Raw genomic sequence first — 40,836 nt, forward strand, 5'->3', positions numbered from 1 at the left:
CTTCTTCTCGTCGCTCAAGACCGAACGGACCGCCAACAAGATCTACCGAACCAGAGACGAGGCACGAGCCGATGTGTTCGACTATATCGAAAGATTTTACAACACGATCCGCAGGCACTCGACCATCGGGTATCTCAGCCCGGTTGAGTTCGAGCGCAAGGTGGGATTAGCTTAACCTGGTGTCCATCAAACCGGCAGCAGCTCACCTGGATGTTTCCTGTCTACGGATCGTTGATAGCGCTCTTAAGCGTGGTGGTCTACCACTTCGCGAAAAGGCGTGGCCGCGTCTACATCGGTGACTGAACGCCTTCTGCCTGCCGCTTGCGCCACCCAGCAGAGGCAAAGCTTCCTTATCAGACGCAAAGCATGTCGACTGGCGAGTATCTCTTGATGCTGGGCAAGAGCATGGGATTGGGACGAGCGCCTTCGCCAGCAGCGGGACACGTGAGCAGTCCTCATCGTCCAGGGCCGCTTATGGGCGACGGTCCATGAACTGGAGTCCATCGAATGAAAACGCCATCGTCACCGCACTTCGCGCCCGTCGACTTGCAGCGATATTTCAACGCCGGCCGCCTGGAACTCGATGAGGGGTTCGGCGGCCGCCCAGGCGACACCGGCTGGATCGATTCGCTTCGAGGGCCGCAGACGTATCGAGGCATCCCGTTTCTATTCGGCGCCAACGCCGAAGCGGATGTGCTGGCCTTGCGTCCCGGGGGGCTTCCTGTGGTGATCGCGCTGCCGCCCACATTGGCCAGCTACGTGCTCTTTGTGCAAGTGGTCGCGGACCGCCCACCCGTAAGCCCTCAAGGCTTCGGGGAGATCGGGCCGGCAACGCTGCCTGTGGAAGGCAATTCGCTCGGCGATCGGGTGTCGACATACGTGCTCCGATACGTCGACAGCACCGAGGCCGACGTGCCGGTGCTACGGCGGTTCGCGGTCCAGCAGAACCATATCTCCTGGAGCGCGAGCCCGTTCGCGGCGCTGCCGTTACGGGGGCCCATCGTGCACGCAAGCACCGGCGAAAACTGCGCACTCGGCAGAACGGCGGGCGCGAGCTTCTTCCAGGGCGAGACCCGCACCGAATCGGGGCGCATGGATCGACAAGGGGAGAACTTGTGGCTTTATGCGCTCCAAAATCCATATCCGGAGAAGGAGCTCACCGCGCTAAGCTTGCGAGCGGAGCAAGAAGTTTCTCTTGTCTTTGCGGTGACCACGACAAGGCTCACCGAGCATCCCCTGCGCCTCCAGGCTCGTCGCAAGCTGAAGATGCGGCTACCGCCCGGAGTGCATCTGAATAAGCTTGGCGAGCTCGATGTCGATCATCGGGGCGAACAGATCGGCATGGATCTCGGCACGGTGATCTCCGCCCGCGCGGTGCTTGACTACGCGAGATCGGACTGGCTCGGTGACAAGCACGACGTGCAGCCGGTGCGTTCCGAGGACGAGGTCATCGTCGAGTACTCCGCCCATCCCGACGCAAGGCTGTACCTACGCTCCGACGACGGCCGCTTGCACATTGCCGATCTTCGGTCGCTGGAAGCTGCCGGGAACGCAGGAGACACCTCGCTGGAGGCGGAGCCCATCGCGCCGGCAACAAGGCCCGTCAAAATCCGCATCATAGAGAAGGGCAACGGCGTGCGTGTCGCCGCGCGCCTGCATGTGCATGGCGCGGATGGGGAGTATCTGCCGCCCAAGGGGCACCACCGCAAGGTCAATACCGGAAGATTCGAAGACTTCGCCGGGGAGTTTACGAACGGGCTGAACCAGTACGCCTATGTGGATGGCAGCTGCGAGGCGGACTTGCCGATCGGGCCCGTGTTCGTGGAGATCAGCAGGGGCTTCGAGGTGCGGCCCCTACGCCGTATCGTCCAAGTCACCGCGACCACGGAGGAACTCACCTTCGAGCTGGACAGGGTGCTGCGCTGGCGCGAACAGGGCTGGGTCAGCTCCGATACTCACGTCCATTTCCTGAGCCCGCACACAGCCCTGCTAGAGGGCAAGGCGGAGGGGGTCAACGTCGTCAACCTGCTCGCGGCACAATGGGGCGAGTTATTCACCAACGTGGCCGATTTCGACGGGCGCACGACGCTCGGGGCAAAGCACTTCGGCGGGGACGGAGAGTTCCTTGTTCGCGTCGGCACAGAGAACCGTATGCAAGTCCTAGGACACATATCGCTTCTCGGCTACGAAGGCGAGATTATCAACCCCCTGTCTTGCGGCGGACCCAACGAGGCTGCGATCGGCGATCCTCTGGAAGCGACCATGGCCGATTGGGCGGAGCGCTGCCGCCAGCAAGGGGGCCTTGTCGTGATGCCGCATGCTCCCAACCCGCAAGCCGAGCGGGCGGCGGACATCGTGCTCGGCCTGGTCGATGCCATTGAAATGATGTCGTTCAACCCGCGGACTGCGCAGATCAGCGCATTTGGTCTGGCTGACTGGTACCGTTACCTCAACATCGGCTACCATCTGCCACTGGTCGCCGGCTCCGACAAGATGGACGCTGCCGCGCTCCTCGGAGGCTCGCGGACCTATGTGCAACTAGGTGGGCGCGATTTCACGTATCGCAACTGGATGGATGCCGTACGCAGCGGAGACACGTTCATCACAGTCGGGCCGCTCGTTGAGGTGAGAGTGGAAGGACGTCGCCCCGGGAGCGCGATCGCGCTTCCCCCTTCGGGTGGCACCATCACAATCGACTGGCGGATCGAATCGGTCAGCGTCGCGCCAACACGGGTGGAGGTGATCCGCAATGGCATCGTCATCGATGAAGTTCGATGTAGCGAGTTGTCGTGCAACGCCCAGCTCGCGTTGCGCATCACCGAGTCCTGTTGGATCGCGATACGCGTTCGAGGCAGTGTGGCGGGGCGCGAGGCCGACATCGCGGCCCACACCAGTGCGGTGTATGTCAAAGTCGGCGACAAACCGGTCTTTGCCACTGCGGACGCGGTGTCGATTCTCGCACAAATCGAGGGATCGATCGCCTATATGGATACGCTCGCTCCCAGGACTGACGAAGCGCGGCACTCCCGGCTGCGAGCTGCCTTGGAGCTTGCACATCATCGTCTGCATCATAAGCTGCACGAACTTGGCGCCATTCACCACCATGCGCCTGTCCACTCCGTTCACACCGAGCGCGAGCACTGAGAAGGGGAAAACGTCGTGTGAGTTGCTCTCCTTTCTCGCTCCAGCGCTTTGCGGGCAGCACGGCCGCGGCATGTTCAGCCACGTCCACTTGTGCCACCACCGGTGATATGTTCGCGCAGCGTGGCAGCCGCCCGAACTTGGGTAGCGCAGAAGAAATCGATTTCAGTGACAGCGCGTCGGCAGCGGCAGCTTCAGCCCGGGCTGCGCCTGCGACGCGGCGGGCGTTCGCTAGATCTCGGCGGCCCGGTCGATGACCGCATGACCAGTCGATAGGGCAACAGGACACTCCTGGGAAGTGGGCTTCCAGCGATCGCATTGATCAGATAATCGGCGGCTCCTCGGCCAATTTCAGCTGCCGGAACACTGACTGTTGTGAGCGGCGGGTCCGTCTGCGCCGCCAGCTCCACATCGTCAAATCCTGTGATGGAAAGGGTAGCCGGCACGGCGACCCCAATTTTGCGGGCCTCTGCCATTGCACCGATGGCAAGGGTGTCGGTGGTGCAGATCACCGCCGTCGTGTCGGGGTGGTCGGTGAGGAGCTGACGAAGAGCGCTGCGACCCTGGGCAAGCGAATAGTCGGCCTTAATGATCTGGGTGGGCCTGAGCGGGAGGCCGGCGTCCGAAAGCGCGCGCTGAATGCCCTCGAGCCTCGCGCGGGACCGGTCGTTGGACGCAGCAACAACATTGGCGATCGCGCCGAAACGGACGTGTCCAAGCCGCAACAGATACTCGGTCATCTCGCGCGTGGCGCTTTCGTTATCGATTCCGATCGCGGGAATGCCGCCAGCTGCCTTCGAAACATACGTCGTGATCACAGGCACACCGGCTTGTTCAATCAGAGCCCTCAGTTCACGTCCATGGGAGCCTCCGACCAGTACAATTCCATCGATGCCGCGCTCGATGAGGCTCTGCAGTTCCTGAAGTTCGCGGCGCTGATCATATTGGGAATTCGCGATGAAGAGCGTATAGCCGCTTTCGCTGAGGCGGTTCTGCAGCGCCTCAACTCCTTCGGCAAAGATGCCGAGCGCCAGCGTCGGAACGATGACTCCAATGGTGCGCATGCGTCCCGACTTCAAGGCTCTCGCCGCGCTGTCTCGCGTGTAGGACAGGTCGGTGATGTGCCGCATCACCTTGTCCCGGAGCTCCGGTCTCACGATTTCGGGATGATTGAGGACGCGCGACACGGTCGCAGGGGACACATTGGCCTTTCGCGCGACATCTTCGATCTTCACGCGCGGTTGCTGGCGTCCTTTGGGCTCGATTGTTGGTTTTTTATCCATCCGGTCTGGTCGCTCAGTCAATGGCATGAGTCCGATCCACGTTAGAACATTGGACAGCCAGCGTTCTCAAGCTCTGTATACGCCCGATCCGTCTTATCCAGTGGAACTCTGGTACATGGGCAGGCGCTGAGTTGGCAGGCCGCCCATTTTGCTTGACTCTGCACATCATGACGCTTATTTCTGAAATCGATTTCAGAGGCCGAGCCAAATAGAACACCTCTGATCCAAGAAAACTGAAAGCGAGACCATGGTCGATCTTTTGAAGGGCGTTCGCGTCCTGAGCTTCAATCACTTCCTGATGGGCCCCGTGGCTGCGCAGTTTCTCGCCGATCTCGGGGCGGACGTCATTGCCGTCGAGCCACCAGATGGCGCCTTTCAGAGGAAATGGGGCGGAGCAGACAAGCGGGTCGATGGGCAGTCCATGCTGTTGCTCACCGGGAACCGCAACAAGCGAAGTCTCACGCTCGACCTGAAGAAACCTGAAGCCATTGAGATTGCCAGGAAGTTGATCGCGACCTCGGATGTCATGACTGAAAACTTCCGCCCCGGCGTTCTCGACAAGCTTGGCCTCGGCTACGAGGACGCCAAGAAGATCAATCCGCAAATTATCTATGCTGCGGCCTCAGGCTACGGTCCCGATGGGCCCTACGTCTACCGTCCCGGTCAGGATCTACTGGTGCAGGCAATATCGGGGCTGGCCACGATTACTGGAAGCCGCGAGCAGGGTCCAAGGGCCGTAGGTGTTTCAGCGGTCGACCACCATGGTGCTGCGCTGTTTGCGGCTGGCATTCTGGCCGCGCTTGTGAGGAAAACGCGCACCGGACAGGGGTGCCGGGTTGATGTCAGCCTGTTGTCTGCTGCACTCGATCTGCAGATGGAATCCTTTACTTGTTACCTCAACGGCGAGCGGCCTGACGATGTCCGTCAGCCGGGACCGATCTCCGGTTGGTACTACGGGGCGCCTTACGGCATTTATCCGACGCGTGACGGTCATATGGCGATTTCTCTTGGATCTCTCAGCACAGTGTCGGAGGCGCTCGATGTTCCGGCCGATCAGCGCGTTCCAGACAAAGAGGCGTATCGCCGACGCGACGAGGCATCCGCTGCGATCGCCGCAAATGTCGCAAAGCGCACGACGGCCGAATGCATCGCATTGTTCGAGGCCCACGGAATTTGGCACGCCGCGGTCAATGACTATGCAGATGTCGTGACCGATCCGCAGGTCGTGCACAACAAGAACTTCCAGGTCGTCCGCGGGGCGACGGGCGCGCCGATCACGCTCGTCAGCCATCCCGTGCGCTATGATGGCAAGCTGCCCGAAGTCCGACTGCCGCCTCAGAAACTTGGGGCTCAGACCGAGGAAATCCTCAAAGAGCTCGGCTACGACGACCACCAACTTGAAGACCTTTCCAGCAAGGGGGCGGTCGGCGCCTTTACGTCCTCGCGCGCCGCTTGATGACGCTCCCAACGCGCATCACGGCAGGCATGCTAGAGCGCATGTACACACTGGTCATGCGCGTGACGATCGGGCTGAGGCGGATAGCCCTTGAGCGTTTGCTCGTGATCAGGAGCGATAGCTGGAGAACGCAGCTGCGTGCTCCTGACCCGCTTAAGCCATCGGCTCGGCCGAAGCGAAATCGGTCGGACATTGGACGGTTAGCACCGGGAACGGTGCCTTGGGATTTCGGCAAGTGGCAAAGGAGTATCGGATATGAGCAAGTCGCGCTGGGCACACGCAATAGACTTGATGCAAGCACGAGTCGATCAGACGCTTGCCGCGATGAAAATAGAGTTCCCGCATTGGGCAGACAGCTCGACCGGTAAATGGACGACCACGCCGGACGGCGATTGGACCGGTGGCGCATGGCCGGGTATGTTGTGGCTGCTCGCGCGGCGATCTGGCGAGGCGAAATACCTCGATGCAGCTCGGTTCTGGAGCAGCCGCTTGAAGCCGCGCGCGCAGCTGCAAACCGCGTTCAAGGGCTTTGGGTTCTACTATGGGGTCGCTCTTGGCGACGTACTGTGTCAAGACAAGGACGCGGCTCTCCTGGCACTGGATGCCGCCACCTCGCTCAAGACGCAATTCGATTGCCGGCTTGGCCTCATTCCGCTAGGCCGCGATGCGGAGGAATCAGAAGATGTTGGCAATTCGTTCAGCAGCATCGACTCTCTGCAGGCGGTCCCGCTTCTGTATTGGGCCGCCGCAAGGACAGGCGATTCCTCATACGCTGGCATTGCGGCGCGCCATACCACGCGCGTGCTCGACATTCATATGCGCTCCGATGGCTCAATCGTTCAGTCGAGTGAGCTAAATCCGTCCACCGGCAAGATAGTCCGCCATTTCACCCACAAGGGATTCAGCGACACGAGTGTCTGGGGCAGGGCGCAAGCTTGGGGGCTCGTCTATGCGGCGATCGCGCTTGCTCACCATCCTCATGAGACGCGCTGGATGGAGCAGTTGATGGCGGGAGCGGACTGGTGGCTTTCGCACGTGCCAGCGAGCATGGTCGCGTTCTGGGACTTTGATGATCCTGACATTCCCAAGACGGAGACGGACACGGCGGCAACTGCAATCACGTGCTCGGCGCTGCTAAAGCTGGCGCGGCTCGCGCCGACGGCGGCACTGCGCGTCAGATATCGTGAGGCAGGCGAACGGACGGCAAAGGCCCTGATCGAGACCTATCTGACGCCAACAAATCCGGACGATCCCCGCCCGCCCGGAATGTTGGTCGGCGGCTGTTTCAATAAACGTCGCGATGCACGCGCTCAGGACTCGGCCAACAAAGCAGAGACGATCTTCGGATCCTACTATCTGTTCGAATCATTGAACGTTCTTGATGGACTCATCGAGGCTGAGAAGACTTGATTAGACGCAGCCCCTATTGCGATCATGGTCCAGGACGCACCGCTCAGCGGCGTGACGCTGACGGTGCCGATTCTTGTTCGTCTTGCACGAGAGGTGCCGCTCGTCGGCTATTTCAAAATAGAGGTACCGTATGCTGCGCGGCGAAGCTGCGTGCGTTGATCGAGGAGGGTGGTGAGGCCCTCGCAGGCCCGCACGCCGGCAACACGAGGCGGTTGGGCCTGACAGGTCAAGGCACCGCGAGAGCGCAGACGTAGATGTGGCGCGACGATCAAGGACGCGATGACGGCGTGGGAGGCGTTGGACCGGGTATGCGGCAAGCGGCTCAACGTGATGATTCCGGTCTTGCTGCCGGCCCTTGAGCAACATGGGCGATTGAAGCCTGGCCTGGCAGATCGTGATCCTGTTTTCGCGATCACCCCTTCAACCATCGACCGCCTGCTCGTCGACGTAAGGGTCGCGGCGAGCGGCGGTAGGCGGCGGCGCCGTGCCGGATTCTATTCGACCATCCGACGGAAAGTTCCGATCCGGACGATCAATGACTGCCCACAGCCGAATTATGCGAAAGCGAAGGTGCGGCGAGAGCGGTTTAGCGATGGGGCTGGCCTCCATCACCAGCCCTCAGAGTGAATCACGATTTGCCGCAAGCGAATCACTTCCGATTCCGTCAGGTAGGAAAATGCTCTAAAGTAATCAAGCGCTATCATGCTCCGTTGACGCCCTATCAGCGCGCGCTGGCGCATGCCAAGGTGACCGCGGCTGTAAAGCGGCGCCTATGTGGATCAGTATCGCTCGCTCCATCCGGTCGGGGCTCATGGCCGAGTTTCGCACAAACCACGAGGAACTTGGCAGTTGCGTCGGTCGTCGTGCCGGACAGGTGCGCGGCCTGCAACCCGCTTGCACGAGCTCCGCGCCGGCAACCGCAGCGACGTTCGCCAAGAAACCCTCCGCAGCACGGTGACGGCCGGCGAGGCGCGTGCCACGCACCGAGGCTGCCGTCGGCCTTACAAGACCAGGGTTCGCATGGCCGTCCAAGCTCGACCCGCACATTACTAGGATTGAGGGCTGGCTCGTCAAGGAGCCGCAATTGACTGCGCTCGCAATAACTCACGTTCGACCGCCCGTTCCGGAGTTGACAGCGCGCGCGTTGCCCAGCTCCTTCTTCAAAGCTTTCTCCCGACAGGCGAGTGGGGTGATCTTTCCGAGCCATGGGGTTGGGAGCGCAAGGCCAGGGGCATTCCCAGCGCCGAGACAAGAACCGCGACGGCCCCCAGCCACTGTGTTGCGGTCAGAGTTTCCCGAAGGAAGATAGATGCGAAAATGGATGTAAGCACGGGAACGAGCGGTAGCAACAGAGCGGCGGCTGTCGCGCTCATTCGCTGCAGCGCGATCCCGTAGAGGAGGAAGGGGATCGAAAAGAGCAGCAATCCGGATCCGGCCACCGGGACAATATCGCCGATGACCACAGAGAGCGTCGGCAATGGGCGAACGCAAATCCACGCAAATACGACCACTGCAAATGCGGCGATCTGGCTCGTTGTCGTAAGGCGCAACGCGTCCACGCTTTGCGACATCACACGGACCGCTATGCTGTAGAGTGAGGCGAATAGCACGCCGGCGAGTACGAGAGCGACCCCCAGTCCCGGCGTTGCGGAAGGAGCAGATTCAGAGGTCCATTGCAAAAAGCCGACCCCCGCAAAAGCCAACAAACAGAGAAAGACGATAGCACGGTTAGGGATCTCGCCAAGGATCAACCACGCAAGAAGTATGACCATCGGCAGTTCAACTGCGAACAGCATCGCCTCTACCGACGCCGGCAGCATCGATAGTCCGAAGATCGACAGACCAGACGCAAGCGCCGGCTGCAGGATGCCGGCAAGGCCAGCACGCCAATCGCTCAAGCGAGGCGGCGCACCTGAGAAGATCGATAGTACGGTCAGGCTTGCGGCACTCACAGCCAACTGCGCTGTCAGAAGCGAGAGCGGTTCGATGCAGCAGAGCGCGGCCTTGGACAGAACGTTGCCGATGCTCCAGCTGACCGTTGCGAGTGTTCCGCAAAGAAGCGGTAGGAAAAGAGGTGGGCTCTCACTCAAGCTTATGACTCCCTTCGTCGTGGCGATCGGAGTGGGTTCACGGCAATGCACGTTTGAATTCTCGGTTCATGATCTGCCGCCGCCGGATCGCATATCGAATTCTGGGCTCTAATTGTCCTACCCAAGGGCGAAGCCACGAATATCGCATGCGTTGTTTCTCTTAGCCTCGAAGCTTCGTCGTTCCGCACCACTGGCGAATGGCATGGTCGGAGGTAACCGGCGACGCCCTTACAATGATCGTACATGCGTTGTCGATCGCATGAAAACAAGTGAAAGAGCGATAAATCCATACCACGATTTACGTCATCTCCACCCCGGGGCAGGCTGCTGCAACCTATGGGGTTGAAGACAGATTGGATCGAGCTGCCGTTCCGCCTTCGAAGGACCTGGATCCGGAGGTGCGTAAGGCGCTCCGGGAGTTTCTAGTCGCATCGCTCGACGGGTACGGCGATTCCCCTCACGTGGTTGATTTCGCAATCCGAGGACGCGCGCCAATGATGATTGGGGAGGACACTATGGCACAACGCAGGGGCCGGCGCTGAGGGCAGGCCTTGCCAAGGCCGTTCAAGGCCTCGGGGCCGCACGCTTCCGCATTTTTCGGAAGCTCGAAAACTGAATCGGTAATCGTAGTCCCTGCTTCTGTCCGAAACCACACGTGCCGAATGTAAGTAAATTGCCAGGGTGTCTGCACACGAGACATTCGGCCGAGAAATTGCGACCAGATTCCTCTGGTTTGCACTGGCCCAAATCATGCTGTGGCTACGGGCGAGAACGCAGAATGGGAGGCGCCTTAGTTGCAACCAGCTATCGAGATGACGTCGTGCCACTGAGAATGAGGGCTAGATATAAGTCGTGATCCGAAATCCGATCTCGATCGGGACGGGGGACCTGATGGTCTTGGAAGTCCCGTCTTAGGTCATGACCTGGCTGAAATGCGCATCCGCAGCCTAGATGCGCACGCTCACGCCAGGCGGGCATCTGGTACTCGGATCTGCGTGTGATACCGCTCGAACGCTGGGCGTCAAGCCGCTGATGCAGAGATGGTCCGGGAAGCGCTGACGAAGCGTTGATCGTTCGAGTGCGTCTGCTTGCTCGCTGCTTTCGGCAGCGAAGACGGTCTTCAAATTAATCGAATTGTCTGGGGCTAACATGGAGGCACTATGCGCATCTGCGGTATCAAGCTGACGCATGACGGATCAATTGCTCTTATCGAGGACGGACGACTTGCTTTTTGTGTTGAGCAGGAGAAGCGGGACAACAATCCGCGATATCAAAGCATTGACAATCTCGATGCAGTTGTCGTCGCCTTAGCGGAGCAGGGGCTGGATGCGTCGGATGTTGATCAGTTCGTCCTCGACGGCTGGTGGGGAGAGGGGGAGTCGGAATTCCAGGTCCTCAGTGGGGCTACGCCAATTACTCTCAAAGGTGCGCCGTATATTGAAAGTCATGCCGATGGCCTGCTAACGTCGCGCGACGGCACTGGCCTGATACTGGGCGGCAAATCCTTTCCGTACAGGAGCTATCCGCACGTTACGGGCCATGTGGCCGCCGCATACTGCACGAGTCCCTTTGCGAAAGCAGGACAACCCGCGTTCTGTCTGGTGTGGGACGGCGGCACCTTTCCACGTCTTTATTATGTAGAACTCCGCGGCGCCCAGTTCATCGAATGCCTGTTCCCAATGATTGGGCACGCCTATGCGGCCGCAGGTTATCACTTCGGACCGTATAAGCAGGCGACGCGCACCAATTGGGACCTCGGTGTTGCCGGCAAGTTGATGGCCTATATCGCACTAGGCTCTGTTGATGAAAACATCGTCAAGGTCTTTCAGGAGCTTTACGAGGAGCACTTTGGGACCAATGCAGAGCTCGCCCGTCCTGACAGTCCGGAGTCTGCGCTTGAAGCTGTGCATGATTACGTCGATGCCAGCGCGCAGCGGTTGAAGTCCAAGGCTCCCGAAGATGTGCTTGCATCGTTTCATCGTTTCCATGAGCGTCTGCTCGTTCGCGAAATGGCGCGTGCTTTGCAGCGCCACTCACGTTTTCCGTCGCGCAACTTGTGTATAACAGGCGGCTGCGCTCTCAACATAAAATGGAACAGTGCACTACGCGCCAGCGGCCTGTTCGATGCTGTCTGGGTGCCGCCCTTTCCGAATGACAGCGGATCGGCAATCGGTGCCGCTTGCTCGGCAGTGGCGGCCGACAAAGGCTTCGTGCCGCTACAATGGTCAGTCTATAGCGGTCCAGCCCTGCAGCCGAGCGATGTGCCGACCGAATGGGACGCCGCGCCGTGTAGCATGAGTGAACTCGCGACCATTCTCGCCAGCAACAAGCCGGTGATTTTCTTTGCCGACCGCGCCGAGCTTGGGCCTCGGGCACTGGGTAGTAGAAGCATTCTTGCAGCCGCGACGACGCCGCGAATGAAGGATCATCTCAACGATATCAAACTTCGCGAACACTTCCGGCCGGTCGCTCCGATATGCTTGGAGGATCGTGCCCCGGAGATTTTCAGCCCTGGAACGCCGGACCCTTACATGCTCTTTGATCATCAGACACGAGCAGAATGGCGGGACAAAGTCCCCGCCGTTGTACATCTGGACGGAACTGCGCGATTGCAAACCATTCCCAGATCGTCCCAGCACAAAGTCGCCAAGCTTCTCGTCGAATATGAGAAACTTACGGGTATTCCACTGCTTTGCAACACGAGTGCGAACAACCATGGACGCGGTTTCTTCCCGAATGTCGCAACGGCCTGCCAGTGGGGAGGCGTTGAGCATGTATGGTGCCATGGCATGCTGTGGACGAAAACACAGAAGTGAGCGATCCCCGGTCCAACGGCATCTTTCCCGCTAAGAATGAGCGAGATATGACAGCGGGTCGCTGTCTGCCGGATGTCGCCTACGTTGCGCCGGGAGGGTGCTTCGGGCTGCGAATGGTGCGGCAGGAGGACGATTTTATGTATGGTCCTCGGTACGGCTACCGCCTGATACAGGCATATCACGGTGCTCGGCGAGCCAGGGCCGGCATGCCGCAGAGCCTAACGATAGGCTTGCGGCGCTTAGTGTTCCTGACACGGCCGTTGCTATTGCGAGGCAGCAACACCGACTGAGGTTGTGCATTCAGACGTCAGACAGACGCTCTCTAACGCCGTGTGTCCATTTCCGAGAGAATAGGCGCGGGAGCAGCCGCGGTATCGTTGGGACTTGCCAGTGGGCTCATCAGGATCGCCGGTTGCGATCGGCCAGCCATGATAAGGGCGGTAAGAAGGGCCGAAGGTCCGGGAAAAGCATCTTTCCGCTCAAGAGCGGTCTGGGATCGCCAGAGCGGCAGCAGCGGCCTGGGAAAAGGGCTGATCCCTCAATTTCAAACTGAGACACGGCATTATCGCTCAACACCGTCCAGCGTCCCTGGTGATGGGCGCCGCGAAATGGCGCTGGCGCGACACGGGCTAGTCATCGCACAAGGATGCCGCGATTGGCGGCGACTACCGCATCAGCACCGGACATTTTGCCACAACGTAGCAGTCGGCGCTGAGGACAGGCATAAAGCGAGAATCGGGTCAATGCCCAGAGCCGCAGGCGCTGGGCAGCTTTCGGTAACCCGAAAACTGATCAGGTGAGCGCAGTTCGTGCTTCTGTCGGAAACCAGACGTGACAAATGTCAGTAGATCGCCAGCGTGTCTGCAAACGCGACGTTCGGCCGAAAAGTTGCGAGCGATTCCTCTAGCTCGCACTGGCGCATGGTGCGGCAAGAGGAGGATTTCATGTATGGTCCTCGGCACGGCTACCGCCTGATACAGGCAGATCACGGTGCTCGGCGAGCGAATGCCAGCATGCCGCAGAGCCTAATCATAGGCGCTTGCTGCGCTTAGCGTTCCTGGCACGGCCGTTGCTATTGAGGGGCAGCAACACCGAGTGAAGCTGTGCATTCAGACGTGTAGACAGATGTTCTCTAAAGCCGTGTGCCCATTTCCGAGAGAGCAGGCGCGGGAACAGCCGCGCTATCGTTGGCAGTCGGTTGATGGAGAGCGATATGAGGCCGGCTATCCGGCTTCCCAGCTCACCGCTTGCCGGACGCTGAAGCAGTTCGCCAGACCGGCCTGCTGGCCGCCGGCGTCTCGCGATGTTGTTTTCACCACAAGATGGAGAGTTAGATGAATGCCCCGCTAGGCGTATCTGTAAGGCGCCAAACGACTGACGTAGATGCGATGCTAGCCGAACTGCGATTATGCGAGCGCCCGCATGACGTGGAAGTAAGCGGTCTGCCCCTGCACGTCCTGCCTGGTGTTTTGTCACCACGCCTAAGTCACGGTCCCGACGCATTGATGTCGAAGTGGCACATCGAACCTGGCGCGACAGTACTCGATCTGGGATGCGGATCAGGCGTACTAGGGCTTGCAGCGCTCCGTGCCGGCGCAGGCTGTCTAGTGGCACTCGACATAAATCCGCAAGCCGTCCTCACGACGAAGATAAACATCGAGAGGTTAGGTTACTCGGACAAAGCCGAGGCGCGCTATAGCGACACCTATTCTGGGCTGCATTCCGGAGAAAAATTTGACATCATTCTCTTTGCCGCCCCCTATTGGAATCGTAAAGCGAAAGACGACCTGGAGCGCTCTTGCTTCGATGAAGATCACAATGTCATGGCCTCGGCTCTCAAAGGTGCGCGGCGCCGCCTAAATGACAAGGGCGTGATGTATGTGCTCTTCTCTGATCAGGGAGATGTCGGGCGCGTCCTGAATTTGATTAATAGGAGTAAGCTGCGTGTCAGGAATATGCATATTTTCCGCCCCTCGATTCCAGAGGGGCACGTCCGGATTATTTGGGAACTCACGGTGCGATGAAAGCTCTTGGCTCTCGAGCGGCGTTCTGGCCGAGCATGGGCCCCTAAAGAAGGCCGAGGCACTGCACCGCTCGCTTTTCAAAAATTATAATGCTCGCGCCAGTTTCCCGGCCGACGAGGCGCGCTCAACGTTTCTCTCGCCGTGACCCACCGCGATGATCACCGAACCTGTGAAAAGTCCGTTCTGGCGCACCTTCACGTAGGAGGCTATCGATCCACGGTTATCACCGGCGCAGCATCGCGGAGCTCGCACTCGCCCTCACCGACGTTTCGATAAAGACGCGCCAAGTAATCCGGGAAGGCTGGGCTCGTCCGTTGCCGCGTACTCAGCATTCAGGAGGACTGGGTCTCTGGTCCTTACGGATCGCAGCCTACGTAATGATACGGAGGTCAGCCGTCGCACTTCCTTGATCTTGGAAATGCATCCTCATCTACATGACACCATACAGACCGATCTACGATCCACAACTCTGGCGAGCTCGTGCGCAAGCAAACGCGAATCAAAGCGGATTCGTTCGGCCCCGGCCAACCCAGGGACAGGCTCCTGAAAGTCGCCGATGAATACGACAAGCTAGCCAACACTGGTGGCGCGCCCAGAACCGAACAAGAGCCAGGTTCGTGTCACGATTTCTGATCGTTATCCGTTTTCTTGACTAAATGCTCGAGCGGCTCGCTCCGAGCCACGACGAATGTCTCGGCCGGTTCTTGGCCAATTGGTTCGGATCGCGGTGGTTCTTCGCCCGCGGATGCCGCGGCCCTCAGCGGAATCAACCGCATCATGCGCGTTGCCCATTCCTTAGATACGTGCCAACCGGCGGCAATTCCACGGAACGCACACACTTTGGCCGATAACTAATTTCAAAAGGTGAGCCAACATCAGAAGAGGCAATCAATATTGATTCAAGCGGAGGAAAGGCGCGAACAGATTCACACAGTGGGATTGCGTCGACACTCCAACCCGCTGAAGTATTGTTGCCGAAGGCTATAAGAATCTCTCCTGCGTGAAACCTTTGCGATTCCGCAGCTTTCGAAATTCCCGTCCAGCAAATTACAACGTTTTAGCGAACTCACGCGAGCACAGCGCTATTTCTTCTTGTGGTGTGGACGAGCCGGGTTGCGACCTTTGCGCAATGTCTTATGGGACGTTGCTCCTTTGGCGGTTGGATAAAGAACTCAGATAAATGGACGCCAAGCGATTTAGCGATCCGATCGAGCGGATCGATTGTTGGATTCGCATCTTGCCTCTCAACAGCGCCCGTGTATGAGCGGTCAATGTCCGCATCGTAAGCCAATTGCTCCTGCGGAATACCGAGATCCACGCGAATCCGCCGCACATTCCAGGCCAAAAGCGCACGAGCTTTCATGCGCTAAAGCAGCCATTCGATGGGCCATCAAACCACCGACTATAACCGGTCTATTGTTTCAAGTTTCGCAAAAGATAGCGAACTCGCCGCGTGAGCTTACATGAAAGAGCCGGCGTTAGACCCAGATGCCGGGCACGCCGCGCGGAATGAGTTGGTGCTGACTTTCTATGACGACCAGCATCTGGACGTATTTGGCGACTCCTCGATGCGCAGGCCGATGGCACCAACTGAGAAGAAGTTGCCTAGGATGGTATTGCTTCTCGCCGGCCTTGCAGCCCCGGTTCACCTTCCGCGGCAGCAACATCGCGGCGATCCCGGAAACCGCCTGGAAGGAAGTGGGATTCTTGGCGACGATCCGCGTCCGGGGCAGCGAGGTCGTGTCGCGCGATTTTGACTTGACCTATGGGCCTAACAGCGCGGCGTCACGCTGGGTTTTCATGGGTGATCAGCGCACTGGGCTGTGGGCGTCACGCGCTCTCTGGCCTGCGCGGAGCATGTCGCCACCTCTGGGCGGGCAAAAACGTGGCCACGTCAGACACCGCGGTGCGCAGGACCGAATAAAGATACGGAACGCATTGCGAGCTACGAGGGTAGTGCTGCCAGTTCTCACGCAATACATCGCAAAAAGAAGCGCATTCAATCGCATTATTTGATGTTGCCGTCGGATCCATACTGCCCAGGCTTGCAACTATTCGCCAGCGTCAAAGTTCTGCTCCACACTGTCGACTCAAATGCACGTCTCCCATCAGAAGTTTGTGCATCGATCCTGCCCTTACGCTTCGAAGCAAGGTCTGACAAAACGAAGGTCACAGCATCAGCGGAGTTCGCGCAACTTGACCATGTGGCCAATGCATTCAAATGAATCGAACAAGAGCTCGTCTTAAGAAAAAGGATACCAAGTGGCGGCAGTAGATTGAAATACTCAACTATTGCGTTCAGATGCTCGTCACAGCTACACGTGTCCTATAACGAGCTACGCTTTCGTTGGCTGCGGCATCCAAGGACACTGTTTGATGCAATCTGCGATGCAATTGGGAAGCACGGCCTTGCGCACGCAATTCGTCATCGTCTCTCGCGCATGTGCGTCCCGCAGACTGTTGCTGCGAGCCCTTGAGTGGAAACCCGAACGGAGCGCGCCGCTGCGGAGCCAGATCAACACCACAATCAGGATCATTCTGGCTTCACCTGATGCCGTCCGCCGTGCCAAGCGGCCGAGTATTGGCCAGCGCAATGCCCAAGTCTTGCCTATGAGGTTGCTGTCTCGAAGCGTGGTCGCTCGCGGCCCTTTCGGGCGCACTCTGGCCAAGCCTCCGCCAGGGGGCGAGGTCAGTAGCCGAACAGCGTGACCAACATCAATTTGTCATTGAAGGCGTTGCCGGCAGCTTCGAGGTCGCCGCATTTGGGAGTGCCTATGTCTTCCGTCATCCGCACGCTTCATCTTGGCCTCAATCTTCACGGCGCGGGCGGTCACTCCGCAGCGTGGCGTTGGCCGGGCACCAACCCAAGCGCCTTCTTCGACATCGGGCATTACGTTCGTGCTGCGAAGATTGCCGAGCGTGGCCTGTTGGATGCGGTGTTTCTAGCGGATACCCCCGCGGTGCCATTCGACATCACTCGGCAGCCGCCACTCAATGGGCTTGAGCCTACGCTTGTGCTTTCCGTAATCGCGCGCGAGACAACGCGCATCGGGCTGATCGCAACGGCGTCGACGACCTACAATGAACCATACAATCTGGCGCGCCGCTTCCAGTCGCTCGATGTCATTAGTGGCGGCCGAGCGGCCTGGAATGCGGTTACGACATCCAGCCCAGCGACGGTAGCAAACTTTGGTGGTCGCCAGATCGGACGCGAAGAGCGCTACAAGCGCGCCGAGGAGTTCGTTGAAACCGTCCGTGCTCTTTGGCTGAGCTGGGGGGATGGGACCATTGTCGCTGATCAGGCATCTGGAGTTTACGCCAATACCGATCATTTCCGGCTGCTCGATCCCAGCAACAATGCGTTCGCAATCCGAGGCCCGCTCACCCATCCCGGCTCGCGCCAGGGCTATCCCATCATCGTCCAGGCTGGAGGCTCGGATCCTGGCGTGCGCCTTGCGGCGCGCAGCGCCGATGTCGTTTTTACCGCAGCCGGGGACTTGAAAACGGCAATCGGGGAGTCCGAGCGCCTGCGCGCGCTCTCGCGTCAATTTGGCCGCCGTGCAACTCCACTCATCCTCCCCGGCCTCGTCACCTTCATCGGCGGCACGGAAGAGGAGGCACAACGCCGAAAGAAGGAAATCGACGCGCTGCTTGATCTGACGCGCGCGATGGACGCCCTCGCACGGAGCATGGACGTGCCGGTCGAAAAACTCAGCCTCGACCGGCCCATTCCCGAGGAGCTCTTGCCCGATCCTCACAATGTTGCGTTCTCGGTCGGTCATCACCGCACGTTCGAAGCATTGGCGAGGGAAGGCCGCACGGTTCGCGAGATCATCGGCAGCGTTCAAGCGTTCGGTCATCGCTTGCTCGTCGGTGCACCCGAGCAGATCGCCGATTCGATCGAATCATGGTTTCGCACAGGCGCGGTCGACGGCTTCAACATCATTCCAGACGTGCTGGAAGACGGCGCGACGGCGTTTGTCGATCATGTCGTGCCGATCCTACAGAGCCGCGGTCTGTTTCGCACGGAATACCAGGGGGAGACACTGCGCGAGCACCTGGGAATCCCTCACCACGACGTTGCTGCCGAGACGTTGGCAAGGCCGTCGTCTCTGTGACGCAATGTTTGTCCACATTCACCGGAGTTTGGAGATGTCTGTTATCGAACGCACGAGCCTTTGGCGTCTCGGCATCCAGCCGAACACTCGAAGAAAGCAAAAGGCGACGGCTGTCCTGTTGGCGGTCTCAACGCTCCTGCAGATCTCGACCATGGCATGCTGCTCTGCCCAAGAGGCGTCAGCCGGCGGACCGAAACGAGGAGGCATCATTCGCTACGGGCATTTTCAAGAGCCGCCCTGCCTGTTCGGGGGATGGGTGCAGCAGTGGTATCTTCAGCGGCAGTATAGCGACAATCTGGTTGCTCGGAGGGAAGATGGAAAGATTGTGCCTTGGCTCGCAACGTCTTGGACAATCTCCGACGACAGGAAGGTATACATCTTTGAGATCAAGCCAAACGTCAAGTTTACCGACGGGACGCCTCTCGATGCACAAGCTGTTGCCGAGAACATCAACGGATGGCTCGGCAATGATCCGGATCGTCGCAATCCGACTGCCGCTCCTTACCTCGAAGACAGCTTCGAATCGGCGACAGCAATTGCCCCTCTCACGCTGCAGATAACGCTGAAGACGCCATTTCAGCCGTTGCTCAACGTTTTCGCGCAGTCCTCCCAAGGCATTTTGTCACCAACTGCGCTCAAGCGCGGACTTGCCGTGAACTGCAACAGCCCGGTCGGGTCAGGCCCGTTCATCGTGGAGAAATGGAATCACGGGCAGAACGTCGTGTTTCGCCGCAACCCGGATTACAATTCGGCACCAAGTCACGCCAAGCACCAGGGGCCGGCTTACGTTGATGGCATCAACTGGAGGTTCCTTGCGGATCAAACCGTCCGCTATGGCTCACTGCTGACGGGCGAATCTGATGCCGTCTATGATATTCCGGCAGTTGCCTGGAAGGACGCCAATTCCCGCTTCGCCGTCTTGCGGCATATAACAGGCGGCACCCCTTTACGCCTGGCGTTGTATACGGCACGGCCCCCCTTTGACGATGTGCGCGTCCGCCAGGCTTTTGCATACGCTGCTGACCGAAGAGCCGCCGTCGAATTGTCCTTCCTCGGCGCTTTGCCATTCGAGGCTAATGGAGCGCTCAGCCAGAGTTCGCCGGAATATATCAGCGGGCTCGGGCGGTCCTATGGGTATGACGTTGGAAAGGCCAATCAGCTCCTCGATCAAGCGGGTTGGACTGAACACAACAAGGACGGCATTCGCCTCAAGAATGGCAAGCCCCTCGTCTTGCGAATCTCCTATTCGAGTGCCTTTCTAAAGCCCGATGGCGAGCAAGCATTGCAGGTCATCCAGCAGCAGGCAAAGGCTGCCGGATTCGATGTGCGCCTTCAGCCGACGAACCAGGCGGATTTCTTTGCCGGCAAGAATCTCGGTCCGAACGACTACGAGGTCGTGCTCCTCTATTGGGTTGCACCCGGCGCAGAGATCTTCCGCATTTCATGGAAGCCTGATCGGAACGTTCAGCGGAACCGCTATAATCCGTCGCGCTACCAGGATGAGGCCCTGTGGAATGTCATTCAGACAGCGGAACAGGAGTTCAACGATGGCGGGCGGACTGCGCTTTATCAGGAGGCTGAACGCAATATCGTGGAGAAAGCGGCCGTCCTAGGCTTCACGGTGCTTGATGTCACATTGGCGACCAGCGCAAATCTGAAGGATGTCTCGCTGGACCGCGGGTCGGTCGGTGAACCCGTCTTTTATGACGCTCATTTCGTCGACGTGAAGTGATGCGTGTGAATAGCGCAGCTCATGTTCGGATAGGCTGGCTTGCGGACAGGTTCGTGTCCGCTGCGACTGTGGTGTGGCTTGCTGCGACTTTCACGTTCCTTGTTCAGTGCCTGATGCCCGGCGACCGCGCCCAGATCATCATCAACATGGCGAGTGGCAACGTTGGAGAGGCCTCTCCAGCAGAGCTCGCCGCGGTCAACGCAAAGTACGGCTTTGATCAGCCACTCGTTCTGCAATACGGCAAATACATATGGAGCATCCTGCATGGGGACCTTGGCTTGTCCTACCAGCAGCATCGGCCGGTCCTTGACATCATCGCAGAACAGATTGGGCCAACCATCATTCTGGCAGTTGCGGCGCTGATTGCGGCATGGGTCATCGCGGTTCTGACGACCGTCCTCGTCGCCGGCCAAGACAACATGTGGTCAACCTTGCTCAGCGGAATACAGGTGTTCCTGGCGACTGTGCCACCCTACTGGCTGGCTACGATCCTCCTCGTTGTGTTTGCGGTGCAGCTTCGCTTTGTCCCGGTCATCGGGGGGAATTCCCTGATCGGGCTCGTCCTTCCAACGATTGCGTTGGCTTTGGAATTGTCGGGATTTTTGGGGCAAGTCGTTCGCAGCGAATTCACGCGTGTCCTCGAGCAGCCATTTGTCATCTCGGCGCGGGCACGAGGTATGGGTGAGCTCGGCGTCAGGTTTCGCCATGTCCTGCGTCATGCAGCGTTGCCCGGCATCACTTTATCAGGCTGGGCGATCGGAAAGCTTCTTTCCGGTGCGATTCTGATTGAGGCGGTATTTGCGCGTCAAGGCCTTGGTGGAGTCCTTGTCGCTGCGACGTCCTCTCGAGACGTTCCAGTCGTCTCGGGGGCTATTCTGATCTCCGCCGGCCTGTTCGCCGTCACCAATATGCTCGTCGATCTCACCTACCGAATCGTCGATCCCAGGATCAAGATGACATGAGCACGGTAGGTGACTGGAGCGCGTGTTCGCAGCTGATAGAGGCGTCGGCGATCCTCCGTCGTATTCCTCTTCGGGTTCACGTAGCTCTGATCGTTATCGGTTTCTTTATTGTCGCGGCAATCGCGCCGAGTCTGCTGCAGACGCACGATCCGCGCGCGATCGATTTGACGGCACCATTGCAAGCTCCCTCATTCGCGCACTGGTTCGGAACGGACCAATCAGGCCGGGATATTTACTCCCGAATTGTCGAAGGAGCAGGCCAGTCACTCACCATCGGGCTTGGCGCAACTGCGCTGAGCATCGGCGTTGGGCTGGTTTTTGGCATCATTGCCGGCCTTTTGGGTGGCGCGCTCGACAATGTTCTCAGCCGGCTTTTGGACGTGCTGTTCGCACTTCCCACGCTGTTCCTCGCGCTTCTGTTCGTGAGCTTGTTCGGTCCATCGGTGCTGACCCTCGTTATAGCGGTCGGAGTTGGCACAGCTCCGGGCTATGCTCGGATGATCAGAGGACAGGTTCTGTCTGTAAAAGGGGCGCCTTATGTGGAGGCTGCCAAGGCCCTCGGCCATCCTTATCCACGTATCCTATGGCGGCATATCATTCCGAACGCAATGAGCCCGCTCACGGCGATGATGACGCTTGGCGTTGGGCAAGCGATCGTCTGGGCGGCGGGTGTTGCGTTTCTCGGTCTCGGCGTCGCTCCCCCGGCGCCTGAATGGGGCGCGCTGCTAAATGCTGGGCGAAACTATGTGATCTTCGCATGGTGGCTTGAGATCATGCCGGGCATTGCCGTGGTGTCGTTTGCTCTCGGCCTGACTGTCGTCGGACGCTATTTGCAGGATCGGCTGGAAGGAAAGATCTAAGTAATGCTCCACGTTCCTAATCGACAAGTGCCCCCGCAGGCGAACCTTCTGACAGTCGATTCACTCTGTGTCTCATTCGGGCGGGATCTTCCTGAGGGAACAGCCGTGCGCGGCGTCTCATTCTCTCTCCAGGCTGGGCGCTGCCTGGCCATTGTCGGAGGGTCCGGCTCCGGCAAGAGTGTGACTTCGCGCGCCATTGTCGGTCTTGCCGGCCGCCGGGCTCATGTCCATGCGCGTCAACTGACCTTCGCCGGCACCGATCTCACAGCTCTCGATGATCGCAGCTGGCGGCGCGTCCGCGGCAAGGAGATCGGCTTCGTTCTGCAGGATGCACTCGTCGCGCTCGACCCGCTACGTCCGGTGGGCAAGGAGATTGGCGAAGCACTGCGTCTCCACCGTGCGGTTGCATCAAGCGAGGAGCTCGAACGGCGCGTCGTCGCACTCCTTGAGCTCGTCGGGGTGCCTGAAGCAGCGGTCAAAGCCCGGCAGCTGCCGCATCAACTATCCGGTGGCCAGCGCCAACGCGCGCTCATCGCTGCCGCTCTGGCCCTCGATCCACGCATCCTGATCGCGGACGAGCCGACCACGGCTCTCGACGTCACCGTGCAGGCGCAGGTGCTGGGATTGCTGGAAGAGGCCAAGTTGCGGGGCAAGGCGCTTCTCCTGATCAGCCATGATCTGGCGGTTGTCTCCCGGATAGCTGACGAGGTCTTGGTCATGCATGAAGGCGAGGTCGTCGAGCGCGGACCGGCAGACCAGGTCTTCCAAGACCCTCAGCACACCTATACCCGCCAGCTTCTGGATGCGGTGCCCTCTGCGCGCCTGCGCGGCTCTCGCCCCTCGCGATTGCCCGCTGCTCGGGCGTGGAAGCCGCCGTTACGGTCTCAGGAGCAATCACCATCGACATTCCCTTCGGTCGTGCTCAGCGCGGCACATCTTGTGAAGCGATTCAAAGGACCAGATGGCGTGCTGCGCACGGCCGTCGATGGTATCTCCTTTGAGCTGCGATCCGGCGAGACTCTGGGCGTCGTCGGGGAGTCCGGATCTGGCAAGTCAACGATGGCACGATTGGCGCTGGCGCTTGACCCACCCGATGAAGGCGCCGTTCTGTTTCAAGGTCGGGCCTGGACCACGCTCACCGAACGCGACCGCAGGGCGCGGCGCCGGGCCATCTCGGTCATTTACCAGGATCCTCTCAGCTCCTTTGATCCGCGCTGGTCTGTGGGACACATCATTTCCGATAGCCTCGCAAGTGACGTGGAGAGCAGAGACGAGCGCTATGAGCGCGTTGTCGAGCTTCTTGATCTGGTCGGACTATCCCCAGCCCTGCTGGATCGCCGGCCGCTCGGACTCTCGGGCGGTCAGCGCCAGCGCGTTGCGATCGCCCGTGCGATCGCTCCAAGGCCCGCTGTGATCGTCTGTGATGAACCGGTCTCGGCTCTCGATGTCTTGATTCAGGCGCAAGTGCTGGACCTGCTGACCGATCTCAAGGCGCATCTCAACATGAGCTACATCTTCATTTCGCATGATCTCGGTGTAATCCGCCAGCTCAGCGACCGCGTCATGGTCATGCGCCAAGGGCGCGTCGTCGAGACCGGCACCAGGGACGAGATATTCCTCAATCCGCGCACCGACTATACGCAACGCTTGCTCGCAGCAGTCCCAAGCCTTGCGCGCGGCGGGGTGGCCAATCGTTCATTCAGCCGCGTCTAAGAAGACGCCGGCATAGATGGGCTCGTTTCAATGCTCTGTGATGAACGCCATTTCGACGATCGGGCCAAGGCCTTTGGCGATTGAAGGCTCGAAGGCGCGTCCTTTAGGCGGCACAGGCGATGCGGGCAAGCTTGTTGGCGAGTGCGATCGCCAGCGCCCCCAAAGGTCACGAGCGCCGGGCGCGGAAGTACCTCATCCCCTTCTTCGGCAAGAAGGGCCTCTCAGAAATTACTGGCGTGAACGAGTACCGCATGCATCGGATTGCAGATGCCAAAGAGGGGTGGGGAAAAGCGCGACCTTCCTAGCTCGTCCTCAATGTCTTCCCATATGCTGTTGTAGTCAGTCTATTCGTGCGTTGGTGAGCGGGAGGTTGTCACATCCGCATCCGCCTGTTGGGATTCCTGCGGTGCAAGTTGCCGAGCATCTAAGCGCTTTGGGCTCGTCCATGATGCGACTGTGGGATTTGCGACTATGCTGTCGGGCCCAGGACACGTGCGCTTGAGCAAATAGCCTTTACAAGTCAAGCTCTCGTAGTTGGCACGAGCCTTGAAAAGGAGCTGTCATTCAGCGTCGCATGCTCGAGGAATTGCAGTGATGGCTCACAAGATGAAGGCCTCTCAGTTCACCTATGCCGCGCACGGTTCCGTCACCGTGATCGACCAAACCAATATCGCGGTTCGCGCCGACACCGATCGCCCGATGCCGATGACCGACCGTTCGGCGTGCCAGCCACCTGCTGCGTCTTCTTTGCGCTTAACACGCGCCAAAAAGTCGATGCGATTGCGGAGGCACTGATCAAGTTGCTCATCAGCGGGCGAGCAGCCGTCAGACCCTAAGCCCAACGGCAGGTCTAAGCCGACGCGCGCCTCCACTGTGAGGCGCAGCTGCCCAGGCGGGCCGCCTGTTTCGGCATCGGTAGGCCATCACGAATTCAGGGCGGGAAAGAGCATCCCACTCGGCGGAACAACTCGTTTGCGGACGGGGCAGATCGAGCAGCAATCCATGAACAAAATAGTCGAAAGAAAACCAGGATCAGCTTTGCGATACGCAATGACGAGACGAGCGGCTGGCCAACACCTCACTGTCGAGCTCAGCGAAATTGTGAAGCTCGCGTGGCCGATGGTGTTGACCCAGCTTGCGCAGGTCGCGATGATGACGACAGATCTTGCCTTTATCGGGCACATCGGGCCTGAGGCACTCGCCGCGGCCGCCCTGGCCGTCACGCTCTATCTCGTCAGCTTCACCTTTGGCGCGGGCCTGCTCGCGCCGATCGCACCTTTGGCGGCGCAGGCCTATGGCGCCGAGAATCATGCTATGGTACAGCGCGCACTGCGCACGGGGCTGTGGGCGGCGCTGATGCTATCGTTTCCGATCATCGCGTTTGCGTTTGGCGGGGAGCAAATATTGCTCGCTTTCGGTCAGGCGCCAGACGCGGCGCGGCTCGCCCAGCAATATCTGTTCGGACTGGCCTTGGGCGTGGTGCCGGCGCTATGGCTTCAGGTCATCCGTAATTTCATGAGTGCGGTCAATCGGCCGGAGCCGATCTTGTGGATCACACTGGCGGCTATCCCCCTCAACGCCCTGCTAGTGTATCTGCTGGTCTATGGGAAGCTCGGGCTGCCGCGGCTTGAGCTGTTCGGGGCCGCGCTTGCGAGCACGTTGGTGAACTGTGCGATGTTCCTGGCCGGTTTCTGGTTTGCCACGATGCGTCGTCCTTTCCGTGACTACCACGTGCTTGCAGATCTCTGGCAACTCGATTGGCCCTTCTTGCGGCAGCTGATCGTGATCGGAACTCCGATTTCAATCGCCTCCTTGATGCAGTACGGAGTTTTGTCGGCTGCCGCGCTCCTGGCCGGCCTAATCAGCACCAGTGCACTCGCTGCTCATCAGATCGCGCTTCAGATCACCGTGATTACATCCATGATCGCTTTCGGCATCAGCATGGCGGTGGCCGTGCGCGTTGGCCATGCGGTCGGCCGCAGCGACGGTTCCGGCATCCAGCGGGCCGGCCTGGCCGCGATACTGCTCGGTACCCTCATCGCTGCCCTGCTGACGGTTGCGGTGATCGTCGCGCGTTTTGAGATCGCCGAGCTGTTTCTGGACAAATCGGCCGGAGATGCCGACGCAACGATCGGACTGACTGCAGAGCTCCTTATCGTCGCAGCGAGCCTTTTTGTCACTGATGCAGCGCAGAGCATTGCGGCGGGCGGTCTGCGCGGACTGAAGGACACCCGGGTGCCGCTTCTGTTCGTCGGCATTGCCTATTGGCTGATCGGCTTCTCACTTGGCTACGTGCTTGGTTTGAAGATCGGGCTTGGTGCAATCGGTATCTGGATTGGCTTGTCAATCGGGACAACCATCTACGCGGGGCTCCTCGTCCTGCGGTTCCATCTGCTGGCGAGCAGGCGTGCTCTCAGAGCCGTTACTTGATGACGTGAATCACGGTTATTGGCGTGATAATCTTAGGAATGCGAGGCTACTTACTCAGTGTGCGCTCCGCCTTCATACCGAGGCAAGCCGTTTGGTTCGGAAGAAGATGCTGAACCGCGTAGTCACCAGGAGTTGCGGGCCTTTCTAAGGCACATCGAAACGAATGTGCCGGCCAACTTGGCCCCATCTGGGCAGCACTCCACTGAAGCATCCAAGGTCAGGACCTGGCTCGCCCGATGTCCGCGCTGGCACGTTCACTTCACACCACCCATGCCTCCTGCCTCGATCAGGTCGAACGCTTCTTCACGCTCATCAACTAACGCGCCCATCCGGCACGGCCGACGTCGTAAAAACAAGCGGCAGCTTTCTCCGCGCTTGCGATTTCACGCCCCTTCATGTGGACCGCTAGTCCCAACTCCACCCTTCAGTACCTCGCGCGACTTTGTCGGCGAACTTCCGGGACGGAACTGCGTCGCCGGGATGAAAACTGAGGAACGGAAGGCGGGCGGCGATTTGTGGCTCAATGGTCCGACATCTGGAGAATGCGCGTACGTGCATCGAAGGCAACTATTACTCGATCGTCATAGAGAGCGACATTGGCTTTGCGGTCGAAGGCATAGAGAACAAGCGGGACTTGCCGTCTCGAGCGTTGCGAACCATTGTCCGGTTTGTGACAGAGACGCGAGTGCTGTCAGTTACGAAATTCTGGCGGCGTCCGCCGCGCCGTTTCTGGACACGCATTCAACGTCAATTCAGGATAGGTGAGGGCTGGCACAGACATTGCTATTGAAGTGCGTCGTAAAGGCCGACTGCTAGAATAACGACTGCATGAAATTGTGGAGGTACCCAAAGTTGCGGCTTCTTCGGTCTGCTGTCGCCACACTGATAAGTATCCGAATGGGGAAGTCGTGGGGAGATCAACTCCGTCTGCCACAACTTGCTTAGGCTTATGTGCGTGTCGGCTCGTGATGGCCCAATTCCAAAGGGCCGGCCAGGAAATTTACACCCTGATGAGTGATGATGCCTGTGTCGCAGAAAGAAATCCAACGAGCGTATGGGGCGCATATCGAGGCTACCTGAAACACGCAGGCGATGCAAAATAACGCCCGCACAGGAGGCTGAGAAAGTGCGCTCGTCATCGAGAATGGAAGACGTCGACAGTGACGCAAGCCACCGATACCAATAGCCAATTCAACGTGCATGAGGAGCTGGGAATCCGTCCAACGACGATAAACCAATCCTCGGCAGATGGTGACTTTGTCCGCTACTGGAGCCGAAACAGTGATCGCGCGTCCGCGTTGGCTGCGGTGGGAAAGCGAACCGAGGAAGCGATCAAGAAGACCGGCATCGGCCTGCAGCTATCCTGCGAGAACTTTAACGGTCACGATCTATCCGGATTTCCATTGCGGCGATGCATTCTCAATCGTGCGCAACTTCACGGAGCGAAGCTGGATGGAGCCGATCTGTCCGAGGCCAACCTTATCTGCCCAGGATTAGAGCGAGCAAGTTTCCGCGGAGCCAAGCTCGATTTTGCGTATATGCATGCAATTGCCGCTCAGGTCTGCAGTTTCGACGATGCAAGTTTGCGCAATCTCATCGATGCAACAGGTAGCCTGTTCCACGGATGCAGCATGAGGAGAACGCGTTTCGACAATGCAGTCCTAAGTGGTGTCCTCTTTTATCAGTGTGACGCAAGCCAGGCTGTCTTTGATGGCGCCGAACTGCAAGGATCGACCATCAATGAATGCTACCTGCCTCGGTCGTCCTTCCATTTTGCCAATTTGAGCCAGGTTACAATGACCAAGGCGCATCTCACCGGCAGCTCCCTTCTGCAGTCAAGGGGAGAGTGTCTATCGATCCTGCGCCCCACTTCGGTCGATGGTCTTGTTCTAGAGAACGCTCATCTTCCCTATTTCAGGCTTTCAAAGGCGAGCGGTCGCATCCTGGCCAAAGCGCTGGCCGCCCCCTTTTCGGATTTCAGCCTCTCAAATCTTGCAAAGGCAGAGCTTGAGGAGGCAGACCTATCTGAGGCGCGACTTCTGTCTGTGAATCTAGCCAGCGCCAACCTCGTCGGCGCGGTGCTTAACGGAGTGTCTGTACGCTCTTGCCAGCTCGATGGGGCTGATCTATCTCGCGCATCAGGAGAAACCATTTCGATCACCGAGAGCACGATGCGCTACGCCCGATTGGGCGGCTTTCGTGCGCGCTGTGCGTTTATACGCGACTGCGATCTCGATGATGCAGATTTTTCACAGGCGTATCTCTATCGATCAATGATTACAGGTGATCCTCCGCAATCTATGGCCTTGAATCGCGCCAATTTCGAAGGAGCAAACCTTGTTCAGTCATATATTGCAGCAGGAATGACCGGCAGCAACCTGGAGGCCGCCCGTACCGCATATGTTCGAATGAACCAATCGTCCCTCCGCAAGGCCAACTTGAGTGGAGTTACGCCGTTCCAAGCAAGCTTTGTAAAGACTGCTTTTTCGGATGCAGAGATAACGACTTTTGAACCGCCGTTCTTTGCCGACAGGTGTCCTGGGCTCCAGGCCGCTTTGGAGGGGGTGGAAGATCAGAAATACAAACCTTCAGAGTATCTGGCTGACTTCTCATCGCTAATGAGACGCGGTCGAGAGGGATCGAGCTGATTTAAGCCGAAATGCGCATGGCGATCTAGACCAGCTGTCATCCCAGAAGGAAGATGGAAGAGCACGATGCGCCCCGCTGTGGCGGCGCTCCCAGGCGCTCTTGCGCGGCCAGTGTGAGGGGTCGCTCTCAGCACGCTTCCTGTCTGATCGAGCAGCCCAGCTGCTGTGAATCAACAAGAGCGGAGCAGGAAATATGCATTTAGCGTCTCTTTCAGCTGGCAAGGCCTTCATTGCGGACATGGCAAGACGAGGTCGAACGATCGGCACAGTACATACTCTGGGTGCATTGCATCAGGGGCACGCGGAATTGATCAGAAGGGCCGCAGTCGAGAACGATGTGGCCATTGTCACGGTCTATCCGAACAAGATCCAGCTCAGCCCGGGTCCTGAATACGAGTTCAATTTGGATGATGACATTGCGCTTGCGCTAGGAGCGGGCGCTTCTGCTGTGATTTCGACGACGAACGCGGAGATGTTCCCGCCAGGATATCGAACGTTTGTGTCTCAAGGGGATTATCCGCTGCGTGCGAACGGGCCTCATGGGCTCCTCATGGAAGGTATCACCGGATGCATCCGATGGATCTGTTTCGCTCGACCATCTCGCAGTTATTTCGGCTTGAAGGATATTGGACAGGCTCTTCTCGTAAAGCGAGCGGTGGCAGATCTGCTTCTTGATTGCGAGATACGATTTGTGCCGACAGTACGATACAAGAATGGAGTGCCTATTTCGTCACGTTTGCGACACTTCAATCGTTCCGAGCTGGACGAGCTTTCGTCCCTCTTCCTGGCGCTGGACCACTTGAGAAAAGAGGCCGCGCGGGGAGTATCTTGCGCCCAAGACCTGATAGACTCGGCAAGACCGCTGATCACATTCCGACGGTTTGAATTGGAATCTCTTCGCATTGTTGGCGCGGACAGCTTTGAAGATCAGAAGCAGATCGAGCTTCCCTTCATAATCAGTGGAGTCGCCCTTGGTCGCGGCCTCAGAGTGCCTGACAATATCTTTGTACCGGATCAAGATTCACTTTTGCATGGTCCTGCTGATATATGGATCGACTTGCCCGAAAGGTGGGAATCTGGCGATCATGTACAGGCGCGGGCTTGAAGAGATCAGCGGCGGTTCGCGCATTGGTCGCCCAATCGGCTAGGCGGCTTCGAAATGTCATTCCAACCTGCTGCCTGTCTCTGGCGAGTTGCTCTCGCTCCAGCCGAAGCTCTTCGGCTTTGCGCGACACCTGGAAATCCTTAATTGCCCATTGCTCCTCGAAAGGCTGACGGGTCTCCGGGAGGAGAGAACCGCAAGGGACTCTGTGAGGCGAACGATGTTCCTGCCGTGCATTGATTCGGTTGACCGCAGACCTGGTTGGCGGATCACGTGACGTTGATCGCGCTATTCGCGCACTTCCTCTTTCGCGGCGACTTTCATGACCGAGCAGGTTGCTGACCTATACAGATCGGGGAATTGCAGCATGGGCAGAGTGTCCCCGTTGGAATGTCCCTCCAGTGAAATAGAGCTGGTCCCGGTTGTTTCCGCATCGATAGATGGGACCGCTGCTGGGGCGTTAGGCTGCCATACGGAATGGCAGCGGGTAAAGTAGGCTTGATCCGGCGTGCTGCCGCCATAATTGGAATGGGGACGCCTACTGTTATGGAAGTTGAGATATAGGCAGATCGGGCTGCGCGCCCGGCTGACGCTGTCATAGCGGGCACATCTCCTCGTGTTTGACGTTGCTCCAGAGCCGTTCCAAACACGTTGTCTCACCATGCGCCGTTCCGTCCATGCTGATCGCAATACCGTTGTCGGCGATCACGCCGGTAAAAGCCTGTCCAGTGAACTGAGAGCCTGAGCCGTGTTGAAGATGTCCGGCTTGCCGGGACGAGCCAAGGAATACGCCAGCGTTCGACGCAGAAGTTCATGGTGATCGACAGTCGCCACAACAGACCGCGACGTGCTGCGCAGTCCAACACCACAGCGAGATCGGCGAAGCCAATCGCCATCAGAATGTAGGTGATTTCCATCGCCGGACTTGGTTCGGTCGCGTAATCTCCATGACGCGCAGCAGATATGGATGGATCTTGTGGCCGGGCTCGGGTCTGGTGGCGCGCGGATGGCGATAGAGCGTCTATCCCAATCCGCCGCATCGCCGTCTTCACATGCTGGCGGCCGATCTTGCTCTCTGAGCCGTCGTTCATCCCTATGGTCGAATTGATCGAGGTACTCTCCAGCAGCATTGAGCTTCATTCCACCGAGTAGTCGCTTTCCTACCGGGTCGCCTCGAATCGGAAACATGCCGATGTCACTGTGAGGCGCACCCATCCGAACAACAATCGAGGAGCTTGAATCGGCCGTAGGGTCAGGTTGTACAACACGACGGCGGGATATCCGCGGAGCATAGGCAATGAAGCAGCTCTCTCTTGTATGATACTTTATGTTGTTTGCGGACTGCTTGGGTTGAATGAGATTGCGCTCGCGGACTCAACGCGGCGCTACGGTTGCATCATAGACGGCACCGATCGAGAGCCGACAGGCGATCGGAATGGGCGCACCATTGTCAGCCTTCAATACACCTGCCGCGTCGCCGATGGTCTGTTGAAGGACGCGGGAATTACGGGACTGTCGGTCAGCCAGTGGGACAGTGAGAAAGGAAGGTACTTGGCTTCTATCGACATTTACCGTGCGCTCCACGGAATTGCGGTTGGTCAGGTGTTGGAGGGGACCGGTTCCTCTGTCACGGAGGACAACAGGGCTGTTGGCATCGCAGCTTCCGGCAAGATGGTGTTTAAGTTCGCATCCGGATCGTTGGCGGCTCTCTCAGGAAGAACCGTAAAATTCACGACCAAACCCGTCAGTTCTCGTCAATTCGAGATGGAATTCACAGATTGGCCTGAAGCCGCTCACCCGAAATGACTCGCGTCGCGATAACGGTCATCTCGTTTCTAAAGGTCGAGTCGAGCTGTGAAGTCGCGATGTTTCCATTCCTGGCTCCGCGACCAAATAGGGTGGTGAAGTGGAGCTGGCACGTCGTGGCGCGCATTGGCGAACGTAAAAGGCATTTTGTGAGATACAATCAATTCCGAAATAGAACGTCAATGGAAGCCGAGACGAATTAGCACGCCTTGGTGTGCGTTGCGTGCACGGGTCCTCCGCCGAGGTGGTCCGCGGCTGGCGGTGCGGGCCGTCTCGGCTTTCCGAGAAGAGGCTTGTCACGGCGCTCAACGTATCGGACATTTGTGCGAGCGATGCACGTCAAGTCGCGACTTAATTCAATCCTCTAGATTGGCAGCGATGTTGATATCCAAGCTATTGACACAAGTCCCAGTTCACGTTGAAGCATCCTCCTGAAACGGAATCCCGCAAAAGGAGTGATATAGCCCGTTGTTAAACCGCAGCGGGAATTGATATCGCGGATAAGATTGATCTCTCGCTTCGGGACTGCGCGCCTGCTCCGTATGTGACAGGCGGATGAAACCGTCGCGCAAATTTACTAAATTCAATACGACGGAACAAACGTATTTCTAACTTGCAAATTGCATATGGAAATATGATTAACTTGTGGTAGAAAGGCGCTGCGTAGTCGCGCTGATTGATGAGACCGCGAGTATCCGCTTCGTCCTCATAAGCTCGAATGTACCTGTTGCGGACGTGTGAAGAGTTGCCTTCCCAAAAATATCTTTAAGCTTAGCTCCCGGACAGAGCGAACATTTCTCATCGGCGAAAAGAATGCTGGTTTCGTTTCATGGACTGGACATCTGTTGACCGTATGATTGCGATGTAAGAGCGAGGTATCGATCATGTTGCACGTCGATCCCGGCACCGCTGCCCGTCGACTCGTCCTCTGGTCAGAGGCGATGCAAGAGTCGGAGCTGTGCGCGACAGAGCGGGTCACACGATGGTCGTGGTCTGCAGCCCAAGATGCATTGCAGCCTTTTGTGGCGAGTGCTGCAACACATTGCGACCGAGTAGGGTGCATCACCAGGCCGACTTGGGTGGCTTCTGTTGTCGGTCCCTCGACCGAGTCGTCACGCAGCTTTGTTCGCGCATCACGATAGCGAGAGAATGAGCATGAGCAACATGACAGATAACATTATCCCGCGAGCGGATATCGTCAAATCCACGGCCCGGCTCGGTGCCGAGATCAAGAACGTCAGACTATCAGATGAATTATCAGACGAGATGGTCCGGGCTATTAGCCAGTTACTCCTTGAGCACAAGGTCATCTTCTTCCGTGATCAGGGACATCTCGATGATTTCGAACAGCATCGCTTTGCCCTCAGGCTTGGTTCGCTGGTAACGCCTATAGATATGAAGCCGGATCGTCGCAGCGGTCATGCGGGCCAGATGCACACGGACGTCAGTTTCGGTGACGAATGTCCGAAGATCTCGGTGCTGCGCGGCGTCGTGATCCCGCCTGATGACCGTGACACAGTTTGGTCAAGCACTGCGGCCGCGTATCTTGATCTTCCGGAGCCGCTGCGGATGCTGGCCGACAATCTCTGGGCAGCGCACTGCAGCACCTATGATTTCACCTTGACCAGACACTCCGCCGAGATGGATGCAAAGCAATTTGGTGATGTCTTCACCGGAACCATCTGCGAGGATGCGCGTCCGGTTGTTCGCGTCCATCCCGAGACGGGCGAGCGCTTGCTCGTGCTCGGAGAGTCCGTGAGGAACTTCGTCGGCCTGGAAAGATATGCGAGCCAGAAGCTGTTTGACCGCCTTCAATCTTACCTCGCCTCGCCCGAGAATAGCGTAAGATGGAGCTGGAAACCAGGCGACGTTGTAATCTGGGATAACCGCGCGACCCAGCGCTGCGCCATCGGAAAATCCAGTGACCGAGATGGAGTCGAGAGGCGTTCTATCGATGGCGATGTACACCTCAGTATCGCTGGTCCTCGCAGCGTGGCGCGCTCCAAGCCAAAGCTGCAGACGAAGGCTGCCTAGTGTGGCCGCTGATCTGGTCTATCGCCATAGAAGGAAGTGATCTGAATTGAGCGTCATCAACGCTCTCCTGCGCGCAATGAGGCTGAGTAGCTGATGCGTACGCCTTGGTCTGTTGTTTCCGACGTTCACGACGATGCCCCACTGAAGCTCGAATGGATTCGTATAAGGCACACGCATCCAAATTGTTGGTACTCCTCATGTTCGCCTCCGAAACGAGCCGCTCTCTTGCGTGCAGTGCTGAATGAAGTTGGCAGAGAACTCCCGGCTGATGAGACTGGCACCCGGACGCACGTAGCTTCGAGAATCCTCAAAGCTGCGTCACGAGGAGAGACGTCCATTGAGGTCCTCAAGCAAATCGGCCAGACGCTCTCCGACGATGTGGCCTCAGAAGGGCTCCCACTGTGTTAATCCGGCAGCAGTGATTGGGGTGGCGAGCTCACAGGAAACCAACATGGATTGACGACATGTGCGCGAAAAGGCGAGCCACCGCGCGACTGATCCGCAGCGACGATTGGCTCGAGATCAGGCAATTGGCTGCCTGCAAGCCAGTAGGTTACCGCATCAGGTGCTGAATTGAACCTCTTCTTCGCCGTTCGTTAAGAAGCTATTTTAGCCCTCGGCGAATGATTGGTGGCCGCTATGGCTGCGGTCAAGGCGACGCATCCAAAAACCCCCAGCCAGGCGAAGATGCTATGAAAAGTTCATGCGCGTCACTGCTTAGGGTTGACGGCGCAGGTTCGCACATCTGGTCTTGCCGAGCAGGCTCCATTTACAAATCATGTGATCTCCGCTGCGCGTGCTATGGTCTAGCCGTTCACGAGCAGTGCGCTGATGCCTTGTCACACCGCGCGTACCCGCATTGTATTTATCGCAAATCTCAAAGGCCGGCCCGACCGCAGACAAGTACGGAGCCGCGGCGAGCCATTCCTCGATGATGGGTTGTAGGGGTCGAGCATCGATGGCACTTAGCTGCCCGATGAATGCCCCGCTGCTTACCAACTTTCCAGCCATCGCCGAGCTCTCGGGCAAGGGCGCCACGACGCTTTGCGCACCGGCGCGATAGTCATCGCTGGCTTTCGAGCCCGCTGATCGACGCGCTTGCCCAGCTCATTTTGAGCGTCCCGCATCTGTGCCAGCAATGCCACCGGATCAAACGTGCGGTAAATCTCCTCGCTGGCGGTAGCCTTCGATCTGATCGGTACTTTAAGACTCAAAGGGCTCTCAGCCGATTTTTTCCAAATCGGCCAGGCACTTTTCCAGGTTGCCCTTGGCTTCGTTCAAGAGCCTTTGCGTTTCACCAAGTCGCTTGAAGTCAGGTTTCACTGGGCCGGCAGCCACGGCGCTGAAGTGTTGGCAAACAGTCGTGAGATCGTTCGATATGTCCTCGAGAACGAACGCTATATTTTCGAGGGGCACGAGCTCCGAGAAGAAGCTCTTCGAAACAGGGTCGTCCTGGCCGGTGGGGCCCTCGAACTTCACCTCGACGAATGGAACGAGGACATGGCGATTATCACGCGCAGCTCTGCCTACACTCATGACCAGCGAACTGAAGGTTGATGATATGTAGGTGAGCCGGTCGACGAGGGCGCTTCCGTATAGCATGACGGCATCGGGGTCGCTTTGCGGCTCATCTGGGCTCAAAGCACCAAGATCATCTTCAGTCGACATGTTCGCTCTCCTCGCCGTATGGATGCAGTATCCCCACGGGGAATGAGGCAGGTTTCGGATTGCTCACCGCCTCTATCGTGTAGAAGCCATGAGCCTCGGCCTTTTTTGCCTGCACAACCCTGACTGAAAACCCTCGATATGAATTTTTTGTTGGAGCCTTCAAATATCCGGGAGCTGAAGGTGTTGGTCCGTGAAGATGGAGCAAATAATCTTCAATCGCGCGACGAATGCCTACAGCACTCGCGTTCCGTAGCCCCGCGGAATCATGAGTGTGCACCGAGCCGTGTATCGCCAATTTGAAGAAATCCCGAAGAACATCCGCGTCTGCTACAACGTGCTGAGGATGAGCGGCTCCGACTCGCGCGAATGTCTCTCTCACCTGCGCGGGTAACCGGTCGCGGTTCTTCGTTTCGCGCTTTTCGCGCCTTTCCAGCTCGAGCAGGCCGCCACGGGTCACGGCGAAAAGGGCAAATTTGCCTTGGGTTGTTCGTTCGACGAGCCGCGCATTAGTCATCAAACGAAGAATCCTGCTGAGATTGGCATCTCGCAGATGTAGTCTCTTGGCGATCGCCGCCTTCTCCATCTGTCGGGACGGCGTGTCGCGGAGCAATCGAAGTATTGGCACTACGTGCTGACGATGCAGGACCTTGCTTGGACGTGCGAGCTTGGACGTGTTTATCGACATATGTAGAAGGTCGTAGAATGCTCTGAAGCGCTCCGCATAGGCAGTATTCCGCGCGCCAAGCGTTGCGCTTATCCGTCGCAGAATATCGAACCATTCTCGTAGCTCTTGGTCACGCCGCCGGCTCTCCAGGGTGTTCCAAACCCACGCTCCCAGAGTGGCGTAGAGGCGCTCCAGGCTTTTTTCAGATCCCTCTTTGAGGAGCTCGGAAATGACGTGCCTGGCTTCGCTCGCCGTCGCTTCGCCCGCCTCTACCTTTTCCAGTGCCAGATCCGACATGGGCTAGCCCTACATCACAACGGTTAATATCGCTTTACAACGCTTTACTCTGATTGTTAGTCCCGGAATCTAGTTGTCAAGAGCCCCATTTGTAGGCGGCCCAAACGGTGTTCTGGCCGAGTTCCTTGGCCGAAACCGCGGCGGGCTCTTTGAGCAGGGGTAATATGGTGCCTATTCGGTGATCTATGAACGTCGTCTGGGTCGGATGCTGCACCACGAAGCTGCGGGTACCGAACCTCACCTCAACTTGCGCCGCGGTGGTCTGGTGGCCCTGCATTGTGCGGTCGTTACCCATTGACGGGACGAGCATGACGTCGACGTCGAGCTCACTAAAAGGCGTGTGGCACACGTCACAAAAATCCAGGCAAATGGCGACGCCGATCAATGCGCCTTCTGTAGCAAGGACACATACCCGGTCGCCAGCCGTGATATTTTCCATGCCCCAACCATCGTCGGCGTAAGGCGCGATCTTGTCGTAGCTCAAGCGCTCCTCTCCGTAGCCGTCGTAGATCCGGGCCCGGTTGACAATCCCGTGGTCGGTTTTCTCATGCCAAGTCCCTGGGATCAGAATTTCGGGCGCTTCGAGCTCGTCCGTAACATCCCGGTCTCGAATGAGCTCGACGATCTTCGCACGCAGTTCCGGCGAGACAGTTAGCTCGGGCCACACAACTGCGATGCAGTTCTCCTTCAGGGCCTGAGCAATCTGCTCAGAAATTGCGCCGTCTGCTGACGGCGCTTCAACGCTGGCGACCCTGAAACGCTTATCGCCTGCTATGGAGCAAAACTCTGGCTTGAGCTCTAGGGCCTTGAACAGGCAAGCACCCATCTTCCATTTGCGCGCGTCCGAAGCCGTCGTATGCAACGTGCGAGTATCCACGACCTGGACAGGGTAGCCCTGTATCACAGCAGGCAATATTCGATGGAAGAGTAAACCCCGCTTCGAGTAGGCCTGAAGCCTTCGAGCTGGGCGCAGTGCGCTCACGCCTTGCCGCGGAATGAACCAGCATCCAAGCTGCTCGAGGTGCCACTCACTCGGCGCAATCGGCCACTGCGAACGCCGCTCAGCAAGCACCCTGTCGATTTCCCGGATGAGGCCGCCCATCCTTGACGCCGCCAGCTCAGGCGTCTCATCGGACAACGACCACGAGAGATGGCCGTCTCCTATTGAGGAGGCGAAGCTCTCTCGTGCCTCCTCGATTCGCTTTTCCGTGAGATTCCGATAGGCCTTGTGCACGCTTCCCGGAGCATTCCTAAACAACATGTCGAGCTCGATCAGCGCTTTCCTGAGCTCATCCCGACTGGCATTCGTGATCAGCTCCTGCCGCTCGGCAAGCTCTCGCGCTCCATTCTTCCAGGCGTCAAAGGCTGACGTTTCGGCTTGGCTATCCACGGGCCCAGGCAAAGTTTTCGCAAATCGATCAGCAATATTTTTCATCGATAGGCGTGCGCAGACGATTTTGCAATCCACTCGACTGGTTGCTCACACTTCTCGGTCCTGTGCCGAGCGCCAAGCCTTTTCGTTTCCGGAGATGTGCAGAGCCGCGGGGAAAATCTGCGCAAACCACGGCGGTGGCAACGAAAAGCTGCATCCTTCCTGTGCGAGGAAAAGCCGTGGCACCTCGGGGCATGGCGTTTCTATCAGCGCCGCAGCTACTTCGCGGTCCAGATTACTGAGACCTGTTAGCTGTAGGCGACTGCGGTTGATCCATAATTGGCGAGTTGGATTCAGGCGGACTACTTTCCAGCACATCGCAGCCAGTATGCCGGAGAATGCGGTGGCGCAGTTGCGTGCTCATCGAGGCGTCCGAACGGGTGCGCGGCTGCTGATCGAGGGATCGCCAGATGTGCTCGATCGCGGCACTCTCTTGTTGCTCTCGAAAACAGGGCTGGCATTTCAGCGATGCGAATTGGTCCGATTCGATGGCTGCGAAGCCGCTGTTAGTAGGCGAGCGCACAAACTGCTCGCTCGCGGAGCAAAGCAAGGCGCGCGCCGCGCGCGACGTATGGATGACGCGATCGCTTGAAGGGAGCGCGAGAATACGTTCACGGGGCGAGTCGAACCATAGTGATCACGAAAAGTGCTACCCGCGTAGTCCTGACGGAACGAGCCACGTTTGCACAGGGTCGGTTCTGTCATACGCGGGCTCACCGTATTCGGGCATCCCTCCATCCTGTTCCTCGTGCCGTTGTCGGTGAGGGAGGCGGCTCCGAACTTCGGCTTGACCGATCCGGTTTTCCTGCCGCCGTTCTCGTAGGTGACCGGCGGGCGGATGGCAGCTCCGCAAACAGAAGAATTGTACGACGACGTCTCGGCGAGCGTACTGCGTGCCTTGAGCGGATTTCTGATGTCGGTCGCCTTGATCGTCCCGCTTGGCCTCGGCGTCGGATGGTGCGCCCAGCTCCGAAATCTCCTGAAGCAGTTCACCGAGATCTGCCAGAACACCGCATCGCTCGCGGTACTGCCTGATCTTCATCCTGTTTCTGGACGTTCGCGAGCTCTCAAGATCACGATGTGATATATATATATATATAGCTGCGCCCGGTCGCTCCTGCTCAACACGATCGCGGCGGTGAAGCAGGTCGAGCCGCTCCGGATCCGGCGCGGACGATGCGCGCGCCACCGCAGCAACTGTCCGCGGTGATCCTTCCGGCGGCGCTTCCGACGATCGTCGTCGGCATTCGCCTCGCGAGCGCCTCGGTCATGCTCGTGCTCGGCATCCGAGATGGTCGGTGCCAAAGGGCTATTTCATCATCAACAGCCAGCACAGTTTTGATCCCGCAGATGTACCCTCGCGATTACAGTCGCCGAGCTTACGTTCAGTGCCATCCTGCAGGTGATCGAGGGACATTTCACGCCATGGAAAGCGTGGCCTCTGCTTAATGGTCCGCAGAGCTCCTATACAGCGGGCGGACGAGCTCGTCGCGCCATTCTCGAACCGGGTCTGGATGTACCAGCCATGTCACCCACGATCCTGAAGCGCGATCGTATCAGCTGGTTGCTTCCGACGACGGAAGCGATGGAAAAAAATAGAAAGGGGGCGATTGGCCTCACTGACTGCGGGATGCGTCCGCGCCCATTCTGGCCGCACCGGAACGGTGATCGTGGCCAGTGGCACCCACGCTCGTTCGAGCGTCACCGGATCGCGTAACTGGGCGACTGTGTCGGTGCGAATGTCCAGCCACTCGAACGATCGACCATGGACAGTGACTAGCTGAGCGGGCCGGAGTGTGGCGAAATGATCTTGACCAGAAACCCTTATCACTCGACAGACTCGAATTCGATGTTCTAGAGGAGTTCAAGATGATGTTGCCACACTGTTCAATTACGGGAAGTAGTGGCTTGACGGTCCCCGGCCGGAAGACCGCTAGAGTGGCCGCCCCATGGCACCCCGTTCCGTTCCTAGAACAGAAACGCTGTAGTGAGGGTTTCTTTGTCCAGAAAGGCTTAGTCGGCGTTGTTTGCAACGGCAATACTGCCTCTGAGACAACGATGCGTGCAGCTCCGATTGTCCTGCGCGTACGTCTGACCTTCGACGAGCTTGATGCATGCGATCTGATCTTCAGTCCGCCCCCTAGCGTGGAGCGAAGTGATTGCGGCACTTCGCCCCACAACGCACGTGCTCGCCCGGCTCACTCGAGAGTGCACCGGAGTTCGTGTCGCGACATGCCGCCCTCGACGAGGCGACCACCCGCCTGGATCGAAAGTGATGAGAGCTATGCCTTCCGGTTTCTTTTGCCGGCAGAAAGCTTGGATCAGAACTGGCGTTTGGTATCCCAAACGTTTTCTGGGAAGCTCCCACTGAGCGTCAGTCCGGTCGCTGTGGTTCCAGTTCGCCGGAGCTGCCGCAGCAAGCAAGGCCAACAGAGCATAGCCGAGCCCCTGGCAAAATCGGCCTGACCTCGCAACCTGATTTCGCCGCGATCAACCCACCCCCCGCAAAACAACGCGAACTCCGCGAAAAAGTCCCTTGCGTGTGCAGTGCGGTCGTGTATTGTTGCAGTGCGGTAGCGCCTCGCGCGACCGCCGTCCTCCTTGGGCGTTTCCTCCCTAGACTTGGGCCGCTTGTCATTCAAGTGGCCCTTTTTTCTTGCCAATCATTAGCTGGTCTGTCGATCGGCCTTCGCATTTGCGACATAAACCTGACAAGGTCTCAAAGCCGAATTGTCTGAACCACCATTTTTTGCGAGCGCCTCCTTACCTATGCTGAGCGCAAATTATGGTGGCGCGGAGCTTTTTTGATCCCCTAGCCCGTTTCGTTCCAGTTGCGGATTGAATTGCCAATCCTCTGGGAGATCAGGAATTCGTGCGTCAGCGGTACGCTAAAGCGCGACGGAACTCCGCGCGCAACTCACGTCGAAGAACATCCGGCAGGAGCGATCAAGGCAGGTTTCCCAATCTGCTGCCTGAGCGTGCACTCAAGCTGCGGCAACACCATGCGCGCTCACAAGTGGTGTCGCGTTGGATCGCGCAATGGCGCTCTCGTTCCCAAGCCCGCTCAAGTGAGCGCGCCACAAGACGGTTCTCGGGCTCGACGGCGTCATACTGACGCCGGGCGCGCTCGGCCTCGTAGCGGGCGCGCTC

Annotated in this window: 24 protein-coding genes and 3 pseudogenes; 20 read left to right on the forward strand and 7 right to left on the reverse strand. The window is 58.4% G+C overall.

Going from position 1 to position 40,836, the window contains the following annotated elements:
• Nucleotides 1-175: IS3 family transposase (locus IVA91_RS35975; protein WP_247459310.1), on the forward strand; the 175-nt coding region annotated here is incomplete at its 5' end.
• A 332-nt stretch (nucleotides 176-507) separates the two neighbouring features.
• On the forward strand, nucleotides 508-3,144 hold the full coding sequence (locus tag IVA91_RS35980; protein ID WP_247460731.1) for a CehA/McbA family metallohydrolase: 2,637 nt from the start codon (nucleotides 508-510) through the stop codon (nucleotides 3,142-3,144).
• Nucleotides 3,145-3,335: 191 nt separating this feature from the next.
• Here IVA91_RS35980 and IVA91_RS35985 read toward each other — a convergent pair whose 3' ends face one another.
• Nucleotides 3,336-4,451, reverse strand: coding sequence for a LacI family DNA-binding transcriptional regulator (locus IVA91_RS35985; RefSeq protein ID WP_247354134.1), 1,116 nt, complete (start codon nucleotides 4,449-4,451; stop codon nucleotides 3,336-3,338).
• A gap of 220 nt (nucleotides 4,452-4,671) precedes the next feature.
• On the opposite strand from IVA91_RS35985, the gene IVA91_RS35990 reads away from it, so the two are divergent.
• The 3 genes and pseudogenes from IVA91_RS35990 to IVA91_RS36000 all read left to right on the forward strand — a co-directional run.
• Nucleotides 4,672-5,880: a CoA transferase gene (locus IVA91_RS35990; RefSeq protein ID WP_247460733.1), complete on the forward strand. Its 1,209-nt coding sequence runs from the start codon at nucleotides 4,672-4,674 to the stop codon at nucleotides 5,878-5,880.
• 255 nt (nucleotides 5,881-6,135) lie between these two features.
• Nucleotides 6,136-7,290 (forward strand): glycoside hydrolase family 88 protein, encoded by a 1,155-nt coding sequence (locus tag IVA91_RS35995; protein WP_247460735.1) that lies wholly within the window; start codon nucleotides 6,136-6,138, stop codon nucleotides 7,288-7,290.
• Nucleotides 7,291-7,293: 3 nt separating this feature from the next.
• A pseudogene (locus tag IVA91_RS36000) lies at nucleotides 7,294-7,481 on the forward strand (dihydrodipicolinate synthase family protein); the annotation flags it as partial.
• A gap of 969 nt (nucleotides 7,482-8,450) precedes the next feature.
• Here IVA91_RS36000 and IVA91_RS36005 read toward each other — a convergent pair.
• Entirely contained in the window at nucleotides 8,451-9,380 is a 930-nt protein-coding gene (locus IVA91_RS36005; protein WP_247460737.1) for a DMT family transporter, read from the reverse strand.
• Nucleotides 9,381-10,540: 1,160 nt separating this feature from the next.
• Between IVA91_RS36005 and nodU the strand changes: the two genes are divergently transcribed.
• Nucleotides 10,541-12,196 (forward strand): nodulation protein NodU, encoded by a 1,656-nt coding sequence (gene nodU, locus IVA91_RS36010; protein ID WP_247460738.1) that lies wholly within the window; start codon nucleotides 10,541-10,543, stop codon nucleotides 12,194-12,196.
• A 1,334-nt stretch (nucleotides 12,197-13,530) separates the two neighbouring features.
• Entirely contained in the window at nucleotides 13,531-14,220 is a 690-nt protein-coding gene (locus IVA91_RS36015; protein WP_247276116.1) for a methyltransferase, read from the forward strand.
• Nucleotides 14,221-15,302: 1,082 nt separating this feature from the next.
• Here IVA91_RS36015 and IVA91_RS36020 read toward each other — a convergent pair.
• Nucleotides 15,303-15,583 (reverse strand): annotated as a pseudogene (locus tag IVA91_RS36020) (helix-turn-helix transcriptional regulator).
• 100 nt (nucleotides 15,584-15,683) lie between these two features.
• Between IVA91_RS36020 and IVA91_RS36025 the strand changes: the two are divergent.
• The 10 genes from IVA91_RS36025 (at nucleotide 15,684) to IVA91_RS36070 (ending at nucleotide 29,788) form a co-directional block, all read left to right on the forward strand.
• Complete coding sequence (locus tag IVA91_RS36025) at nucleotides 15,684-15,977, forward strand: hypothetical protein (protein WP_247460740.1); 294 nt, start codon at nucleotides 15,684-15,686, stop codon at nucleotides 15,975-15,977.
• 1,017 nt (nucleotides 15,978-16,994) lie between these two features.
• Nucleotides 16,995-18,338, forward strand: coding sequence for an NtaA/DmoA family FMN-dependent monooxygenase (locus IVA91_RS36030; protein WP_247460742.1), 1,344 nt, complete (start codon nucleotides 16,995-16,997; stop codon nucleotides 18,336-18,338).
• A 34-nt stretch (nucleotides 18,339-18,372) separates the two neighbouring features.
• Entirely contained in the window at nucleotides 18,373-20,070 is a 1,698-nt protein-coding gene (locus IVA91_RS36035; RefSeq protein WP_247460743.1) for an ABC transporter substrate-binding protein, read from the forward strand.
• 53 nt (nucleotides 20,071-20,123) lie between these two features.
• A complete protein-coding gene (locus IVA91_RS36040; protein ID WP_247460745.1) occupies nucleotides 20,124-21,032 on the forward strand; it encodes an ABC transporter permease in 909 nt (302 codons plus the stop codon).
• On the forward strand, nucleotides 21,029-21,892 hold the full coding sequence (locus IVA91_RS36045) for an ABC transporter permease (RefSeq protein ID WP_247460747.1): 864 nt from the start codon (nucleotides 21,029-21,031) through the stop codon (nucleotides 21,890-21,892). The genes IVA91_RS36040 and IVA91_RS36045 overlap by 4 nt, the downstream gene beginning before the upstream one ends.
• Before the next feature lie 105 nt (nucleotides 21,893-21,997).
• A complete protein-coding gene (locus IVA91_RS36050; RefSeq protein WP_247460748.1) occupies nucleotides 21,998-23,605 on the forward strand; it encodes an ABC transporter ATP-binding protein in 1,608 nt (535 codons plus the stop codon).
• A gap of 594 nt (nucleotides 23,606-24,199) precedes the next feature.
• Complete coding sequence (locus IVA91_RS36055; protein WP_247460750.1) at nucleotides 24,200-24,400, forward strand: hypothetical protein; 201 nt, start codon at nucleotides 24,200-24,202, stop codon at nucleotides 24,398-24,400.
• A gap of 255 nt (nucleotides 24,401-24,655) precedes the next feature.
• Nucleotides 24,656-26,035, forward strand: a complete 1,380-nt coding sequence (locus IVA91_RS36060) for an MATE family efflux transporter (protein WP_247460753.1) — start codon at nucleotides 24,656-24,658, stop codon at nucleotides 26,033-26,035.
• Between the two features lie 1,160 nt (nucleotides 26,036-27,195).
• Entirely contained in the window at nucleotides 27,196-28,683 is a 1,488-nt protein-coding gene (locus IVA91_RS36065; RefSeq protein WP_247460754.1) for a pentapeptide repeat-containing protein, read from the forward strand.
• Nucleotides 28,684-28,876: 193 nt separating this feature from the next.
• Nucleotides 28,877-29,788 carry a pantoate--beta-alanine ligase gene (locus tag IVA91_RS36070; protein ID WP_247460756.1) on the forward strand — a complete coding sequence of 304 codons (912 nt, stop codon included), beginning with the start codon at nucleotides 28,877-28,879 and terminating at the stop codon, nucleotides 29,786-29,788.
• 457 nt (nucleotides 29,789-30,245) lie between these two features.
• Here IVA91_RS36070 and IVA91_RS36075 read toward each other — a convergent pair.
• A pseudogene (locus tag IVA91_RS36075) lies at nucleotides 30,246-30,855 on the reverse strand (DDE-type integrase/transposase/recombinase); the annotation flags it as partial.
• A 280-nt stretch (nucleotides 30,856-31,135) separates the two neighbouring features.
• Here IVA91_RS36075 and IVA91_RS36080 point away from each other — a divergent pair.
• Nucleotides 31,136-31,591 (forward strand): hypothetical protein, encoded by a 456-nt coding sequence (locus tag IVA91_RS36080; protein ID WP_247460758.1) that lies wholly within the window; start codon nucleotides 31,136-31,138, stop codon nucleotides 31,589-31,591.
• Between the two features lie 1,149 nt (nucleotides 31,592-32,740).
• A complete protein-coding gene (locus IVA91_RS36085; RefSeq protein WP_247460759.1) occupies nucleotides 32,741-33,625 on the forward strand; it encodes a TauD/TfdA family dioxygenase in 885 nt (294 codons plus the stop codon).
• Between the two features lie 1,221 nt (nucleotides 33,626-34,846).
• Here the strand turns inward: IVA91_RS36085 and IVA91_RS36090 are convergent.
• From IVA91_RS36090 to IVA91_RS36100, 3 genes are all read right to left on the reverse strand, one after another.
• Complete coding sequence (locus IVA91_RS36090) at nucleotides 34,847-35,293, reverse strand: hypothetical protein (RefSeq protein WP_247301049.1); 447 nt, start codon at nucleotides 35,291-35,293, stop codon at nucleotides 34,847-34,849.
• Complete coding sequence (locus tag IVA91_RS36095) at nucleotides 35,283-36,254, reverse strand: winged helix DNA-binding protein (RefSeq protein ID WP_247460761.1); 972 nt, start codon at nucleotides 36,252-36,254, stop codon at nucleotides 35,283-35,285. Before IVA91_RS36095 ends, IVA91_RS36090 begins: the two co-directional genes overlap by 11 nt.
• Before the next feature lie 76 nt (nucleotides 36,255-36,330).
• A complete protein-coding gene (locus IVA91_RS36100) occupies nucleotides 36,331-37,689 on the reverse strand; it encodes a hypothetical protein (protein WP_247460763.1) in 1,359 nt (452 codons plus the stop codon).
• 835 nt (nucleotides 37,690-38,524) lie between these two features.
• Here IVA91_RS36100 and IVA91_RS36105 point away from each other — a divergent pair.
• On the forward strand, nucleotides 38,525-38,770 hold the full coding sequence (locus tag IVA91_RS36105; protein WP_247460765.1) for a hypothetical protein: 246 nt from the start codon (nucleotides 38,525-38,527) through the stop codon (nucleotides 38,768-38,770).
• Nucleotides 38,771-40,836 lie beyond the last annotated feature (2,066 nt).

Origin of the sequence: Bradyrhizobium sp. 153, from assembly GCF_023073835.1 — a bacterium.
Lineage (GTDB): Bacteria > Pseudomonadota > Alphaproteobacteria > Rhizobiales > Xanthobacteraceae > Bradyrhizobium.

Coding starts and splice junctions, on each gene's coding strand:
- IVA91_RS35980 (WP_247460731.1), top strand. CDS start 508: ATGAAAACGCCATCGTCACCGCACTTCGCGCCCGTCGACTTGCAGCGA.
- IVA91_RS35985 (WP_247354134.1), bottom strand. CDS start 4,451: ATGCCATTGACTGAGCGACCAGACCGGATGGATAAAAAACCAACAATC.
- IVA91_RS35990 (WP_247460733.1), top strand. CDS start 4,672: ATGGTCGATCTTTTGAAGGGCGTTCGCGTCCTGAGCTTCAATCACTTC.
- IVA91_RS35995 (WP_247460735.1), top strand. CDS start 6,136: ATGAGCAAGTCGCGCTGGGCACACGCAATAGACTTGATGCAAGCACGA.
- nodU (WP_247460738.1), top strand. CDS start 10,541: ATGCGCATCTGCGGTATCAAGCTGACGCATGACGGATCAATTGCTCTT.
- IVA91_RS36015 (WP_247276116.1), top strand. CDS start 13,531: ATGAATGCCCCGCTAGGCGTATCTGTAAGGCGCCAAACGACTGACGTA.
- IVA91_RS36025 (WP_247460740.1), top strand. CDS start 15,684: ATGAAAGAGCCGGCGTTAGACCCAGATGCCGGGCACGCCGCGCGGAAT.
- IVA91_RS36030 (WP_247460742.1), top strand. CDS start 16,995: ATGTCTTCCGTCATCCGCACGCTTCATCTTGGCCTCAATCTTCACGGC.
- IVA91_RS36035 (WP_247460743.1), top strand. CDS start 18,373: ATGTCTGTTATCGAACGCACGAGCCTTTGGCGTCTCGGCATCCAGCCG.
- IVA91_RS36045 (WP_247460747.1), top strand. CDS start 21,029: ATGAGCACGGTAGGTGACTGGAGCGCGTGTTCGCAGCTGATAGAGGCG.
- IVA91_RS36055 (WP_247460750.1), top strand. CDS start 24,200: ATGGCTCACAAGATGAAGGCCTCTCAGTTCACCTATGCCGCGCACGGT.
- IVA91_RS36060 (WP_247460753.1), top strand. CDS start 24,656: ATGACGAGACGAGCGGCTGGCCAACACCTCACTGTCGAGCTCAGCGAA.
- IVA91_RS36070 (WP_247460756.1), top strand. CDS start 28,877: ATGCATTTAGCGTCTCTTTCAGCTGGCAAGGCCTTCATTGCGGACATG.
- IVA91_RS36085 (WP_247460759.1), top strand. CDS start 32,741: ATGAGCATGAGCAACATGACAGATAACATTATCCCGCGAGCGGATATC.
- IVA91_RS36090 (WP_247301049.1), bottom strand. CDS start 35,293: ATGTCGACTGAAGATGATCTTGGTGCTTTGAGCCCAGATGAGCCGCAA.
- IVA91_RS36095 (WP_247460761.1), bottom strand. CDS start 36,254: ATGTCGGATCTGGCACTGGAAAAGGTAGAGGCGGGCGAAGCGACGGCG.
- IVA91_RS36100 (WP_247460763.1), bottom strand. CDS start 37,689: ATGAAAAATATTGCTGATCGATTTGCGAAAACTTTGCCTGGGCCCGTG.
- IVA91_RS36105 (WP_247460765.1), top strand. CDS start 38,525: ATGGCAGCTCCGCAAACAGAAGAATTGTACGACGACGTCTCGGCGAGC.